Source organism: Oleiphilus sp. HI0043 (genome assembly GCF_001634935.1).
The window spans coordinates 1-57240 of sequence record NZ_LWEY01001145.1 but is presented as its reverse complement, the minus strand read 5'-3'; the positions used below and the strand labels follow the sequence as shown (position 1 = coordinate 57240).

58 protein-coding genes (1 of these 58 only partly in view) are annotated in these 57240 nt (G+C 45.5%); 26 read left to right on the top strand and 32 right to left on the bottom strand.

What is annotated here, in order from left to right; translation table 11 throughout:
- A protein-coding gene (locus A3729_RS13150) for an endonuclease/exonuclease/phosphatase family protein (protein ID WP_068509233.1) crosses the window boundary here: on the top strand, positions 1-535 show its 3' portion. 335 nt of this gene lie to the left of the window's left edge; only the last 535 of its 870 coding nucleotides appear in the window; its start codon lies beyond the left edge, outside the window; the stop codon is at positions 533-535.
- A gap of 106 nt (positions 536-641) precedes the next feature.
- On the opposite strand, the gene rpmG is transcribed toward A3729_RS13150, so the two are convergent.
- On the bottom strand, positions 642-797 hold the full coding sequence (rpmG, locus tag A3729_RS13145; RefSeq protein WP_068510851.1) for a 50S ribosomal protein L33: 156 nt from the start codon (positions 795-797) through the stop codon (positions 642-644).
- Between the two features lie 11 nt (positions 798-808).
- Positions 809-1045: a 50S ribosomal protein L28 gene (rpmB, locus tag A3729_RS13140; protein WP_068510857.1), complete on the bottom strand. Its 237-nt coding sequence runs from the start codon at positions 1043-1045 to the stop codon at positions 809-811.
- 231 nt (positions 1046-1276) lie between these two features.
- Between rpmB and A3729_RS13135 the strand changes: the two genes are divergently transcribed.
- Entirely contained in the window at positions 1277-2239 is a 963-nt protein-coding gene (locus tag A3729_RS13135) for an ROK family protein (protein WP_068510853.1), read from the top strand.
- Positions 2240-2242: 3 nt separating this feature from the next.
- Here the strand turns inward: A3729_RS13135 and radC are convergent, their stop codons facing one another.
- Positions 2243-2917: a DNA repair protein RadC gene (gene radC, locus A3729_RS13130; RefSeq protein ID WP_068552965.1), complete on the bottom strand. Its 675-nt coding sequence runs from the start codon at positions 2915-2917 to the stop codon at positions 2243-2245.
- 252 nt (positions 2918-3169) lie between these two features.
- On the opposite strand from radC, the gene A3729_RS13125 reads away from it, so the two are divergent.
- Together A3729_RS13125 and A3729_RS13120 are read left to right on the top strand one after the other, a co-directional pair.
- A complete protein-coding gene (locus tag A3729_RS13125; RefSeq protein WP_068552964.1) occupies positions 3170-5110 on the top strand; it encodes a bifunctional diguanylate cyclase/phosphodiesterase in 1941 nt (646 codons plus the stop codon).
- A gap of 108 nt (positions 5111-5218) precedes the next feature.
- Entirely contained in the window at positions 5219-5536 is a 318-nt protein-coding gene (locus A3729_RS13120; protein ID WP_231872145.1) for a DUF1244 domain-containing protein, read from the top strand.
- Positions 5537-5547: 11 nt separating this feature from the next.
- On the opposite strand, the gene A3729_RS13115 is transcribed toward A3729_RS13120, so the two are convergent.
- The 4 genes from A3729_RS13115 to rapA form a co-directional block, all read right to left on the bottom strand.
- Entirely contained in the window at positions 5548-6381 is an 834-nt protein-coding gene (locus tag A3729_RS13115; protein ID WP_068509287.1) for a polyphosphate kinase 2 family protein, read from the bottom strand.
- A 15-nt stretch (positions 6382-6396) separates the two neighbouring features.
- Positions 6397-6762: a hemerythrin family protein gene (locus A3729_RS13110; protein WP_068509286.1), complete on the bottom strand. Its 366-nt coding sequence runs from the start codon at positions 6760-6762 to the stop codon at positions 6397-6399.
- Positions 6763-7030: 268 nt separating this feature from the next.
- On the bottom strand, positions 7031-7243 hold the full coding sequence (locus A3729_RS13105; RefSeq protein WP_068509284.1) for a DUF3820 family protein: 213 nt from the start codon (positions 7241-7243) through the stop codon (positions 7031-7033).
- Positions 7240-9999, bottom strand: a complete 2760-nt coding sequence (rapA, locus tag A3729_RS13100; protein WP_068509282.1) for an RNA polymerase-associated protein RapA — start codon at positions 9997-9999, stop codon at positions 7240-7242. Before rapA ends, A3729_RS13105 begins: the two co-directional genes overlap by 4 nt.
- 102 nt (positions 10000-10101) lie before the next feature.
- Between rapA and A3729_RS13095 the strand changes: the two genes are divergently transcribed.
- Positions 10102-10461 carry a cupin domain-containing protein gene (locus A3729_RS13095; protein WP_197469628.1) on the top strand — a complete coding sequence of 120 codons (360 nt, stop codon included), beginning with the start codon at positions 10102-10104 and terminating at the stop codon, positions 10459-10461.
- A 543-nt stretch (positions 10462-11004) separates the two neighbouring features.
- Positions 11005-11808 carry a MipA/OmpV family protein gene (locus tag A3729_RS13090; protein ID WP_231872227.1) on the top strand — a complete coding sequence of 268 codons (804 nt, stop codon included), beginning with the start codon at positions 11005-11007 and terminating at the stop codon, positions 11806-11808.
- A 452-nt stretch (positions 11809-12260) separates the two neighbouring features.
- Here the strand turns inward: A3729_RS13090 and A3729_RS13085 are convergent, their stop codons facing one another.
- The 4 genes from A3729_RS13085 to A3729_RS13070 form a co-directional block, all read right to left on the bottom strand.
- On the bottom strand, positions 12261-12620 hold the full coding sequence (locus A3729_RS13085; RefSeq protein WP_068509277.1) for a hypothetical protein: 360 nt from the start codon (positions 12618-12620) through the stop codon (positions 12261-12263).
- Positions 12621-12719: 99 nt separating this feature from the next.
- Positions 12720-13751 (bottom strand): hypothetical protein, encoded by a 1032-nt coding sequence (locus A3729_RS13080; protein WP_068509275.1) that lies wholly within the window; start codon positions 13749-13751, stop codon positions 12720-12722.
- A 5-nt stretch (positions 13752-13756) separates the two neighbouring features.
- On the bottom strand, positions 13757-13978 hold the full coding sequence (locus tag A3729_RS13075) for a YheU family protein (protein ID WP_068509273.1): 222 nt from the start codon (positions 13976-13978) through the stop codon (positions 13757-13759).
- Positions 13979-14021: 43 nt separating this feature from the next.
- Complete coding sequence (locus tag A3729_RS13070) at positions 14022-16382, bottom strand: molybdopterin oxidoreductase family protein (RefSeq protein ID WP_068552963.1); 2361 nt, start codon at positions 16380-16382, stop codon at positions 14022-14024.
- Positions 16383-16643: 261 nt separating this feature from the next.
- Between A3729_RS13070 and A3729_RS13065 the strand changes: the two genes are divergently transcribed.
- A complete protein-coding gene (locus tag A3729_RS13065) occupies positions 16644-17384 on the top strand; it encodes an SDR family NAD(P)-dependent oxidoreductase (protein WP_068552962.1) in 741 nt (246 codons plus the stop codon).
- Positions 17385-17393: 9 nt separating this feature from the next.
- Here the strand turns inward: A3729_RS13065 and A3729_RS13060 are convergent, their stop codons facing one another.
- The 4 genes from A3729_RS13060 to glnK all read right to left on the bottom strand — a co-directional run bounded on the left by A3729_RS13060 (position 17394) and on the right by glnK (position 20351).
- A complete protein-coding gene (locus A3729_RS13060) occupies positions 17394-18002 on the bottom strand; it encodes an SOS response-associated peptidase (RefSeq protein ID WP_068509266.1) in 609 nt (202 codons plus the stop codon).
- Positions 18003-18111: 109 nt separating this feature from the next.
- Positions 18112-18510, bottom strand: a complete 399-nt coding sequence (locus A3729_RS13055) for a PilZ domain-containing protein (RefSeq protein WP_068509265.1) — start codon at positions 18508-18510, stop codon at positions 18112-18114.
- Between the two features lie 175 nt (positions 18511-18685).
- A complete protein-coding gene (locus tag A3729_RS13050) occupies positions 18686-19945 on the bottom strand; it encodes an ammonium transporter (RefSeq protein WP_231872228.1) in 1260 nt (419 codons plus the stop codon).
- Between the two features lie 67 nt (positions 19946-20012).
- Entirely contained in the window at positions 20013-20351 is a 339-nt protein-coding gene (gene glnK / locus A3729_RS13045) for a P-II family nitrogen regulator (RefSeq protein ID WP_068507212.1), read from the bottom strand.
- A gap of 139 nt (positions 20352-20490) precedes the next feature.
- Here glnK and A3729_RS13040 point away from each other — a divergent pair, with 139 nt between their 5' ends.
- The 7 genes from A3729_RS13040 (at position 20491) to A3729_RS13010 (ending at position 26576) form a co-directional block, all read left to right on the top strand.
- On the top strand, positions 20491-20787 hold the full coding sequence (locus tag A3729_RS13040) for a hypothetical protein (RefSeq protein ID WP_156490560.1): 297 nt from the start codon (positions 20491-20493) through the stop codon (positions 20785-20787).
- Complete coding sequence (locus tag A3729_RS13035) at positions 20780-21028, top strand: accessory factor UbiK family protein (protein WP_068509259.1); 249 nt, start codon at positions 20780-20782, stop codon at positions 21026-21028. Before A3729_RS13040 ends, A3729_RS13035 begins: the two co-directional genes overlap by 8 nt.
- 194 nt (positions 21029-21222) lie before the next feature.
- Positions 21223-22734 carry a YifB family Mg chelatase-like AAA ATPase gene (locus A3729_RS13030; protein ID WP_068509257.1) on the top strand — a complete coding sequence of 504 codons (1512 nt, stop codon included), beginning with the start codon at positions 21223-21225 and terminating at the stop codon, positions 22732-22734.
- A 170-nt stretch (positions 22735-22904) separates the two neighbouring features.
- A complete protein-coding gene (locus A3729_RS13025; protein WP_068509256.1) occupies positions 22905-23885 on the top strand; it encodes a GlxA family transcriptional regulator in 981 nt (326 codons plus the stop codon).
- A gap of 357 nt (positions 23886-24242) precedes the next feature.
- Entirely contained in the window at positions 24243-24674 is a 432-nt protein-coding gene (locus A3729_RS13020; RefSeq protein WP_068509254.1) for an arsenate reductase ArsC, read from the top strand.
- A 116-nt stretch (positions 24675-24790) separates the two neighbouring features.
- Positions 24791-25558, top strand: a complete 768-nt coding sequence (trmB, locus tag A3729_RS13015; RefSeq protein ID WP_082865329.1) for a tRNA (guanosine(46)-N7)-methyltransferase TrmB — start codon at positions 24791-24793, stop codon at positions 25556-25558.
- A gap of 52 nt (positions 25559-25610) precedes the next feature.
- Entirely contained in the window at positions 25611-26576 is a 966-nt protein-coding gene (locus tag A3729_RS13010) for a GNAT family N-acetyltransferase (RefSeq protein WP_068554061.1), read from the top strand.
- 141 nt (positions 26577-26717) lie between these two features.
- Here the strand turns inward: A3729_RS13010 and A3729_RS13005 are convergent, their stop codons facing one another.
- Entirely contained in the window at positions 26718-27023 is a 306-nt protein-coding gene (locus tag A3729_RS13005; protein ID WP_068509251.1) for a cytochrome c, read from the bottom strand.
- A 198-nt stretch (positions 27024-27221) separates the two neighbouring features.
- Here A3729_RS13005 and A3729_RS13000 point away from each other — a divergent pair, with 198 nt between their 5' ends.
- Both A3729_RS13000 and A3729_RS12995 read left to right on the top strand, forming a co-directional pair.
- A complete protein-coding gene (locus A3729_RS13000; protein ID WP_068510380.1) occupies positions 27222-28325 on the top strand; it encodes a PilT/PilU family type 4a pilus ATPase in 1104 nt (367 codons plus the stop codon).
- A gap of 86 nt (positions 28326-28411) precedes the next feature.
- A complete protein-coding gene (locus A3729_RS12995; protein ID WP_068633973.1) occupies positions 28412-30310 on the top strand; it encodes an HD domain-containing phosphohydrolase in 1899 nt (632 codons plus the stop codon).
- An 87-nt stretch (positions 30311-30397) separates the two neighbouring features.
- On the opposite strand, the gene A3729_RS12990 is transcribed toward A3729_RS12995, so the two are convergent.
- The 6 genes from A3729_RS12990 to A3729_RS12965 form a co-directional block, all read right to left on the bottom strand.
- Positions 30398-30931: a tetratricopeptide repeat protein gene (locus A3729_RS12990; protein WP_068553114.1), complete on the bottom strand. Its 534-nt coding sequence runs from the start codon at positions 30929-30931 to the stop codon at positions 30398-30400.
- Positions 30922-33225: a penicillin-binding protein 1B gene (gene mrcB / locus A3729_RS12985; protein WP_068508603.1), complete on the bottom strand. Its 2304-nt coding sequence runs from the start codon at positions 33223-33225 to the stop codon at positions 30922-30924. Before mrcB ends, A3729_RS12990 begins: the two co-directional genes overlap by 10 nt.
- 96 nt (positions 33226-33321) lie before the next feature.
- Positions 33322-33711: a putative zinc-binding protein gene (locus A3729_RS12980; RefSeq protein ID WP_068508605.1), complete on the bottom strand. Its 390-nt coding sequence runs from the start codon at positions 33709-33711 to the stop codon at positions 33322-33324.
- 34 nt (positions 33712-33745) lie between these two features.
- Positions 33746-34243 (bottom strand): hemerythrin domain-containing protein, encoded by a 498-nt coding sequence (locus tag A3729_RS12975; protein ID WP_068508607.1) that lies wholly within the window; start codon positions 34241-34243, stop codon positions 33746-33748.
- Positions 34244-34434: 191 nt separating this feature from the next.
- Positions 34435-34710, bottom strand: coding sequence for a hypothetical protein (locus tag A3729_RS12970; RefSeq protein WP_068508609.1), 276 nt, complete (start codon positions 34708-34710; stop codon positions 34435-34437).
- 248 nt (positions 34711-34958) lie between these two features.
- Positions 34959-36641: an acyl-CoA dehydrogenase family protein gene (locus A3729_RS12965; protein ID WP_068508611.1), complete on the bottom strand. Its 1683-nt coding sequence runs from the start codon at positions 36639-36641 to the stop codon at positions 34959-34961.
- A 170-nt stretch (positions 36642-36811) separates the two neighbouring features.
- On the opposite strand from A3729_RS12965, the gene A3729_RS12960 reads away from it, so the two are divergent.
- Positions 36812-37465, top strand: coding sequence for a TetR/AcrR family transcriptional regulator (locus A3729_RS12960; RefSeq protein WP_068508613.1), 654 nt, complete (start codon positions 36812-36814; stop codon positions 37463-37465).
- Between the two features lie 50 nt (positions 37466-37515).
- On the opposite strand, the gene A3729_RS12955 is transcribed toward A3729_RS12960, so the two are convergent.
- From A3729_RS12955 to dcd, 4 genes are all read right to left on the bottom strand, one after another.
- Positions 37516-38442, bottom strand: coding sequence for a hypothetical protein (locus A3729_RS12955; protein WP_068508614.1), 927 nt, complete (start codon positions 38440-38442; stop codon positions 37516-37518).
- Positions 38443-38633: 191 nt separating this feature from the next.
- Positions 38634-39236 carry a DUF416 family protein gene (locus A3729_RS12950; protein WP_068508616.1) on the bottom strand — a complete coding sequence of 201 codons (603 nt, stop codon included), beginning with the start codon at positions 39234-39236 and terminating at the stop codon, positions 38634-38636.
- Between the two features lie 31 nt (positions 39237-39267).
- Entirely contained in the window at positions 39268-39918 is a 651-nt protein-coding gene (locus tag A3729_RS12945; RefSeq protein WP_068508619.1) for a class II aldolase/adducin family protein, read from the bottom strand.
- A gap of 33 nt (positions 39919-39951) precedes the next feature.
- The gene (dcd, locus tag A3729_RS12940) at positions 39952-40518 is read right to left on the bottom strand and encodes a dCTP deaminase (RefSeq protein WP_068508620.1); all 567 of its coding nucleotides are present in this window, start codon (positions 40516-40518) and stop codon (positions 39952-39954) included.
- A gap of 230 nt (positions 40519-40748) precedes the next feature.
- Here dcd and A3729_RS12935 point away from each other — a divergent pair, with 230 nt between their 5' ends.
- From A3729_RS12935 to A3729_RS12920, 4 genes are all read left to right on the top strand, one after another.
- Entirely contained in the window at positions 40749-42794 is a 2046-nt protein-coding gene (locus tag A3729_RS12935; RefSeq protein WP_068633972.1) for an EAL domain-containing protein, read from the top strand.
- Between the two features lie 110 nt (positions 42795-42904).
- Entirely contained in the window at positions 42905-43867 is a 963-nt protein-coding gene (locus tag A3729_RS12930; RefSeq protein ID WP_068508633.1) for an NAD(P)-dependent oxidoreductase, read from the top strand.
- Between the two features lie 32 nt (positions 43868-43899).
- Positions 43900-44331: a secondary thiamine-phosphate synthase enzyme YjbQ gene (locus tag A3729_RS12925; RefSeq protein ID WP_068552815.1), complete on the top strand. Its 432-nt coding sequence runs from the start codon at positions 43900-43902 to the stop codon at positions 44329-44331.
- 82 nt (positions 44332-44413) lie between these two features.
- A complete protein-coding gene (locus tag A3729_RS12920) occupies positions 44414-45115 on the top strand; it encodes a hemolysin III family protein (RefSeq protein ID WP_082865041.1) in 702 nt (233 codons plus the stop codon).
- Here the strand turns inward: A3729_RS12920 and bluB are convergent, their stop codons facing one another.
- From bluB to apbC, 6 genes are read right to left on the bottom strand one after another with little or no spacing between them, the layout of a single operon-like run.
- A complete protein-coding gene (gene bluB, locus A3729_RS12915; protein WP_068552817.1) occupies positions 45116-45832 on the bottom strand; it encodes a 5,6-dimethylbenzimidazole synthase in 717 nt (238 codons plus the stop codon).
- 12 nt (positions 45833-45844) lie between these two features.
- A complete protein-coding gene (locus A3729_RS12910; RefSeq protein WP_068552818.1) occupies positions 45845-46969 on the bottom strand; it encodes an aminotransferase class I/II-fold pyridoxal phosphate-dependent enzyme in 1125 nt (374 codons plus the stop codon).
- A gap of 9 nt (positions 46970-46978) precedes the next feature.
- Positions 46979-47917 carry an adenosylcobinamide-phosphate synthase CbiB gene (gene cbiB, locus A3729_RS12905; RefSeq protein ID WP_068552820.1) on the bottom strand — a complete coding sequence of 313 codons (939 nt, stop codon included), beginning with the start codon at positions 47915-47917 and terminating at the stop codon, positions 46979-46981.
- A 20-nt stretch (positions 47918-47937) separates the two neighbouring features.
- A complete protein-coding gene (locus A3729_RS12900) occupies positions 47938-48708 on the bottom strand; it encodes an adenosylcobinamide-GDP ribazoletransferase (protein WP_197470230.1) in 771 nt (256 codons plus the stop codon).
- 42 nt (positions 48709-48750) lie between these two features.
- The gene (gene cobT / locus A3729_RS12895; protein ID WP_068553739.1) at positions 48751-49791 is read right to left on the bottom strand and encodes a nicotinate-nucleotide--dimethylbenzimidazole phosphoribosyltransferase; all 1041 of its coding nucleotides are present in this window, start codon (positions 49789-49791) and stop codon (positions 48751-48753) included.
- Between the two features lie 58 nt (positions 49792-49849).
- On the bottom strand, positions 49850-50947 hold the full coding sequence (apbC, locus tag A3729_RS12890; protein ID WP_068509003.1) for an iron-sulfur cluster carrier protein ApbC: 1098 nt from the start codon (positions 50945-50947) through the stop codon (positions 49850-49852).
- Between the two features lie 266 nt (positions 50948-51213).
- Between apbC and metG the strand changes: the two genes are divergently transcribed.
- The 5 genes from metG to A3729_RS12865 form a co-directional block, all read left to right on the top strand.
- The gene (gene metG, locus A3729_RS12885; RefSeq protein WP_156490485.1) at positions 51214-53256 is read left to right on the top strand and encodes a methionine--tRNA ligase; all 2043 of its coding nucleotides are present in this window, start codon (positions 51214-51216) and stop codon (positions 53254-53256) included.
- 56 nt (positions 53257-53312) lie between these two features.
- Entirely contained in the window at positions 53313-53894 is a 582-nt protein-coding gene (rsxA, locus tag A3729_RS12880) for an electron transport complex subunit RsxA (protein ID WP_068512022.1), read from the top strand.
- Positions 53895-54485: an electron transport complex subunit RsxB gene (gene rsxB, locus A3729_RS12875; protein ID WP_068512026.1), complete on the top strand. Its 591-nt coding sequence runs from the start codon at positions 53895-53897 to the stop codon at positions 54483-54485. It begins immediately after the preceding gene.
- Positions 54482-56791 (top strand): electron transport complex subunit RsxC, encoded by a 2310-nt coding sequence (rsxC, locus tag A3729_RS12870; RefSeq protein ID WP_231872230.1) that lies wholly within the window; start codon positions 54482-54484, stop codon positions 56789-56791. The genes rsxB and rsxC overlap by 4 nt, the downstream gene beginning before the upstream one ends.
- 1 nt (position 56792) lies before the next feature.
- Positions 56793-57240: RnfABCDGE type electron transport complex subunit D (locus A3729_RS12865; protein ID WP_197475840.1), on the top strand; the 448-nt coding region annotated here is incomplete at its 3' end.

The following is a 57240-nucleotide window of genomic DNA, read 5'->3' as shown; positions in this document are numbered from 1 at the left end:
GGTCGAATACCTTGCGAGTAATGCAGGTTTGCCGTTTTGGTATCAGCAGTTAAATAGAAATTTTGGTCCTGTAGCAAAGCATAGTAATGGCTTGTTAAGTCGTTTCCGGCCAATCAAGGTTGAAGAGCATCGCTTGCCTGGCTTAATACCTGGCCGAGGCGTGATTGTTGCCGAGTACGGAAAAGAGGAAGATCCGATCGTATTGGTGATTATGCACTTGTCGCTCAGCGATAGTGCCCAAAAACAGCAGCTACGTTTTGTTCGGGATTTGGTTGATGACTATAACCATGTGGTGTTGATGGGCGACATGAATACCCATGCCGAGAAAATACTGCATGACTCTCCGCTAAAAGGAGCCGGCTTGGTGACTTTGCCGGGCGTATCTCATTCATTTCCTAGCTGGCGCCCTGAAAAGGCCTTAGATCATATTCTGGTGAGTCGTAGCCTATTGGTTAAGAGGGCGGGCGTGGTAACGTTTCCGGTATCTGACCATTTACCCATCGAATTAGAGGTAAAACTACCCAAAGGCTATTAGCTTGAAACTTTGAAAATATAGACATAGACAGGCACAAAAAACCCGACAATAAAGTCGGGCTTTTCAATGGAAGCAATAAGCTGCCTACCTCGAAAGGTAGAAAATCTTACTTGATTTTAGCTTCTTTGTAGACCACGTGCTTACGCACAACTGGGTCATACTTTTTGATTTCCATCTTTTCTGGCATGTTACGCTTGTTCTTGTCAGTCGTGTAGAAATGACCAGTACCAGCGCTTGAAACTAAACGGATTTTATCACGCATTGCTCAATCTCCTAAACTTTCTCGCCGCGAGCACGTAGTTCACTAAGAACTGTCTCGATGCCTTTTTTATCGATAATACGCATACCTTTGGTAGATACACGAAGCTTAACAAAACGCTTCTCGCCCTCAACCCAAAAACGGTGAGATTGTAAATTAGGCAAAAAACGACGACGTGTGCGGTTTTTTGCGTGTGAAACGTTGTTTCCTGCTACTGGGCGCTTGCCTGTAACCTGACATACTCTAGACATTGTAACCTTGCCTCCAACTTCGAAACGTCCCTTGAAAGCACGTTCAAAAAAATTCAAATATCGGACCCTTTTTTGGAGTCCTCACTAAAGAGCCCGCCTTTATACCAGAAAGCATTTTTAATCGCAAAAAATATTTTCAAAAATGTGTATAAACTTGTAACGTGGTATCGGCTTTATCAGGTACAAAATGACGCTCATATTTGGGTGTGGATGGTTGATAGAAGGGGATTTATGAAACTTGGTGTGGATCTCGGTGGTACGAAAATAGAGGCTGTTGTCTTGGACGGTCAAAAAGTTCTCTGGCGGCAACGAGTTGCAACACCAAAAAATGATTATGGGCAAACCTTACAGGCAATTGCGAGTCTAGTTGGTGAGGCGAAACAGGTCTGTGGTTTGAGCCAGGGTGAAGCAATTGGCATTGGTGCGCCCGGTGCACTGACAGACTCCGTGACGGGGCCGAGAGTAATGAAGAACTGCAATTCCGTGGTACTGAATGGTAAACCCTTGCTTGAGGATCTTAAGCGCCTACTCGCTTGTGAGGTCTATCTGGAAAATGATGCAAACTGCTTTGCCTTAGCTGAAACACTTGCAGGAAGTGGCAAAGAAGGGTTCGGCGCACAAGTGCCAGAGATTAGCTTTGGCGTGATTCTTGGGACGGGTGTTGGTTCGGGCCTTGTCGTCAACGGAAAAGTGTTAGCTGGCTTACATAGCATTGCCGGGGAGTGGGGACATAACTGTCTGCCAGCTCTTGAGTTGGATAAATTACCCGAGCCAGAGAGAGGCAGGCTTTGCTATTGTGGTCGCAAAGACTGTATTGAAACCTACTTGTCGGGGCCAGGTTTAGCCATGAGCTATCATCTTAGGTACGCTCAGGTACTTAGCTCTGAAGAAATTATTTCGGCTATGAGAGCCAAAGATGCCAAGGCGGCAGATATTTGGCAAAGCTACTTGAACCAGCTGGCTGCTTCGCTTGCTCAGGTGGTTAATATACTTGACCCGCAGATCATTATTTTGGGCGGTGGCATGTCCAATATTATCGAGATCTATTCAGATATAAATGAGCGGATGGCAGCGCATGTATTTACCGAACACGCCAAAACCCCGATCGTTTGCGCAAAGCTCGGGGATTCGGCGGGTGTCTATGGTGCTGCCTATCTTGGTGAAGGCCAAGGTGGCTTGAAAGGCTTTGGCTAATGTTTATAGCAGCCCCAGCTCAGCCATGCTCACGACAAGAGAACCCGCGACAATCATATGATCGAGCACGCGTACGTCAATCAACTCCAAAGCTTTAACTAAACGTCGGGTAAGCTCAATATCGGCTTGGCTCGGTTTTGCTGAACCGGAAGGGTGGTTGTGACAAAAGATAACGGCAGCGGCATTGTTTTCAATCACTTTGCCGACGACCTCGCGTGGGTAAACCGAGGCAGAATCTATTGTTCCCTGAAATAGTTCTTCGAACTTCAATACTTGGTGCTGGTTGTTTAAAAACAGGCAGCCGAATACTTCTTGCTTCTTGTGGATAATCGCACTGCGTAAGAAGTTGCGAGTTGCTTCAGGGCTGGTAAGCGCATCGCTTTCCTGAATTTCATGATGAAAGCATCGCTTGCTCATTTCCAGCGTAGCTTGTAATTGAGTGTACTTGGCTGGGCCCATGCCGGGATGAGCGCAGAACTGCTTTTGGCTTGCACCAATTAGCTGTCGTAACGAGCCAAAGTGCCGGATTAAGGCGCGCGCCAGTTCAATAGCGCTTTGCCCGCGCGTGCCGACGCGTAAAAATATGGCAAGTAACTCGGCATCGCTCAGACTTTGTGAACCAAATTTGAGGAGTTTTTCTCTAGGCCGCTCATCCTCGGGCCAGTCTTTTATCGACATCACTAAATCCTTTTAGTTGAAGGTCTTATTTTAGGTATATGGTAATCATGTACTACAATTACCGCATTATAAATTCCGAAAGGCAAGCTAGATATGATGGCTTTTGTGTGATGGGCGAATTTGTTGCAATTGTTCACGAAATGAGCAATTTTGTGCGCCTACAGCATGGTAGTCTACGTGCGCCATAATTTTGTGTAGTCCGGGCGCTTAAGAATTCTTATCAATCTTGAAATAACTTAGTTTAGGTGACATGTGCAGCGCAGTACTCAAGACTTACTTTCATATGATGATCAACGTGATGCTGCTGAGCTTCTTTATGGGAATGCCTTTTCTGGCATATTAATATCGATTATTGCTTCCAGCTTTTTAGTTTATTTTTACGATAATCCTGTTCTGCAAGAGTTTAAAATTACCTGGTGGTTAGGGATGATGAGTTTACTGCTTGTTAGGCTGATTGACTGGGTATCCTGGAAGAAGCATTTATCGAAGACTCACTACGACGGCAAAAGGTCAGTCAGACGCTTTATTTATGGGGTCAATCTAACGGCCTTAATGTGGTCTAGCTATGCCGCTTATGCTGTGAGTTATAGTCCCTTGGTTGAGAAGGTAACGATTATAATTGTGATTTCAGGGATGGCCGGTGGGTCGGCTATTGTGTTGGCTGCTCATAAACTTACGTCCATGTTTTATACCTTTGCCTTGTTGTGTCCTGTGTCGGTGGTGTTCTTACTCAGTAACGACGCGACCGATCAGAATATTGGTGTGTTAGGGCTTAGCTATAGTCTCGTGATGCTCATCATTTCAGCTAAGTCAGCAAACTTTGCTCGAGATGCGATTGCTTTAAAGAATGAAAATGCCTTGTTAGTAAATCGTATGGAACAAAAAGTAGAGCAGAGAACGCAGAAAATTTATGAGCTTTCTAATTTAGACTCACTAACCCATTTGCACAATAGGAACTCTTTTCTGAAGAACCTTAAAGCGAGTTTGCAGGCAAGTGATGAGAAAAGGAGCACCCTGAGTTTATTATTTATAGACCTTGACGGTTTTAAGAAAGTAAACGATACCTATGGGCATAAGGTAGGGGATCAAATTTTAGAAGAAAGTGCTCGACGGCTTCGTGAAAAAGTTGCCAATGAAAGTTTGTTATGCCGTTGGGGCGGTGATGAGTTCCTGATTGCCATTGAAGATTGTAGTAGTGAAAAAGCCATCTCACAGGCCTACGAGATAATTGAAATTTTATCTCATGAACATCAATCAAATGAGGGGATATTGCCGGTTAGCGCGACGGTTGGGATTAGCTTATATCCCGAGCATGAGCGCTCTGAAAGCAGGTTGATTCAGTTTGCTGATACGGCAATGTATCACCAGAAAAAAACAAAACCCTCAAAAGTTTGTGTGTTCACACCAGAAATGGAAGCTAAACACCAATATGAGCTTGAACTGAAAAAAGGATTAAATGATGCGATTGATAAGGATCAGATGCGTCTTGTTTTTCAACCGATCGTATCAACAAATAATAGTAAGAACATCGCATTTGAAGCTTTATTGAGATGGGATTTTGAAGGTAAGAGCATCCCTCCTGATGAGTTCATCAAAATTGCTGAACAGTACGGTTCAATACATCGAATAGGCGTATGGGTTCTTAAAGAGTCGTGTAAAGTTGCGCTTGCGTGGCAAAGTCTGAGGCGGGTTTCAGTTTGTATTAATGTTTCAGTGATTCAATTAGAGGATTCTGACTTCTTGAGCATAGTTGATGAAGCTGTACAAGAAAGTGGTATTGACCCTTCGCTCATCTACTTGGAAATTACAGAATCAGTATTTGCCAAAGATACTGAAAAGATGATGGAGACCATTTCGGCTATACAGTCACGTGGTATCAAAGTTTCGATTGATGACTTTGGAACAGGATACTCTTCATTATCCGCTATGCAGGATTTAGCGGTAAATACGGTAAAAATTGATCGATCATTTATCACGAAGTTGGATACGAGTGGTTTTGCTATTGTGACAGCTGTTACGCATGCCGCGCGCTTGCTCAAGTTTGATGTTGTGGCTGAGGGGGTGGAAACTGAGGCTCAGTGTCGTAAACTCGTTGAGTTAGGCGTGGAAAAACTGCAGGGTTATTACTTTTCCAAACCTCTAGAGCAAGAATTTTTGCTCGACTACTTAGAGTCTGAAGTAAAGTCTCAGTGAGCCCAGTATTTGTGGCGCACATTTCAGAAAAAATAAGCGTGCTTCTGATACTATCTACAAAAAAACCGATAGCCTTGGCGCACTAATTAAACAATATTAAGGGATAATATGTCTGTAAATACCGCATTTGAAAATATGAGCGATCAACAACGTACCGAGATCGAAGCGGCCGCTTTTCGTCGACTGCTAAAACACTTTGACGACCACAAAGAAGTGCAAAATATCGACCTAATGATTCTGGCTGACTTCTGTCGTAACTGCTTAGCAAAATGGTACATGGCCGCTGGCGAAGAGCAAAGTGTTGAAATTGACTATGATCAGGCGCGTAAAGCCGTTTATGGTATGCCTTATTCTGAATGGAAAGAGAAGCATCAATTGAAGGCAACGCCTCAGCAGCTCGAAGCTTTTGAAGCGAAGCAGAAGTAAATCACTCCTGCCTAAATTTCTAGACCCAAATGCTTCTTGGCAGCTTTGACCAGCTTTGGGTCGAGAGCGGGTGGTGTGATATCAACACCTTTCACAAGCTGATCATTCAGCTTCTGCATGACAGCAACTCGCATGCTCCACTTATGATTAGCGGGTACTACGTTCCAGGGTGATGCTTCGGTACTAGTGAAACGGAACATATCGTTGCTTGCGTGTGTGTAATCGTCCCATTTTAGCCTATTTCGGATGTCTTCTTCTGTTAGCTTCCATTGCTTTTCTGGTGTGTTTAAACGTAGTTCAAAACGCTTAAGTTGTTCTTCGGGCGTGATATGTAAAAAGAACTTGATCAGGTGCACGCCGTCATCAGTCAACATTCGCTCAAATTCATTTATTTCTTGATAAGCTCTCTGCCAAGCTGTTTCTGGTGCAAAGCCTTCTACTCGCTCGACAAGCACCCGGCCGTAATAAGAACGGTCAAAAATGGCTAAGGTGCCTGGCTTGGGAAGACGGGTTTGAAAGCGATACAGGTAGTGTCGGCCTTGCTCATCGGGGTGAGGCGCTGATATCGGATAGACCCTAAAACCGCGGGGGTCGAGCTTTTCGCTAATTCGCCTAATTACCCCACCTTTACCTGAGGCGTCCCAACCTTCAAACACGATAATTGCTCGTTTGCCTTGTCGATAATAGGCTTGTTGGATTTGGAGAAGGCGCTCCTGGCAGCTTTTAAGTGCTTTTGTGTATTGGCTTTTTGATTCAATGAGAGCTTGATCAAAATTCACCTTAGAGAGGTTAGGAGGCTTTTGTTCAAGGATAACGGGCGAGGCTGGGTGAGTGATGTTTTTCATTGGTATCCTGTTTTGTTATTTTACCTTCGACTTCAGTACAAACGCTTCAAAGTCCTTGTCGATGCCGAATACATGTCTTTGTAACCACTCTCGCAGAAATATTGAAATAGATTCACGAACCAGAGCGTCAAACTTACCCATACTGTTTACCATGTCATCCAGTTCATCACGAAATTGATTGTGCGCTTTAATATGGGCTTCGGTTTTGGGGTAGTTAAGTTGGAGCATGTAGGCTTCTTCGAGACAGAAGTGGTGGTCGGCGTAGCTGGACAGCCGGGTAAAGATTTCTTGGCCGGAATTAGGGGCCTTCAAGGCATCAATCAGCCTGAAAAGCTCTTGGTGCTGAGTGTCTTGCCAAATTAGCTCGCTGGTCTTTTCCATTACTGAACTCTACCCAAGTGAAGGTGCACGTTAGTATGAGTCTAGTTTAGAAATAGAAAAGTTGTCTGCAAATTGAACGGTGTAATATTAGGCGTTATTGTAAAAAATAAGGGTCTTACTCTGTATCGAGTTAAACATCCCGGCTAAATCTGTAGGCAGAGCCTTTCATGGCTCGCTGAGGTTTAGCGCGAGGCATCGACTAGCGAGGGGTGGAACCCTCTGCCTACATGAGGCCATTTTTTAGCTCTACAGCGCCTAACGTACTGCACTATCGTTTAAGGGGATGTATAACTTTATCCAAGCCCTCAATTTTAATCTCAAGCGTCAGTTCAAGCAGTGTACCTAGCTCGCCGCTCGGAAAGCCTTTTTTTCTGAACCAGAGTAAATATTCTTCAGGTAGATCGATTAAACGACGGCCACCGTACTTCCCGAAGGGCATTTGTGTATTGGCTATTTTTACCAGGTGCTGCTTTTCGATCATGTGTTGATAATAACTCGCATGGCTTGAACTTCTAGCCCTGTTTTTTCAATATATTCCTGACAAGCACTTTGTCTGTGACGCAGAGCGTCGATTTCTTCGTCGCGAATTAAAGGGTTCTTTTCCTGGAGGCTAATCAGGCGCTGAATTTCATTACCTAGCTCCCTGTTCATGTCTTCGCTAGCTTGGCTGATCAATGAAGGAACCGAAGCTTCGGCAGTTTTTTGAGCATGCTCAAGTAGTGTACCAATATCGTTACGGATCTCTTTCAATACGGCATGCGCCATCGATCGCTTAAGCCCTTTGCAGAGCTCATTAAGCTGCTCGTAGGGTAAAACTTCGCTAAGGTCGCGGCCGGTAATATTAACAACGATCCGCTGAGGCGATACCGGCAAAAATTTGTCAAGCTGCAGAGACTTTGGTGCCATGCTGTTCAGCGCGAATATGGCTTCCAAAAATAAAGTACCAGGTTCAACACCTTTTACCGACATGGTTGCCAAGGCTGCATTACCAAGCTCTCCTGTTAAGGTTTGCTCGATTAGATCGGTCACCATCGGGTGTTCCCATGAGACAAACTCGACATCTTCCCGGACAAGCGCTTTCAAACGGTGGAAGGTTAAGGTGTTGCCTTCATCGTTTAAGCCGGGAAAGTGCTGCTCCAGCATGTGCTCTCCAGGGCGAATGATCAGAGTCTGGTCTGACTGGTACTCTTGTTCAACACCGTAAAGGTTGAACTGCTTTTCCATGTAAGAGGACAGGTCCTGGCTTGCTTCCTCAGATTCGATCAAGGCAATGATTTTCTCGGCTTCTTCAGGATTGCAGGAGTTAAGCTCAAGTAGGGGGTCACGACCCGTTTGAAGAGCTGCCATAGCCGCATCGCGATGCTCACGGGCTTGTTTGATAAAAGACAAGGCCTGATCAGATTGAAAGTCACCTTCGCTTAAGTAACTTTCCAGTTCGACGGCAAACTGTTCATAAATTGCAAAGCCTGCCGCACAGCTGTGAGTGAAGGCATCCAGAGCCTGGTCATACCAGTTGAATAAACCCTCTTGGCGGCTGCCAGGAATGAAGGGCACATGAATATTGACGTCATGTGTTTGCCCGATTCGGTCTAAGCGGCCGATACGTTGTTCGAGTAGGTCAGGGTTCTCTGGTAAGTCGAATAACACTAAGTCGTGTGAAAACTGGAAGTTTCGGCCTTCGCTGCCAATTTCTGAACAGATTAAGGCTTGTGCACCTTCCTCTTTATCAGCAAAGTAGGCAGCGGCTCTATCACGTTCAATAATACTTAAACCTTCGTAGAAGGCTGCTGTTCGCAGGCCTTCTCGTAGTCGAAGATAGGACTCCAGCGCTAAAGCCGTTTCAGCACTGGCGCAGATGATCAGGACTTTCTCATCTCTGTTATCTTTCAGGAACTGGGTTAGCCAAGTGACTTTCGGATTCTGTTTAATGCCGGCTTCATCTTCAAATTGATCATCACCAACAGCTGCATCGAGTGGGTGAGGCTGTAGGATTCTATCCGGGAAGCCTTCAACACCTTGGCGAGTATTGCGGAACAGTATTCTACCGGTGCCATGCTGATCAAGTAGCCTTTGTATTGCTTCCGGAATATCGATATTTTGTGCATCATCACCGAGTAGGGAAAGGGCTTTAATTGGCAGTGACGAGCCGTCTTCAAGACCTTGAAGCTCTCCGACCAAATCAGAGATTTCCTGATAGTTTTGTTCTTGCTCAATAAATTTTTCTAAGGAGTGAAAACGGTCAGGGTCGAGCAAGCGCAAACGGGCGAAGTGGCTCTCGATACCGGCTTGCTCAGGCGTAGCCGTAAGCAATAGTACGCCGCGGCTTCTAGCTGCCAAGGCTTCAATGCACTGGTATTCGATGCTGCTTTCTGATTCGCTCCAATGTAAGTGATGCGCTTCATCGACAATCAGTAAATCCCAGTCGGCCGCTAAGGCTGCGGTTTTTATATCTTCATTAATCAGGAAGTCCTGATGGCAGAGAACTAGCTGCTCGGTCTCAAAGGGCTTTTCGATACCTTCTTCGGTCAAACTATCAAAACGCTCACGATCAAAGATAGAAAAGCTGAGATTGAAGCGGCGTAGCATTTCGATCAGCCATTGATGCACCAGTGTAGAAGGAACGACGATCAAAGCTCTTTTGGCTAAACCATTGTGCAACTGGGCGTGGAGAATCATGCCTGCTTCAATGGTTTTACCTAGTCCTACTTCATCGGCTAGCAATACTCTCGGGGCATGGCGCTTCGCGACAGTATCAGCGATATATACTTGATGAGGAAGTAAGCTTGTGCGTGAACCAAGCAGCCCATCCGTTGACGACTGCTGTAAGCGGTGCTTGTGCTGCAGCGTTTCATAGCGAAGTCGGAAGGCTCTATTTCGGTCATAGTGGCCGCTAACCAGGCGCTGAAGTGGTGAGGTAAATTGGATAAAACAGTTAAGTTCAACTTCACTCAGTTCTTCGTGTTGAGAGCTTTCTTTATTTTCAACAATGTAAGTAATAATGTCTGCGCTTTGGTCGAGGTCGAGAACCAGGTAATCGATATCTTCATGGCTGGTGATCGTGTCGCCAGCCTTATACACTACACGGCTGATAGGCGCGTTGACGCTGGCGTAGGTGCGAGTTTCCCCGGCTGCCGGAAATGTGATCGTCACTCGGCGGTTTTCAAACTCGCTGATGATTCCTAATCCTAATTTGGGTTCGGTCTGGCTGACCCAGCGTTGGCCTATGATATACGACATTTTGGCGTCTCTTTACAGTATTCAATAAGGGAACAAATATGGCGCGAATACTAACAAGAAAAGCCTGTTGATAACACAGATGAAGGTGAATGGAGGAATAATTTGAGTATCTATAGAACGCCAGAAAGGGAAGAGTATTACTTTCACGAGGGCTGCTATATCTTGGAGATGTTAAATACTGACGATGATCCCGCACTTTCGATTGCGCGAGCTAGAGTTGAACCGGGTAAAACAACGCGCTGGCATGCCTTAACAGAAGTCAGTGAGCGCTATGTGATTCAGCAGGGTTCAGGCAAGGTTTATGTTGGAGATCTGGAACAGCAGGTTAGCGCTGGGGATGTAGTACTGATCCCGCAAGGCATTAGGCAGAAGATATATAACGACGGGGAGGGTGACTTGGTGTTTTTAGCTGTGTGTACGCCACGCTTTATGCCTGCGTGTTATGAGGACTTAGACGTATAAGTTGTATCGGCTCAACCCCGACCTTACAGTTTGAAATACCGAGCGTGACATTACCAAATAACATGGCAAAGGCGTATTAGGTCCGCAAAGTTGCCATTCGGCTTTGATCATAAAGCTTGAATATTTAGGCCACAAGCCACCAAAGCAGTACCTTTGGGAAAGTGAAAGATGCAAACATTCGTTTTAGAAGTAACTATCCGATATTCTGTCACTCTTCAGCCTTATTTGTATCAGGTTAATACAGTCAATTTTAGCTTTGAGACATTAACGAAGAAGAGATGAAGTGAATGCCGTTGAAAACACTGAAATTTATCGCCAAGAGTACACAACCATAGTTATCGCTTTAGTTATATTAAGGCCAGATGAGTGTCTGATAGAGTTTATTAAAAGTGCTTTTGGGATATTAGAACACTTTTTTTAGTCACTAGAATCGAACCTTCAAGCGAAAATAATTGTGCGTGATCCAATAATATATTCTTCACGTACTTTATTGTTCTTCACTCTATAAGTTGAATTTAAATGAAAAAAATTACTGGCATGCTTTTGACAACTTGCTTATATACACTCTCCTTTCAAACAGCATTAGCCCAGGACACAAAAACAGCTATGGTGCCCTTACCTTCAATTGATGACTTTACGCGGGGCAATGATGGCTGGGCCTTCGGACTTGGCCTGGCTGTTGAATACGAATCAGCCTACGAAGGGTCTGATGAATTTGGCGCAGAAGTCGATCCTGCCGGTGCGGTGCAATGGCGTAAAGGTGATAATATTTTCTTCTGGGCCGGTGAGGCGCTCGGGTGGCGTGGTCTTCGTTCTGACACATGGCTATTCGAGGCTGTCGTGGGCTTCGATGAGGGGCGTGAAGAAAGTGACTCTGATGACGGTCGTTTGGATGGTCTCGGTGAAGGAGATGAGGGAACTGAACTAGTTTTGCAAGCACGCCATGCTTTCGATACCGACTGGCGTTATTGGCTGGATGCTCGAGTGGTGACCGGTGAAAACGGAAGTCTTGGTCTTTTTGGCGTGGGGCACCGCTTCGGTGGTCAGAACGACGGAACCGGCCATGAAATTGCCATCGCTTTGGTATTTCACGATAGTGATTATGTCAATAAAGATTTTGGTATAGATGCAGAGCAGTCAGTTGCATCGGGACTGAATGAGACCGACCTGAGTGGAGGATTTCGCTCGTTTGGATTTAATTACAATTATCGCCATTATGTAAATGAGAATTGGCAGGTTTTCGGCGAGGCGGTTTATGAGCGTTATAGTAGTGACATTGCGGATAGCCCAATCGCACGCAACAACTATGAAGCTGAGGTCGGCGTTGGATTCATTTACGTTTTCTAGAACACCTATCAAGTATTCACCTAGAAGCCTCATTTTTAGTTTATTTAATAAACAATCAAGCTAGCTCAAATTATATTAGGGAAGACCCGAAAGCCGACTTAACACTTTGTTAAGTTGGTTGTTCACCATCTACAGACATCACCCAGGAATTTGAAGCCAGTAACATTCGGCCAAACCAAAATCAACCTTCAACGGCAAGTTTTGGCACTTTGCTGACTAAGTTTGGGCAGGGTATTTGTAGGCTCTAGTCGAAACCGCTATTTCAGTAGGTCAGACTGCGTGCCAACTTTTACATATAAGTATTATGACTTTGTAGGCGGCCCGTCCTCGGGGCGCTTGCTGTGCCACGGGGCTTTCAAACGATTCCCTGGTTTCGGTTTGCGCGACTGGAGGCCCCGCCTACATAAGTATGGCTATTTTTCAATCGAGTCTGACCCCATTGAAAAAATGCTTTAAGGCATTTGGATTTGGCTTCCGCCTTGGCCCGGTACGACGATCTGAGAAGCCTGCTCACGACGCATTTCTTGAAGTTCTTTCATTGTATCTTCAAGCGACTTGTTTGCTGCTTCGCCAAAGTTAGCTGCCGCTTGACCCAGAGTAGAACCTTGAAGTTCGAAGTTCAAAGGAAGTGGTCCAGCTGGCGTCATCATTTGAGTGCTGCCGATAAACAGAACGGGTCTAGCGCTGTCTGCGTCGCCATTTGCATCGACAGGTGTCATGCGACGAATAGTGCCGACTTTGTTGTCTGTATAGACTTCTTCAAGATAAAGTTCATCAGGGTTCATGCTTATTTCAGGCGCGTTGTCGCTCATAATATTTCCTTAGTACGCTGTAGTCTGTATTGATGTGCCCGCTATCCTATCATGAAAATTGAAAAGCACGGGGCAATTTTGATAGGAAATAGCCAGCCTTTACTGGCGGCCTTGCTCAATCATAGTTCTCATTTGTTGGGCCTTGTCGGTATCGTTTTTCTTAAGGGCCGAGTCGAGTAAGTACCGGAGAATTTTTTCTCGCTGGATTTGCTTGAGATCGTCAGTTGCCTTGGAGGTTTTTTTAGCTAGTTTATCTTTTAGTATTTTATTGAGTAGGGATATAAACTTGTTTGTTATGTTCTGATCCAGGAAGGCTTCAATATCAAGAGGTAGAATAGCGTGGTGATCATTCACCCATAGTTTGAAGAAACGCTTGGCTTTAGTTTCTTCTCGCCCCTGCAGCTGCAATAGTAATTTACTATACAGTGCTCTGTAGGTCGTAACGGCTTCACTACGCTGCTCTGAGTTGTCATCAATTGTATCGAGCAGGCGCACCAGACGCTGGTGCATATGCTCCATTAGTTTGAGCATTTTGTCCGCGTCAGAATAGTGATCCAAAGCGTTTAGCTCGTCTAGAAAGCGCTCGATTTTTGCGAAAAAGTGTTTAACCTGCCGTTGGCTGAACAGTTTTTCAGGTTTGCGTGTTAACTCGGTTATCTGGCTTTTCAGTCCTGAGTAATCTAGTTCGCCTTGATTTAAGGATGCCCTGAGCACATAGCGTTCGAATAGCTCACTGTCCTTGCTCAATAAAGATAAGAACTCTTTTGCTAGGTTCTGTTTATCTTGACTAAGCAGGTAGGCAAGTACCCGGCTTTTGTCGGGGCCTTTGGCGAGAGATGATATTTGCTGGGTATTCCGGTTAACATGCAGACAGAGTGCTGCGCAATGTGGGCAGAAGTCAAAGCCATCAGACTCTGGACATTGGCAGGCACCTTCGACTGTATTATTCCGATAATTGAGCTTGACCTCAAAGCCATTTATTTTAGCTTTGGCAGTTGTCTTGTTTGACTCAAGCCCATCTATGAGAAACTGTTCCAGCTGCTGAAGAAGTTCATCAAACCGTAATTCACCAATCAACTTGGCAAGTTGTTCGTGGGGGATGATCGGCGGGTGTTGATCTTGTAAGGGCATCTAATCTAATTATCCAGGCCGAGAGAGTCTGCAGACATGATATGAGCGCTTTCTTCCTCTTCGCTATATTGTATGACCAGTTTGCCTTGCTTTAGCGCCTGTTGCACCTGAGACTTTCTTGTTTCCAAAGGGGCTTCGACATCATTGAGTCCCCAGTCTCTTAAACAATAGTCGTTTATTAGGCCATCTAATGCATCCGGGCTTAAAAAAGAGGGGTCGATAATCATGTTAGAACCTGGTGCATAAGAGTATATGTTTTACTTATTCCGGCTAAGAAAGCTTGGCACTCATACGTACCCTGGATTTATTTGCACGAGAACGCGTTGTACGTTTTCTCTTGTCTTGACCAACTTTAAGAACTTGCACTGGAACGCCGTTCAATACAGAGGTGCCGCTCAGTTTGTCTACATATCTGTCGTCTGTTAGATCATTGACACTAACCCCGGGCCGCTTGCTTGCAACAGATAGCATTGAGCCTTCGCGCTGGTGCCCCCAGCCGTGAGGAATGCTGACAACGCCCGGCATGATATCTTCAGTTAACTCTACTTCAATCTCAAGCTGTCCAACTCTGCTACTTACGTGAGCGAGTTCTCCGTTTTTAAGTTGTACTTGTTTCGCGTCGTCAGGGTGGATCATCAGAGTACAGCGATTTTTACCTTTTACCAGGCGCCTGCTGTTATGTAGCCAGGAATTGTTAGAGCGGACGTGACGCCTGCCAATTAATAAGAGTTGTCCGTTTTCGGCTTTGTGACTGTCAAGCAGTTGCTCGCCGCGTTTACGTAGGCGAGTCATATCTTTTAAGTAAGTATTCGGTGCGAGTCGAATTCGTTTCTTCACGCTGTAGAGCCGTTCGGGTAGGCGAGATTGCAAGGGGCCTAAGTCGATACCGTGAGGGTAATTAAGTAAAGAGCTAACACAAAGGCCTTTGCTCAAACTTCTGTTTTGAGAACCATAAGGGCTGAGATCCAGAATCTTCCGGGCTGGGTGTTTGCTTGGTAAGAACCCCTGTAAGGCATCGACCAGGAAACGCCCTGCTTGGCTAGTGCCAGGGAGCTGCGTACCATAAGGGCCGGTACGAAGGATGATATCCAATAAGCCGTCGGGTCCTAAGCGCTTCAGTGATTGGTAAGAAAATTGTTCACCAATAATTTGCTTAATAGAGCCTTTGCCAAGTCGGTGCTGAAGCTCAAGCGCTATTTGCCAGTCATGACGAGCAGACTTATCTACCTCGAATAAGGCGGGTGAGTATTTAGCGACATTCCGAACACCAAGCAGGTTAAAAACAATATCATAATGAGACTGCTCCAAAGGCGCAGTCGGAGGCAGGATAATATCGGCATGCTTTGAGGTTTCATTGATATAAAAATCAATAGAAACCATGAAATCCAGCGAATCGAGGGCTTGATCAAGGTGCTGACCATTCGGGCTGCTGAGCACAGGATTGCCAGCCATGACGATCATCATTTTTATCTGCTCATCACTAGGCAAGAGGATTTGGTCAGCCATGGTGCTGGCAGGCAATTCTCCACCAAATTCCGGTAGACCTGAAAGGCTCTGATAACGATTATAATGGCCTTTTTGGCCTGTCCATGCTGCTAGCTCAACCATATCTGCTGCGGGTTTGCTAAACATTAAACCGCCGCGCTCATCCATATGGTTTGTCAGAATATTTACCACATAAACTAACCAGGTCGCCAGGCCACCAAACTCCTGAGTTGAGGTGCCCATTCTACCGAACAGGCAAGCCCTTGGGGTGGTAGCCAGTTTGCGGGCTAGTGTTCTGATATCTTCGGCGGTAACACCTGTAATGCTGCTCACGTGCTCTGGGTTGAAGTCGGACGAGATAAGCTGTATTTCGGCGATCCCTTCAAGATGGCTTGATAGCCGGCCTGTCTCGATTAAATTCTCATTAAATAAAGTGTTAATAATTCCGAGTATCAGGAAGGCATCGGTACCGGGTTTGATGAATAAATGCTCGGTACTTGTTTTGACTGTTTCAGTCTTTCTTGGGTCAAGTAGAATCACCTCACCGCCACGCTTAATGATTTTCTTGAGCCTTGCTGAATAGTCAGGCGCGCTCATTAAACTACCATTTGATGCTGCCGGATTACTGCCGAGAAGAATAAACAAATCCATATGATCAATATCAGGCACTGGGAATAAATATTGATTCCCAAACAGTTCCAGATTTGCCTGCATATGCGGTAGCTGGTCATTGGAGGTGGCAGAAAATTTATTGCGGGTACGCAGTGCTTTCAGCAGCATTGGTGCAAATAGAATATTGCCGTGATGATGGGTGTTCGGATTACCAAGGTAGGCACCTACAGCATTTTTACCGTGCTGTTGTTGAATATCACCAATTTTGTTTGCAACTAAATCAAACGCTCTGTTCCAAGTGATGGGTTTCCAGCCATCTTTGGTTTTTAGCTGTGGAACTTTAAGCCGGTCCGGGTCTTCTTGTATATCTTTTAAGGCGAGCGCTTTCGGGCAAATATGGCCTTTGCTTAACGGGTCATCAGGATCGCCCTTTATAGAGATAATCTGTGCGTCTTCAACTTTGATCGCGACACCGCACATTGCTTCACAAAGGTTGCAGGTGCGGTAATGAGTAAAAGCGTCTGAGCTAGGCATAGATTTGATCCGTCATTGAATGGGTGCTAAGAGTGAATGTACACCACTATTGTTGTTATTGAACAGCTAGTCAGGATTATATGCCTGCCATAAACGAGAAGTCTAGACGATTAGAACTATTCATAGACTTACTGCTTTGTGAATCCCGCTTTGTTGCCTCCTTAATGATTTGGGCTTGGCTATTGTGCTAGGCTTTCGTCTGCACAATATATGAACTTCTCCATTTGAAGATGACCGCAGCAACTGTAGGGTAGGCTAGCAATGAATAAAACAATCGTAATAACCGGAGCCAGTGATGGTATTGGCAAGGCCTTGGCATGGGAGATGGCAAAGCGAGGTTATGATCTTGGTCTTAGCGCACGTAGAGAAACCCTGCTGCAATCATTAAAAGCCGAGATCCATAAAGCCTACCCTGAAGCAAGGATAGAAATAGCGCGGCTTGATGTCACTGATACTTCGCAGGTGGATGAGGTGATTAAGGGCTTTCAATCTTCTTTGGGGCGTTTAGATATGATCGTTGCTAATGCCGGGATTGCCCGCTCAGGCAAAGCCGAGATTGCCTCTTTAGATGACCAGCTCGCCGTAATCAATACTAATCTAAATGGTGCTATCGCTACCGTCAGGGCTGCGCTTAAAGCATTCCGGACCCAAGGTGGTGGGCATATTGTGGCAACCGCTTCCGTTGCGGGCTATCGAGGTTTACCAAGAAATGCTGCGTATTCTGCTTCAAAAGCGGGTTTGGCTACCTATATGGAGGCGGTTAGGCTGGAGACCTTAAATGACAATGTTGATGTGAGTGTCATTAACCCCGGTTTTATCGATACGGAAATTAACCGTAGTTTGCCCAGCAGGCCCTTTGTTATCAATGTAGAGCAGGGCGCTAAGCAGTTTGCCGATCTGGTTGAAAAGAAAGTTAAAGCTTCTACCCTTCCTCGAATGCCTTGGGCGATTGTTGCGCCTCTTATGCGTGTTTTACCGGATTCTCTGATTGCTAAAATGTAGTTTTGGTTACTAGTCACTTATGCGCTCGAAGGTCGCCGGGGTTGAACTGATCGGTGGGTGAATCTGGAGTGCGTGATGATCGTGAAATTGATTTATCTCATTGGCTGGTCGTGGCAGTGCCAGCCAGTCCTTCACCTTTGATGCTTCGATTAACAAAGGCATTCTATGGTGATAAATTCCACAATTAGGGTCGGCTTCGCATGTGAGGGTAACAAGCTGGAAGCCACCTGAGTTCAGTGGAAATAGTATTCCTGCCATAAACAGAACGTCGTCTATTGCCGGTGAAAAACGGTGTTTTATTTTGTGCCCGGGCTCTCCTGTCCATTCAAACCAGGCCGAGCAGGGTACTACGCAACGGTGTAGTGCATAAGCAGAACTAAAGGTCTTCTTGGTGGCGACGGTTTCTGCCTGAGCGTTGAATATGGTGTGATGTGCCCAGTGAGGGTTGATCCCCCAGAGAGCAGGCGTTTGCGATAGCTTCTCATGCTGATAGTGAAGGCAGGCGACCTCTTGTGAAGGGCGTTGGTCATGATTGTTTATGGCATGAAAAAGTATATGAAATGCTTCGAATACGCCTGTATCGACGATGGCTTTGTCTACTTCAAATCTTCCACACATGTAAAGGAGCCTCTGCCTGAAACTAAGCTTATTACCTTATTGGAATATTATCATAGGCTGTGATGAAAAATTAACGAAAAGTCAGAGGCAAATTACTGATTCCCTTGATTTAGATCTGACCTTCAGCATATTTTTTAAAAAATGCAAAAGCAGTGTCCGGCGCTTCTTTAATAAATACGCCAAGCGTGAAGCCGTCCGGAGCGATCGAGGTGTGTTTGATCTCGCCCAGTACTTTGAACTCCATTTTCTTGCCATTGTAGAAAGCGGCAATTTGAAGTAGCACCAAAGCATCTTTTCGGAAGTCTACGGGGCTTACCAGTGAGGTTCCACGTTCAGAGATGTCTTTCGTTTTACATTGAACGACTTGTTTCTTGCGGGTTGTAATTGTTGCACGCCAATGGGCTGAACGCCTTGTGTATTGACGGCGCTCGGCTCCGTCATTCAAAGCTTCCGCCGTAATTTCCTGAGTGTTTTCAAGAGCTTCTGTAATCTTCTTTTTATCGGGCACTATGTGAAACTTCCTGGTCAGAGTTGGCGAGGAGTTAACAACAATAGTCTAGAGCTGCGGAAGTATCAATGTCTTGATAGTAATTATATGTGTCTTTTGTTGGCTGCTTTGACGCAAAAGGCGGGCATAAAAAAGCGCCTACAATGAGGCGCTTTTTAGTTTGTTTAACTCGAGATTAGTCGCGAGTAAACTCTGGGTAAGCTTCCATACCACACTCAGAGATATCAACACCTTCGTACTCTTCTTCGTCAGTTACTCGGATGCCCATGATTGCTTTAAGAACGCCCCAAACAATCAAGCTACATACGAATACCCAAACAAAGATCGTTAGTGCACCAACCAGCTGGCCAGCGAATGTAGCGTCAGCGTCTGATAGAAGTACTGCGAAGATACCCCATAGACCTACTACACCGTGTACCGAGATTGCACCAACAGGATCGTCAAGCTTAAGCTTATCAAGTGTTACGATTGAGAATACTACGATAACACCACCGATCGCACCAATGATCGTTGCTAGTAGTGGAGAAGGATCAGCAGGCTCTGCAGTGATCGCAACCAAACCTGCTAGTGCGCCGTTCAATGCCATTGTAAGGTCAGCCTTACCGAATAGAATACGTGCAACGATCAATGCAGCGATCAAACCACCTGCCGCAGCAGCGTTAGTGTTCAAGAATACGCTTGCTACTTCGTTAGCTACTTCGATACCACCCAGTTTAAGAGTAGAACCACCGTTGAAACCGAACCAGCCCATCCACAGGATGAATGTACCTAGCGTTGCTAGAGGAAGGTTCGCACCTGGGATAGCGTTAACCTGACCGTTAGCACCGTACTTGCCTTTACGAGCACCTAGCATGATAACACCAGCCAATGCTGCTGCAGCACCTGCCATGTGAACGATACCTGAACCAGCGTAATCGCTATAGCTACTGAGGTCGTACATACCGAACACAGAGTTACCACCCCAAGTCCAGCCACCTTCCATTGGGTAGATGAAACCCGTCATAACAACTGCGAATGCTAGGAAAGCCCAAAGCTTCATACGCTCAGCAACCGCACCCGATACGATAGACATTGCCGTTGCAACGAATACGACCTGGAAGAAGAAGTCAGAAGCGCCTGAGTAAACAGAGTCACCGCCGAAGCCGTTTTCAGCAGAATCTGCTAGAGCTTGAGCAACGTCTATAGTTGCAACGCTGTCAGTACCTGATAGGAAGAAGCCGCCGCCATACATGAACTCGTAACCACAGATTAGGTACATGGTGCATGATACTGCAAACAGTGCAACGTTCTTGGTTAGGATCTCAGTGGTGTTCTTGGCGCGAACCAAGCCTGCTTCCAGCATGGCAAAACCTGCTGCCATCCACATAACTAATGCGCCGCACACCAAGAAATAAAAGGTGTCCATTGCATACTGCAATTCATAAATGTTGTTCATTACGTTTTCCATAAGGAAATCTCCGTACTGTATTCTAAAAAATTAGTTGCTTAGTGATGAATGAGATTTAAACCGCATCAGTGCCGGTTTCACCGGTACGGATTCGAATAACTTGCTCAAGCGGTGAAATGAAAATTTTACCGTCACCAATTTTGCCGGTATTAGCTGCTTTGCTGATAGCTTCAACAACTTGGTCAACCAAGTCGGAACCAATGGCAACTTCAACTTTAACCTTAGGAAGAAAGTCAACAACGTACTCAGCGCCACGGTATAATTCCGTGTGACCTTTCTGACGGCCGAAACCTTTAACTTCAGTTACGGTAATACCTTGTACGCCAATTTCAGACAATGACTCACGTACATCGTCCAGCTTAAATGGTTTGATTATGGCAGTTACGAGTTTCATGGATATCTCCTGTGCTGTCGCTGCAATATTTACTAGTTAAAAAAATGTGTTTTAGTTCTTGTTTGCTATTCAAAATGAAAAACGAATCTCTCATTCGGAATAACAAATCTGATCGGTATATAGCAGGGGGTGTGCCAGTTTGAAAAAAAGCTTATATAACAGTTACATAAGATTAAGTGTTATTGTTGAGTGGTGGTTTTGTTGTGGTCTTGTGGTGCGGGCTTGGATTTGGCGCACCATAATGACGCAATATCTGATGCGGGTTGGCGGCGAGCGCATCTCTTTGGTGATTTTTATAGGGGGAGGATCTGATTATTTGAAAATAGATCTGTCCTTTTTAGGGTTGTGGGTTTCGCTGGCAGGGCGTGTTAGAATAGCTCTTTTGTTTGATGTAGAAAGAATGTCCCAGGCATTCCAAGGAGCGTTTGTTGCTTAGCCCTCAAGAAGTACTTAACACCATCCACGAACAGGTTAGTCAGATATTACCTGACGCCGGAAAGTCGGCTCAAGAGGATCTGACTGCGCAACTGAAAATTCTTATTAATGGTGTCATTTCCAAGCTGGATTTAGTCACTCGTGAGGAGTTTGAGACTCAGCAATTGGTGCTGGAAACAACACGCGCCAAATTGGAACAACTAGAAAAAGATTTTGCTGAATTAGAGAAAAAGTCAGCTTGATTTAATGACGAACAGATGGAACTTGTTCGTTCTTGCACTGTACTTATGCAGTGCTTGCACTACTGAGGGGCATAATGCTGCTGATCTAAAATGGCGCAATAGTTAATACAAAGCGTATTAATGAGGCGCTTTCCGGTCTACCTGATACAGCTCCTTACCTTCTTAAACAGATATGAACTTAGCAAAGGAATGCGATGTCGTTATCTATTATCTATACCCGGGCTCAGCTCGGTGTCGATGCACCTTTGGTGACAGTCGAAACTCATCTCTCAAATGGTTTGCCATCCCTAGCGATTGTTGGGCTTCCAGAAATGGCTGTTCGAGAGAGCAAAGAAAGGGTACGCAGTGCCTTAATCAACTCTGGCTTCGAATTTCCGAATCGGCGTGTGACCATTAACTTGGCGCCTGCAGACTTGCCTAAACAAGGGGGACGATATGATCTGGCAATTGCTATTGGAGTCCTGGCTGCGACAGGTCAAATAGACTCGGAAAAGCTTGGTGAAAGTGAGTTTATTGGTGAGCTGGCCTTAACCGGAGACTTGCGCCCGGTTGCCGGTGTATTACCCACGGCTATTGCCAGCGTAAAAGACGGCCGATGTTTATTTATCCCATATGGTAACGCTGATGAAGGGAAAATGGCTGGCAGCGATACAATTTTCCCCGCACGCCATTTGAGCGAAATTTGCCAGCACCTTAAATCACCCGGTGTTTTGCAAGCCCTTTCTTATGAAGAAATGATTTTGGAAGACGAAAAGCAGCCGGATATGGCTGATATTAAGGGTCAGTTCCAAGCGAGACGTGCTTTGGAGTTGGCAGCAGCTGGACGCCATAACCTATTATTCTACGGCCCTCCAGGGACAGGCAAGAGCATGCTGTCCTCTCGCCTGCCAAGTATTCTGCCACGCTTAAGCAATGCTCAGGCAGTGGAGGTGGCCTCAATCTATTCGCTGGCGGGTATTCCCAGAAAACCGGGCTTGATGATGCAAGCGCCTTTTCGTTCTCCTCACCATACAGCTTCTTCCGTATCGCTCGTTGGTGGTGGCGCACAGCCAAAGCCTGGTGAAATATCCTTATCCCATTATGGTGTATTGTTTTTGGATGAGTTGCCAGAGTATGCACGCTCGGTGCTTGAAGTACTTCGGGAGCCGATTGAAAGTGGGGAGATCAGAATTTCCCGAGCCAGTGCGAGCCTGACATTTCCGGCAGACTTTCAGTTAATTGCAGCAATGAACCCATGCCCTTGTGGCTATAGCGGCCACCCTACAGTGAGTTGTACTGATACCCCCCAGCAGATAAGTAACTATCGGCGGAAGTTGTCGGGCCCCTTATTGGATCGCTTCGATTTGCATGTCGAAGTGGCGAGTCAACCTGCATCGGTTTTACTTGGCAAAGCTCAGGCTAGTGAGTCTTCGAATGAGGTACTGGCTCGCGTGAGCAAAGCCCGAGACGCGCAAATCACCAGGCAGGGCAAGCTTAATAGTGCGCTTGAGGGTGGGGAGATTGCAGAACATTGTGCCATGCAAGACGATATGCGCACTTTTCTGGAGTCCGCCATGGATAGGATGGCTTTGTCGGCAAGGGCGGCTCACCGGATTCTTAAAGTCGCGCGTACTTTGGCAGATTTACAGGAAAGTGAGAGTATTCAAATGCTTCATTTAAGTGAAGCTTTGGCTTACCGGGGTTTGGATAGAAAGTCTGGTAGCTGAGTGCTATGTAAAGAAAAGTCTTTAAAGCTTATGGCGTACAGCTGTGACTTCCATCGCTTTATGAAATTGGCTAAGATGATGGCCTAAACTTACGCATCATAAATAAATAGCCACTTTTGAATGCGTGGTGAAGTGAGCGAAACTGCTGAAGGGAAGTTGAGGAATAGCTAATGATAAAAGCTGCGTTTCTAGTTTATGACCGCGCACTCTTTTCAGGGATAACCAGGCCCTATGAAATTCTGAAGGCCGCTAATGCAATGGCGCGCATGGCGCGGGAATCCAGGCCGCTTGAGCTGCATATGGTTAAGCTCGAAGATAAACAGCCTCAGGTTGCTGGCGATATTCCTTTAAATATCGAAGAGCGTATTGAATCTCTTGGTCATATGGACTGGATCTTTATTCCACCAAATTGGAGAGATCCGGTACATTTATTGAAACGTTATCCCAAGTTGCCAGAGATGTTAAGGCAGCGCTATGAGGAAGGGACTAACTTTATTGCCACAGGGGCCGGTGCCTATTTCTTGGCAGAAGCAGGCCTTTTAGACAAGACCCCTGCTACGACTCACTGGTTCTTTTTTGATAAATTTGAAAAGCGTTACCCTCACGTTGAACTAAAACGCCAGCACTTCATTACTTATGGTAACCGAATTTATTGTGCTGGCAGTATCAACGCGCTGTCAGACTTGGTCTTTCACTTGATTGGCCAGGCCTTTGGTTTGGAAAAACGTCAGTTAGCGGAGCGCCATTTTGCCCATGAAGTAGGCAGCAGCTACGACTTGCCTATGTTTTCAGTCGGACGAGCCGCGCATGCAGATGAAGATATTATCGAGATTCAGGCGTGGTTAAAGTCCTCGTGTCATGAAGATATTGATATTCCCCAGATGGCCGAAAGAGCAGGCATGCCAGTACGAACGTTTACACGTCGTTTCAGGCAAGCATTAGGCATGACACCGAATCAGTACCTTCAGGACTTACGCATTGAAAATGGCCGTGACTTATTGAAATCAACCGATCTAAGCATTCAGGATGTGGCTGAAAACGTTGGCTATAAAGATACGGCTTACTTTTCTCGGGTGTTTAAAACCAAGGTAGGGCTGACGCCAAGTGATTATAAGAAAATGGTGCGTCCAAAACTCTTCCAGTTAGATTAAAGAGTAATAATTTGGGACAAAAAAAGAGGAGCCTGTTTAGGGCTCCTATAATAGGGGTTTCTTCAAGGAAGACAGAATCACGATCGCTTCTTCGTGATCTGTAATAACAGTATAAGACTAAAATTTCCGTAATGTGGTTAAAAAGTGAGCTATATTTGTAATGATTCGTTATAACATGCTATCGCATGCCAAGAATTACTTACATAGCAGTCCTTTCACAACATTTAGCCTTGCTGTCGTAAGTTCAGACAATGGAAATGTAACTTGGTTCAAAAAAATAATAATACTTGATGAATCTTTTCAGATTTACGTGGTCTATTAGCATTCATCCCCTTACAAAAGGAAGACTAAACCGAGATGTCTCAGGCACCCAAAAAAGTCCTTTTTCTGTGTACCGGTAACTCTTGTCGAAGCCAAATGGCCGAAGCCTGGGTAAATACGATCAGAAATAAAGAGTGGCAAGCATACTCTGCAGGCATAGAAACCCACGGTATGAACCCTAATGCTGTTTCAGTGATGGGGGAACTTGGGGTAGATATGAGCAAACATTATTCTAAGCATATTGAAGAGCTCGAAGCGCAACAGTTCGATTTGATCGTGACAGTTTGCGGTCATGCTGCTGAACATTGCCCAAACTTATCGGAGTTCAAAGAGATTAAGCATGTTCCTTTTGATGACCCGCCATCGTTAGCGAAACTAGCTGCTAATCAGGAAGATGAGTTGGAGAGTTATAGGCGTGTGCGAGATGAAATCAGGGCTTTTGTTGAGTCGTCTAGCTTTTCTAGCTAAAGCGGCTTGAGATACCTTGATCTTTGCTCCATGCAGTCCTATTATGCGCGCTTTTTAATCAATACTAAGCTTCTTTAATAAACTGCATTTGCACTGACGTAACAAGGCTCAACATAATGACCGAAGAACATCAGGATTCCGCACAGACGGACGAAACTGACTCAAAAGAGACGAATACCAAAGGTCCTAAAATTGAAGTGGCTAACCTCAAGAAAAGGCCGATTAGAAGCTTCGTTGTTCGCAGTGGAAGGATGACCGCAGGCCAGCAAAGAGGCTTTGAAGAGTGTTGGTCAACGATGGGCTTGGAGTTAGCGAAAGCGCCTTCTGATGTTCGTGAGAGTTTTCCTCTTGCGCAACCTTTAGTGGTAGAAATTGGTTTTGGCATGGGTGCATCACTAAGTGAAATGGCTCATCAGGCGCCTAATGAGAACTATTTGGGGATTGAAGTTCATCGTCCCGGAGTTGGTGCGCTCCTAAATCAGGCGGGTGATCTAGGCTTGGAAAACTTACGAGTATTCTGCGCCGACGCCAACGAAGTGCTGGCACGGAATATTGCTGATGATTCCGTTAGTCGCCTACAGCTTTTCTTTCCCGACCCATGGCATAAAGCACGCCATAATAAACGTCGCCTTGTACAGAGCGAGTTTGCTGAGCGAATCAGGTCAAAGCTTGAAATCGGAGGTGTCTTCCATATGGCAACAGACTGGGAGCCTTACGCAGAACATATGATGGAAGTGATGGAAGCCGCGCCAGGCTATGAAAACGTGGCCGGAGCCGGGCAATACTCTGAACGCCCTGAAAACCGCCCCTTAACTAAGTTTGAAAAGCGCGGTCAGCGTTTAGGGCATGGTGTTTGGGATTTGCTCTACCGACGTATTGCTTAAATACATAGAGTCTTCATAAGAAGCAATAATAGCTAAAACAAGGTTTGTATGTATGTCAGGGCACGATAACTCGAAAAGCACTGAAGGTGTTGTTGCTGAGATAGCGCCAAAAGAGTGCCGTGACCGTTTGAGAGCCGATATTGCCAACTGCGAGCTTCTGGGTGAAACCCAGGATGCCAAGAAAATATTGCTTTATCATCACCGCCAATCTTCGGTGCTAATGAATGAAATTGGCCGTTTGCGAGAAGAGTCCTTCCGCTTGGTGGGCGAAGGAACAGGGCGTGAACGTGATCTCGATGAGTACGATGCCCACTATATGCACATCGTCCTTTGGGATGAAGAGCAAGGTGAGGTGGTCGGCGCGTATCGCCTAAGAGGTACTGATCAGCTCGATGTACAGGAAGATTCTGATCGGCTGATTGTTAATTCTCCTCTTTATACTGCGAGCTTATTCGACTACTTACCAGCATCGCGTAGCATTCTAGAGCATGGGTTGGAGCTGGGCCGAAGTTTTGTTCAGCCACAATACTGGGGTTCCAAAAGCCTGGAATATTTGTGGTATGGCATCGCAGCCTTTCTTAGGCTACACCCTCAATACCGTTACTTGTTCGGCGCAGTAAGTATTAGCAATACCTTATCTGCACCAGCTAAAGACTTACTTATCTATTTCTATCAGCACTACTATGGAACTGAGACAAAGTATCTAGTCTGTCATCACCCATACCAGCTAAGTGAGGCTTCAAAAAAGCACCTAGATCAATTTTTTGAAGGTTTAGATCTAAAGGAAGGCTTCATTAAGCTCAAGAAACAGCTAAGGTATCTTGGCTTCGCTGTTCCTGTTTTATACAAACAGTATGCAGAATTGTCAGAACCAGGCGGGACGCGCTTTTTAGGCTTCAATATCGACTCGGACTTTAGTGATTGCGTTGACGGCTTTGTCGTGGTCGATATTGATCAAATGTCAGGACAAAAACGAAAACGCTATGGTTTGCTGACGCATCGGCTTGTTTCATCTTAGTATTATTGTTTGTTTGGGTCTCATTGCTCAGCACTTAAGACGCTCAACGAGCTTGCTTAGATAAGGACAAAACAGTCAGTTTGAGCAATAGTTCAATGCTCGCAACCACCTAAAGACCTTTTTAGGTCTCGATATATCTGGCTACAGACCTTTTAAGTATGCGGAGATCTTCATTGACTCTTCTACACTCATATTCTCGAAAGTCGTCATCTTACTAGCATCACTTCCCACCCTAACTTTATGAGATACCTGCCAAGCACTTAGTTTAGTGCCCTTATTAGGCGGAACAGCCCTTAGAAATTTTCCTAAGCCTGTTGAGTTATGACACTCAGAGCAATGGTGTTCGAATAGGTCTTTTCCTGACGCTAGGTCTGGGTGGTTGTGCTGGTCATTGCCACACCCAACTAAGAAGATACATAACAAGGTGATTGTATAAACGATAGGCATATTTAATATCCTTTCATGTTCTAAACCGGACAATTAACGTATTGAATTAGCAAATAATTCCTTGTACTGATCCATTTAAGCATTACAAAAATAAATAGCTATACTTAATTCTGTCTATATAAATTTAACCAAACCTAATCTCACCTATAATTATATCAATCACTAAATAATGTTCAAAAATAAAGCTAAGGCTGACTAATGACCAATATCTCGCAGTACTTACAGTACATGATTAAAAAGCAAGCCTCGGATTTGTTTTTTAGCGCGGGCTTTCCTGTCTTAGTAAAAATACAAGGTGTTTGTAGTGCGATTAATAAAGACACGGCTTTAACATCAGCCCAAACCAAAGAGCTTGCTTATTCTCTGATGAATGATCAGCAAATTAAGAATTTTGATGAGAATCTGAGCACTAGCGTTGGTATTTCCGTTCCTAACTTGGGGCGATTTCGCCTGAGTGTTTTTAGGCAACGCGGTTCTGTTGCGATGGTGATTCGTTGTATTAAAACCTCACCGCCAACTCTAGAAGAGCTAAGGTTACCAGAAGATCTGGGTGAGTTTATGTTTGAGAAACGCGGGCTGGTTCTGGTTGCTGGCGCCACCGGCTCAGGTAAATCTTCAACGCTAGCAGCAATGATCGATTTTCGAAACAAGCATTCAACAGGACATATTCTGACTATAGAAGACCCAATTGAATACTTATTCTCTTACAAAAAATCAATTGTTAATCAACGGGAAATCTCGATCGATGCCAAGAGTTATTCAGATGCTTTGAAAAGTGCAATGCGTGAAGCTCCAGATGTAATCATGATTGGGGAGATAAGAGATACCGACACAATGAAACAGGCGATCGTATATTCTGAAACAGGTCATTTATGTTTAGCCACTATTCATGCCAGCAATGCCGTTGAAACATTGGATCGAGTTATTAACTTTTTCCCTCCAGATGACCGAGGACAAATATTGATTGATCTATCAAGAAACCTTCATTCTGTTGTTTGCCAGCGACTTGTAAAAAGTAAGGATGGTTCATTAACTCCAGCATTAGAAATATTGCGAAATTCTCCTTACTTTGGTGAGTTGATTCAGAAAGGAAAAATTGGAGAGTTAACTGAAGCATTTGAGAGAGACATGGATCAAAATGTTGTTACTTTCGATGAATCTCTAATTAAACTCTATAAAGAAGGGAAAATCTCAGCGGAAGAAGCTATTAACAACGCAGATTCGAAACATAATGTCCAAGTGAAAATCCGCCTTAAAGACGACCCCAGTGCGGCCTCTGAAGGTTGGCAAATAAAAAGCTAATGTGCAAATGTCGGTATCATGCCAAATCATTTCTTACTGGAAAATAGATCTTTTTACCTTCTTTCTGAATTATTAGGACGAGTTTATTGAAAACAAATATTCGAAGCCGCATTATTATAGCCGTTGTTGTGTGTCTGGTATTAATTTCCGCGACACTAGCCTACGTTTTATTTGAGCAATCTAGGATAGATAAGAAGTTTTTGTTGGTAGACAAAATTATTAGCCATACTGGAATAGTCGATCAAGCACAAACTGTGTTTGTATCCCTATTAGCCGAACAACGGGCTTCTATTCGAGTCAAAAAAGAAGGTTCACAGTTCAGTAATCTTATTGACGAGCTAAACGCTCTCTTGGAAACAATTGAGCATAAACCCATATTAGCTGAAAAAGAACAATTTCTGTTGAAACGAGTTAGAAGTGACATTGCTCGCTTATCTAGCCTGAGCTCGAACCTATTAGTTTTAGCGGGTTCTACCGAAACTAGCGGGAAAAACAGCTTGTTGAGTGAGTTCGATGCATTAGGCCAGAAAATCACCACACAGCTAGACCAGATTCATATTTTTCTTGACCATGAATTAGAAAAAGCTTTTCATGAAGCATCTGAGATGCGTTATGGCGCACAAAAAAGCGTTGTCATTAGCGGCACGCTTCTCGTCTTTTTCCTTGTCTTTTTTAGCTTCCAGCTAGTTCGTTCGATTACACGTCCCATTAACGACCTGGTTAAGGCGACTCAGAGGCTTAAAAGCTCAGAATGGGATTATCGAGTCAATTTAGATACCGGGGACGAATTGGAGGAACTTGCTGACAGTTTCAACAGCATGGCTGAACAGCTTTCCCATCAACACCTAAGCCTCAAAGACCAACTGGATAGACACAGTATTCAGCTAAAGGAACGTTCTTTAGACCTTGAGATACTTTTATTGGCAAGCGCTGAACTCTCGTCCGAGTTAGATATTGAGCAGTTGCTAAAGCTTATGGCGCAGAAACTAACAAGTACACTGAAAGTAACCTATTGCCGTATTGCTCTAAAAGATAGTGAGCATGCAGGCCCTGTAATTCGCGCAGCCTATCCCATCAGGATGCTAGATTGGGAGCCTGGCATTGGAAACGAGTTAGACGTAAAATATTGTCCTGACTTACAGAAGGCTTTTGACACTGGACGATACGTATCAGTTTCTAATACAGAAATGTTTGATCGGAGACATAAAGTTGAGTTGGAACAAATTTTCACTTCTGAAACACATTCCGGTTTAATCTTTCCCTTAGTTATTAAAGGACGCTCAGAGGGTGCTATTATTTTGGGTGAGTCAAGAGTGTGGGACCGGGAACCTTTTTCTCAAGAAAAAATCGCCCTCTGCCAGACGCTAATCAACCAGTCTGTTATAGCGATCGAAAATGCAGAAAACTATGTGTCTTTGCATTCAATGTTTTTGGATACAACCTCTGCCTTGAGTTCTGCAATTGATGCTAAGTCTCACTGGACTAAGGGGCATTCGAAGCGCATGACAGCTCTGGCATTACGTATTGGACGGAAATTATCACTTGATTCCGAATCATTAAACCTTCTCAAGGTGGGCTGCATTCTCCATGATATTGGGAAAATCGGTACCTATGAGCAGATTCTAAACAAGGCTGAGCCACTTACGGATAGTGAACTTGAAATCATTCGTCAACATCCAGTAAAGGGGGAGCTTATTCTTAAACCAATCCATAAGTTTAAAGCGATTCTACCTATAGTAAGAAGTCATCATGAAAAATATGATGGAACAGGCTACCCAGATGGATTAAAGGGCGAAGATATTCCGATTCTCGCCCGTATTGCAGCGCTCGCAGATACATACGATGCGATGACCGCTGATAGACCTTATAGAAAGGGTTGTAGCCGCTTAGAAGCTATTGCTGAAATTAAGCGCTGCTCAGGGACGCAGTTTGACCCAAGTATTGCTGGCGTATTTATTGAGATATTGAAAGATGAGTATTCATAGTTAAAAACATGTTCTTCTATCCTTACCAATCAAGCCGTGCTGGAAACACAAGTATCTAAAACTTAATGCTGACTTACACGCGCACAGTTAGAACGACTCTAGTTTCTCAAGTACAAGGTCTCTTAAACGCTTGTCGCCACTCGCTAGATAAAGCGCTCGCTGGTACATGCTTTTTGCTTTGTCATCTCCTCCCATTAAACGATATAAATCACCGTACTTGATAAATACCTCTGGGTTGTTTGGGGCGACCCGTATGGCTTGTTCGTATATTCGTTGGGCGCGTAGCCATTGTTGAGAGTTTTTTGCTTTTTCGGCTTTAGCAAGTAGAACGCTTAATATATTGCTTTCTACCTTGTTTATTTCTTTTACTTCTACATCTTGATTTTTGGCTGCATCACTATCGACAGTTATGCTTTTTTCCTCTGGTGTTACAGCTTTATTAAGTATGCTGTGAGGCTTGGATGTGATCGGTGAGTCGGCCTTTGAACTCGGTGTTACGGGGACAATGTTAGGCTTAGTCTGTGTGTTGAGTGAAGAACAAGCGCTCAGTAGGAGAACTGTACTGAGCACTAAAGCCAGAGGAGATGCCTTTAATAAATAACTGAGGCCTTCTAAAACCATGATTTTAACCACCCTTTCACCGATGAATAACCATTTTTACATGCTTGATATTCAGATGTATCTGGTTCACCCCAGACAGGAAGGTCTATAGCGCCCTTGCATCGTTCATCGGTGAGGTGAGCCGTGTTTTGATCAAACCAATGGTACTGGATGTTAGCAGGAGCTTCCATACTCAAGGGATATTGAGGGATGCGGCGAATAAAGTCGCTCCATAGCTGCAGGGCACCGCTGCTGCCGGTTAGGTGTGTTTCTTTATTGTCATCGCGGCCGAGCCAAAAGGTTGCTAGGTAATCTCCCGAGTAGCCTGAGAACCAACTATCCCGATTATCGTTAGTGGTGCCGGTTTTACCCGCAACCACCAGTTGCTCTGGTAGTTGTTTGTATGCAGAGCGCCCGGTGCCGGTTTGCATGGTCTTTACTAGTGCTTCTTGTAATAAATAAATCGCCTCGGGTGCAACTACTTGACTAAGCTTGAAAGGGTAGCGGGTTAAAGTTTCACCTTGTGCGTTGGTGACCTCGCGAATTCCTCTTAAGGGCATGTTGAAGCCATTACTGGCGATAGTTTGGTAGAGCTGCGTCACTTCAAGCGGTGACAATGATTGAGATCCTAGGAATAGAGAAGGGTAGGGCGTGAGCTCTCTTTTGACACCTAAACGCCTGAGCATGTCATGCACTGTGTCAATTCCTAGCTCTAAACCTAAGCGGGCACTTGCCAGATTGTAGGATTTAGCAAGCGCTAGATATAAGGGGACTTCTCCATGGCTTTCGTGATCAAAGTTCTGCGGCGCCCAGATTTGCCCATCTTCAAACTCTATTTTGAATGCCTGATCTGATACCAGCGTGCTGAGTTGATATTGTGAGGGTTTTTCCAGTGCGCTAAGGAATATTGACGGTTTAATGAGCGAGCCGATAGGTCTTCTTGCATCAAGAGCACGGTTAAAACCGCGGTATCGTGCTTTTCTGTCCCCAGCCATGGCGAGTATTTCCCCGGTGCCGGTTGCGGTGACCACGGCGCCTACTTGAAGCGTTCCTGTCTGTTTCCCTGATTCGAGTGTTGGAAGTTTGCTGGCGATTGTATTCTCTAGCTGGTGCTGGAGCTGGGGGTCTAGACTGGTATATATCTTTAGCCCTTCAGTGCGTAGGTCGTCTTCATGGTAATCTTTTCCCAGCTGACGCTTTACCATGTCCATAAATGCCGGGTAGGGATTAGTCTGTAGAGTCGGCTTATCGATAACGTTTAATGTGTGAGTGATCGCCTCTTGATAGCGTTGATCGTCAAGGAGGTTCTCCTTGTTCAGAAGAGACAAAACCAGGTTGCGTCGTTTTAGTGCTCGTTCAGGAAAACGGCGAGGATTATAATAGGACGGGCCTTTGATCATGGCGACAAGTAGAGCGTGTTCGGAGATAGAGCAGGCACGTAAATCCTTGCCAAAGTAGTAGAGGCTGGCTGCTGCAAACCCGTGGATAGCGAGTGAGCCAGATTGACCGAGAAAGACATCATTCATGTAAGTTTCTAGGATGGACTGCTTGTCATAATGGGCTTCCAGCATCAGAGACATCAGTGCTTCATTTACCTTTCGGCTAAGTGATCGCTCTCGACTGAGATAAAAATTCTTGACCAATTGTTGGGTAAGCGTGCTGCCACCTTGAACAACTCTGCCCGCTTTCAGGTTTGCCCATGCAGCACGCGCTATGGATAGCGGTGAAATGCCTAAATGATGTTTAAAGTCACGATCTTCAGTGACAAGAAGGCTGGCAATGAGTTGGTCGGGTATGTCTTCGTAGGGTAGTAGGATTCTTTCTTCTTTAGTGCGGGGATAAATGCCGCCCACTTTTAAAGGCTCTAGTGTATAGAGCGCTTGATGACTACCCAGGCCTTGCAGCTGGGTGACGATATCGTTTTCTATATGAAAACGAAAGTGACTACTCTCTTGATAACCTTCAAGTGTTTGATGAGCAGGTACCTTTAGTTCAACAACTTGATGGGTGCTTGATAGGTGACGAATGGAGTAGCTGCGTTCGGATTTAGGTTCCGAACGGGCTTGATAACCTAGCATATTGAGTTCATCAAGCAGATTGTTGGCGTTTAGCGCCTTATCGTTATAAATTTCGAGGGTGCGGGCAAATACTTGAGCTGGAAGCGCCCACCGCTTGCCTTCAAACTTATATCTGACCTGAGCATCGAGATATATGCACCAGGCAAAGAGCAGTAAGGCCAAAACACTTAGTATCTTCAAGCTAGTTGGGCGAAGAAGGAGAGGGCGCTTGTGCCTGAAATTGGCGGAGTTAGTCATTTCGCGTCAAGTACTTATTGTTGCAGAAGCTGCTAGGGGCTGAAAGAGCTAGTGTATCAGAGCCAAGCGGAATGTGTGAGGCTTAATACGATAAGACTAAAAGTGCGTCTGAGGCTTACTTTGGATCGACGAAAGCTTTTTCGAAACATAAGTGTAAGCGTGTTCAAATTCTTGCTTTGAGAAGTTTTGATGCTTTACTTTCTTGAGTTCTAGGTCAGTCAGTGTGAGGTGAAGTGTGGGGGTGACTTGAACTTTGTTAAGGCATTGTTTTACACAATGCAAAGCACAGCCATCTAGGGCCAGGATCGGTCGCTCTGATTTCGCTTGTCTAACTAATGATTTAACCTGTCCGCCAACGCCTGCTATACAAGACATTTCAGCTTGTCCTAGACGGTTCAATTCTAGGGCTAATTGATTGGTAAGCTGGGCGACATTAGAGCAGCCAGAGCATGAGTACACGATAGGCTGCTGTTCTCTATGATTCATCTTTTACTATCAATATCAGTGAGTGCCAGAACTGTTAGGCGCGAGCAAAGAGTAGATTGTTTTCAATCGAGATATGACTTTGCAAATCTTCGATAAATTCAGAAATTAAGGCATAAAGCCTTGTCCAGGTATTACAAGCGTCTTCTGGTAATGTCAGCTGGTTCGTTAGCTCTGATAGCTGGGAGATTGCACCAGCATGTTCATCGTGCTCATGACGCATCACCGAGATAGGGCCCTGAGCCATTGCTCCCATTCCTTGTTCCAGCATAGGGAAGAGGATGTTTTCTTCCTTAAACATATGTTGTTCGAGCTCTATCTTCATTGTTTGCAGGTGATTAGATAGGCCATGAGGACACTCTGGGTGTTCACCGTGTACAGATTCAACTCGAGCAGCCTTTTCATTTAGTTCGCTAAGCTGTTGTCGATGGACTTCATGGTAGCGCTGCAAGATATGAGCAATTAGTTCAGGGTTTGATAGAGATTCTAGAGGCTCAAGGGTGCTATTGCCGTCTGTTAAAGTTTGATCGGGCATACTTCCTCCACTTCATAAGAACGGGGTGGGCAACTATAGTATCGGAATTCTTTTCAGGGCGAGCTTTTATCTTAAGAACATTGCCGAGCCGAAGCTATACAACCTAGTTGATATAAGAGGGATAAAAGGGGGTAGAGCAGATAGAAAAATAATAGGCTGCTCAGGAGGGGCTCCTGAGCAGTTAGCAGCGCTTATTCAGCGGCTTCAGGGCATTCTATTGAGCCTGCTTCGCGCATGTCGCCAAGTGGCACGTTAAGGTTGGTATCGCTATCGCGTTTTGCTGAGCCGTGATAGATTGCCCTGCACTCACCAGGTGAAGACAATTTGCAGTTTTCTAAAGCTGCCTGAGAGGCTTGTTCCTCTGTTTCATAAGGGCCATGAAATTGGCGGTTTTCGAGGTAGAAATATCCTTTTTCTATGTTTTCATCGACCACGATTACTTCATCGATTTCTTGTGCTACAGACATAGTTTCTCTCCCGTATATTAAACACTATTCAATTCTTACTGAGGCCAAACTTAGTGTTTAGACCTTACTAAATGCTGTTTCTTTTCTACTGTGTTAGCAGTTAACCAGCGGTGTCGAATAGTGACTTTTATAATTATTATCGTTGCTAGTTCAAAATTTATAAGACGAAATCACCTATGTCTTTAGAAGAAAAACAAGCCTTCATAGACTATTAAGCCCGGTAATGTCCCGGGCTTATTCGCTTCGTCTTAGTTCGGTGTTGCTCGATTAATGATCGAGTAACAATCAATATCGCCTGGTAGGGTACCATAAACCCAACCTTTGTTGTCACTTTTTAGTCTGGCGAGGCAAAACGCATTGGCGATTTCTTCATTTCCATATTGGAGTAGGCTTGCCCCTTGGAAGCAAAGTGCCATCTTTTCAACGATTCCTCTGGAGCGGTATTCTATATCCTTCTGATTAGAGAATTCTTGATGAAGATCATTTAGGGCTTCATCCATCAGTGAATGCTTACCTTCTACAGTATGCAATTCGGTCAGGAAGGCTTGTAGAGATTCAGGATTACGACGCGTGGCGCGAAGCATGTCCAGGCACTGGACGTTGCCACTACCTTCCCAAATGCTATTTACAGGAGACTCTCTGAATAGTCGGGGCATAATACTATCTTCCATTACGCCACTACCGCCAATGCACTCCATTGCTTCATAGGCGTGGCCGGGGGCCCGCTTGCAGATCCAGTATTTGCCGATAGCAGTTCCCATGCGCACTAAATGTTTTTCCTGCTCGTGTTCACTGCTTAAGTCGAGTGCCCTCGCCATGCGCATGCTTAAAGCCGTAGCTGCTTCGTGCTCAATAATCAGGTCGGCGAGTACATTTTGCATGAGTGGTTGTTTATCGAGTGTATTGCCAAACACCTTGCGTTGGCGGCAGTGATGAGTGATTTGGGAGATTGCCTGGCGCATCATGCCCGAGGTGCCAATCATGCAGTCAAAGCGGGTCATGGCAACCATCTCTAAAATTACCGATACACCTCGACCTTCTTCGCCGATCATCCACCCCATTGCTCCGCGTAGCTCAGTCTCACTGGAAGCATTGGAGACGTTCCCCATTTTATTTTTCAGGCGTTGTACTTGCATCGGATTCTTGCTGCCATCGGGTCGCCAGCGTGGCACCAAGAAGCAAGAAACACCCGAACTAGTTTGGGCGAGTACTAAAAATGCGTCTGACATGGGGGCTGACACAAAATATTTGTGCCCGATTAGTTCGTAAACCTGTCCGGGTCCCTGGGCACCCATTGCAAAGGCGCGCGTACTGTTTTGTCTAACATCGGAACCACCTTGTTTCTCGGTCATTGCCATACCTATTGTGAGGCCTGCCTTTTCTTCATGGCTGACATTTCGGTAGTCATATTCTCGATGCATAACTTTGGGGGCCCATATGTCATAGATATCTGGCTGCCTTTTTAGTGTCGGAATAGCGGCAGAAGTCATAGTTATAGGGCAGCCATGACCTGCTTCAACCTGGCTCATCATATAGCTCTTGGCGGCACGTGCGACATGAGCGCCTGGGCCAGGTTTAGTCCAATGGGAAGAGTGGATGCCTTCCTTAATTGAGAGCGCCATGAGTTGGTGGTAAGAAGGGTGGAAGCGTACCTCATCGATACGCTTACCATGGCGGTTGTGAGTAAAGAATACCGGTTTATTCTCGTTCGCCTGAAAGCCCCATTCAAGCACTTCGGCTGACCCGGTGACCCTGCCAAAACGTGAAAGATCCTCGCTGTAAGCTTGTCCTTGATGAGCTTTAACTGCATCTTTGAGTGCGGCATCTTCTTCATAGGCATTGTAGTTTTCCAATGCTTCGGGTTGATTCTCGACAGTGTGAGTTTCTGGCCAATAGGCGTTGCTCGGCTTGAAAGATTCAGAAGAGGTCATGGTCGCTTACTCCGTACCTTTAGATAAAGTGAACTTGTATTCATTTGTTTGTGCTATTGAATCACGCGATGCTTCAATAGTCAATTCTGCGCATTTAGGATAAAATTCAAGGACCCAGTTCTAAGAGCTCTTCATAAGCTCGTGTGAAGAGAAAAACTAAAGAGTATTCCATGGCATATCGCCCGACAGAAAAAACTGAAGCCAGAAAGAAAGCACAGCGCAAACTGCTCTTGGATACTGCTTTGCAGTTAGTCGCTTCGGGAGGTTTTCAGTCTTTAACCATTGCTTTGTTGGCTGAAAGGGCAGATGTTGCGACCGGTACTGTATATAAGTACTTCGCATCGAAAGCAGAACTGTGCGCAGAAGTGTTTCGGGTGGCCACTGAAAAAGAAGTCAGGAATGTACAGCTAGCAGCTTTTCCTCAGGTGGAAGATGAACTCGAAGGTCAGCAAGAAGGCGAGGCATTGAGCTGTGAGCAACGTCTGAAAATGGCGTTAGAGATTTTCTCTAGAAGAGCTTTAGAAGGGCGTGGTCTGGCTTATGCCTTGATAGCCGAACCGGTAGACTCAAAGGTTCAGCAAGAGCGCTTAAAATATCGACGAGCCTATGCCGAGATATTTGAGGCCTTGGTGACAGAGGGAGTCGAAAAAAATGAGTTTGCACCCCAGAATGCGTTGATATCTGCTGGTGCGATGGTTGGTGCATTGGCAGAAACATTACTTGGCTCTATCGCCAGTGCCCAACAAACGCCTGGCGAATTCAAGCCCGAAGAATGGATTGAAGAAATATTGAGCTTTTGCCTTTCAGGTGTTCGTCGCGCCTAAGCGCTTTTGAGCCTGAAAGGTTTGAACATTTAAGAGATGAGCCTCAGCTTCTAGCGCCTACGACGTAGGCTTTCTTTTTCCTTCGTACGCTGGTCAAGTCTGGCCATAATTTCTGCCATTTCTTTTGCTTCTGCAGCCGCTTTGGCAGCCTGTGCAGCTTCGCGTTCCATTTTCTCTTTGGCGATGGCTTCTTTAATTCGCTTTTCCTTGGCAGCTGAGCCAACACGTCCTTCTGGTAGTTTGTCTTTAGCTGGGCTGGTTTTAGCTTTGTTGGTCTTTAATCTGGTATTGCTAGTTTTGCTTGCAGTGGATGTTTTGGTTTTCGGCGCACTCGTTTTAGTGCTGCTACCTGCGCGGTTTTGCCGACGCTTCATCTCGATATTCATCATGACCGCTTTCATATCGTCAAAGTCTTTGGTTGAATCAGACTTTCGCAATTCGACGACTTCTGCTTTCTTTTCTTCTTTCTTGACTGTTTCTGCTTGGGCAGCAAGATAAGCTTTTACATCGATGCTGGTGACAGGGCCGTGTTCTTTTTTTGTGCTACGATTTTGGCTAATGCTGCTCTTGTCTTCAGGCGTATTGCTGGCGGCCTTAGCCGCGGGGCTTTGTTTATGGATTGATGTTACCTTACTCGTCGCCTTTGCTTCTTGTATTGCTTTGGGCTCGCTATGTACTTCTTGATTAACCTTATTTACCGTGGGGGCAGGTGCACGTCCGGTTTTGATAAGCTTGCCATTGAACTCGTCGCAGGCATCGCGAACCAGCTCTCGGGATTCAGCAGGGGAGTCAGCATAAGCCCAGGTTTCTACTGTAAAGTTATCAACACCGAATTCACGTACAGTGTCTAAGAACTCACCTGAACCACCTTCTTCTGCCTGAACGATCAGTCTGGCCCAATGTTCTTCCATACTATCTCTTGCACTGCCGACATAAACTTCGTTGTTGACTCTATTGGTGGCAGTAAAAACGATCATATAAGCGATACCTCTGTTATATAAATGTAGTAAGAAAATGGATCAATATAGAAAATGATGGAGGCGCGGAATTATAATGAAGAAAGAATTTTTCGGTAGAATTGACAAGGAAGTTTTTACATAATTTAGCAGATTTTTTTGCAAGTAATTGCTTGCAAATTTTGAGAGCCCTAGATTAGGGCTCTTAAGGTCTATAGGCTGATACCGATATTACTAATGCCTTCATCTTGAGCAAGCTCTCGAATGGCAAGAATCAGTTCTTCTCCAGGGTGGCTTGCAGATCTTAGTAGCTCGCTCAGTTCGGCTTGAAATGAAAACTCGCGTTCAATGAGCGGATGTGAATCGAATAACTTTATTAGCTGGTTTTCGCTCAGTGAGTCGCCTTCGGAAAACTCTATAAACTGAGTGATGGTTTCCAAGGACAGTTGGCTAACGCTCAATGCACGTGGTTTTTCATCGTTGATCCCAGCCAATAGAGCCTGTTCTAGAATGCTTAGGCAATCGTGAGTTGGCAGGGCACCATAATGTTCGCTCTGTTCGGTATCAGGCATGTTCGCCTGGGTCAGATCGAGGAGCTCTACAATACCTTCTTCGTCTTGCTCAATTATGAGCATGTTCCAGGCGCTGTCGATGTCTGCAAGCTTGAGTGGAGAGTCTGAAGGGCTGTCAGACTCGATACTGTCAAGATATAGGAGGGCGTTGGGAAGGGCGCGTTCCGCTATTGCAAGCATAAATGCCCGTTCACGCCAGCCTCTAAGAGAGTTGAGAGATTTTTGAAACTTCAATCGGTTCATTGTGCCTAGCCTGCAGGTAGTTGGTATAAGCTTACGAGTATGTCGCTGCTCTATGTAAAGTGTTTATTAGCGTTTGGGTGCACTGAGAAAGAGACTCACCAGCCACAACAACGCCGTCTTCATGGCCGTCCATGCAAAAGAGAATAGACTTCTCAGATAGTAATAATTGAGCGGATAGTTGGCGCACTGATTCTGCCATCTCTGGCGTGCCATAAGGTATTTCTTTGGGGGTGGAAGCTAGCTTGAGCGCTGAACGTTGCTTCCATATTTCTGTGGAGTGAACGTGCACCACAGCTTTTATTCGGGCACTAAGCTTATAGATGACGCCATGCGTCATACTTTCCGATGAGGGCTTTGTTTCACCTTCTGCATGTATTGTATTTGTCTCAGGGTGGCTTTGGTTTACGAGGCATATATCCCGAGGGAATAGCGTTGGAAGGTGGCCTGTTTGAGTGCCGCTGATCCAGAAAGAAGGAGGCGCTTCAATGCTAGAGTCTGACTGGCAACGCAGTGATAGGTTGCCAAAGCCATAGCCTTCATAGCGATTATCATCCTGGCCGATTAACCCGTGAGCCATCATTTGTTGGCGGCATTGGTTCAGTTCAGCCAAACTGGTATCGTCAATCGAGATGCTTCGATGCTCGAATACCAGCTGATATTTGATAACGCCTTCTTGCTCCACTTGTGTTCTCTCAGACTTGAAGAGGCAGTTAAACTAAGTTTTCGGCAGCGTTACGCCAGTCTGGCCCTGGTATTTTCCACCACGATCTTTATAACTTGTTTCACATACTTCGTCAGATTCGAAGAACAGCATCTGTGCAACACCTTCGTTAGCATAAATTTTTGCTGGCAAATTGGTGGTGTTAGAGAACTCAAGTGTGACGTGACCTTCCCATTCGGGTTCTAATGGGGTGACGTTAACGATAATGCCGCAGCGTGCATAAGTAGATTTGCCCAAACAAACAGTGAGGACGCTACGAGGAATTCTGAAGTACTCAACAGTTCGAGCCAAAGCAAAGGAGTTTGGTGGGATGATACAAACATCGCTATCAATATCGACGAAGCTGTTTTCATCAAACTGTTTAGGGTCTACGGTTGCTGAGTGGACGTTTGTGAAGATCTTGAATTCACTGCTGCAGCGAACATCGTAGCCATAACTGGATGTTCCATAAGAGATAATTCGGCCATTTTCACCGGTTCGAACCTGCCCTGGTTCGAATGGCTCAATCATGCCTTGCTCTTGTGCCATTCTACGTATCCACTTGTCAGACTTTATTGCCATGTTTCGCTGTTCCAAATAAAAAGTTTAGAAGCTGTCAAAGTAATGCTTCCGTAAAGCTGGCTATAATACCTTTGCTTAAGATATAAGCAAAGTATCTACTTACAACGATGGCTTAACTTTTCGAGCAGACTTAATAGGTTTGTTGAAAATATGGTCTAAGCTTGTATCACGCTGTATGTAAAGTGTAGATAGATTGATTCTTCGAATTCACCTAGAGGTAGGACACGGTTTTGGGCCTTTCCGCACTAGAAAAGTTGAAGCATGGTTTAAGGTTTAAGAAACTGGGCCACCGCTTGACCTTTTATTTTGTATCACTCGGTATCTTTTTTACCGTGGTGACGGTATCGGTATTGCTGGTAAAACAATATCAAGATGGAAGGCTTTCTGTTTACGAAGAAGCGAATGATACCATCAAAGCCGTTAATCAGCAGTTAGCTAGAAGCTTATGGAACGTCGATCAGGATAGCACTCATATCTTGCTGGAAGGCGTCTATCGTATGCCTTCAATTCAGGGTGTTAGAATTGTAGAAGCCTTGGGCAATGAATATCAGTACGGGGATATTGAATTGCCAGTAAGTTTGTCGAGCCCTTTGGTCTTTAACGGCCAGAATATGGGTAAGATTGAAGTTGATGTGAAAGATGAGTTGATTACCGAGTCTGTATTAGACCAGATGATCGTGATCCTTATTAGTTCCACTTTGATGATCGGTTTGATTAGTTTTGTTTTCAGTACGATTGTTAAAAATGCAGTGACGCGCCACCTTTCCAAAATTAGCCGTGAAACCGTTCAGCCGGCTCAGCTAACAAGTAAAACCTATAAGCCCATTGTGCTGAATCGCCCCGAATACAGTGATGAAATTGCTGACTTGGTTGAAGCTTTGAACCGGGGACGAAAGCAGGTTGCCGAGTTTGCTTTGGCAAAAGAGTCCTATGAAGACCAGTTAGAGCATCAGGCAAATTTCGACATGCTGACAAATTTGCCTAACCGTCGCCATATTGAATATCACCTGAAAAATGAAATGCTTAACCAGCAGGAAAACGCCGAATACTCGAAGCTGGCAATCTTTTTTATTGACCTGGATGGTTTTAAAGAGGTGAATGACAGCCTGGGGCATAGTACAGGCGATAAGATTCTGCTGGATAGTGCTTCCCGCTTGAAGAAGTTGATCACTCGCTACGGAGGTTATGTGGCCCGTTTTGGTGGCGATGAGTTCATCGCTTGCTTTCAGTGCAACACTCGCGCAGATGCTGAGGATGTTGCTGATAAAACGATATTGGCCTTTAAAGAAAACTTTGTCTTAAGTGACTCGCAGCTTCAATTAGGTTGTAGTATCGGGGTCGTGCTTTACCCTGAAGATGGCGAGAATACTGAAGATTTGATTCGTCGTGCAGATACCGCGATGTATAAAGCCAAAGAAGCAGGCCGTAATACCTTTGCATTCTTTGACGAGTCAATGATGTATAACATCGTGTTGCACAATACGATTAAGAGTAAATTGAAAGATGCGATCGTTAATAATCAACTAGAGCTCTATTTTCAGCCTTTGATTGATTTGCGCGATATGAGTATTACCGGTTTCGAAGCCTTATTACGCTGGGAAGATGAAGACCTGGGTAAGGTTAGGCCGGACTTGTTTATTCCGGTTGCCGAAAAAACCGGTCAGATATTTGATATCGACATCTGGGTATTTGAACATGCCATTGCGCAGGTTAAAGAGTGGCGCAGTGATTTCAATGAAGAATTTATCGTTGCTATCAACTTTAGCCCAACTAACTTTCACCATCGCGAGTTATCTGACTGGACGCATAATCACCAGGTATTTTTGCAAACCTTGGATTGGGTGGAGCTGGAAGTAACAGAACGTTTGATGTTGGACGACGACCCTGTTGTGATGAAGGGTATTAAGCAGCTACTTAAGTCAGGGCTTAAATTCAGTATTGATGACTTTGGTACAGGTTATTCGTCTCTTGGTTATATCAAAAAATTCAGCCATATCCTGTCAAAGATTAAAATTGACCGTATGTTTGTCAATGAGTTAATTAACAACAGCTCTGATCAAGCACTGGTCAAGAGTATCATTACCTTAGCTGATAGCTTATCTATCGAGGTCTTGGCTGAAGGTATCGAGTCTAAGAAGCAGGAAGAGTCATTAATCGGGCTTGGTTGTGATTATGCTCAAGGCTTTTTCTATTCTAAGCCAATCCCAGCACCCGAAATCCCGGCCTTCATTCGAAAGTGGCAACAGACACCGCATATTGTCAGCTCAAGCTCTTAGAAAGAAAAAAGCTTCGGGTACCTAAACAGGTTTTTGTCATCAATTAGCTTGATATGACATACTCTCGTTTTTCTTGGCGAAGCAAAATTGATCTTAAGGCAGGTGGCGCGATGAAAGGGGTTTTCCTTGATGTAGCAAGTATGGGAGATGGTCTGGACCTGAGTGATATCGAGTCTTCATTTAGCCAATATCAATCTTATGATACGACGGAATCAGCGAATGTCTGTGAACGAATAAAAGGCTTTGAGGTGGTCGTTGTCAATAAAGTGCTATTGGGGAAGAAAGAAATAACAAGTAACCCCAGCCTAAAGCTGATAGCCGTTACGGCGACAGGGACGAACAATATTGACTTGCAAGCGGCTAAAGAGGCCGGTGTTAGGGTCTGTAATGTCACACAGTATGGGCGCCCGGCTATTGTTCAGCATACCTTTTCTTTGTTGCTGGCACTAACAAACCGTTTATTGGATTACGCTAAAGATGTTCAAGATGGACGCTGGTGTACAAGTCCGATTTTTTGTTTGATGGACTACCCTATTGTTGAACTGGAAGGCAAGACGCTTGGCCTGCTCGGTTATGGTGACCTTGGACAGGGTGTTGCAAAAATGGCCGAAGGCTTTGGCATGAAGGTTATACTGGCAGCTCGTTCCGGTCAAAGCTTGGAAAGTGTTGATGGCTATCCTCGCTTGGCTTTGGAAGAGCTATTGCCGCAAGTTGATGTCTTATCTATTCATTGCCTGCTGAGTGATGAAACTACAAATCTAATCGATGCCAATGCCCTGTCTAAAATGAAGCCTTCGGCCTATTTATTAAATCTTGCTCGAGGTGGCATTGTGGATGAAAACGCTTTGGCCGAGGCATTGAAAGAACGCCGCTTGGCCGGCGCAGCAACAGATGTCTTATCCGTTGAACCGCCTAAGGGTGGAAATGTACTACTGGATAGAGAAATTCCAAACTTAATTGTTACCCCTCATTGTGCTTGGGCGAGTAAAGAGGCGCGTCAGCGCTTGTTGGACAAAGCTGCCGCAAATATTAGAAGATTTGCCGAGGGAGAACCCCAGGCTTACATTGTTTAGTTAATTTGAATCAAGAGGGCGCGACTTTAACGATGAGCACAGTATGGCTACAAAAAGAACTTGAGCTTCAAGCCCGCTCCCGCGGTTTTCATCTGATCACTCGGGAAATTGAGCAAGCCTTACCTGAGCTCAATACGATTTCAATAGGTCTAGCGAACCTGTTTATTCAACATACCTCAGCATCACTCACATTAAATGAAAATGCAGACCCGGATGTCCGCAGTGATATGGAAAAGCACTTTAATAAGTTTGTGCCGGAAAATGCACCCTATTATGATCATATACTCGAGGGTTCTGACGATATGCCCGCTCATATCAAAGCCTCGCTGCTAGGCTGCTCTTTAACTATTCCGATTAACTCGGGAAGGTTCTCGATGGGTGCGTGGCAAGGGATTTATCTTGGGGAGCATAGAAATCAAGCTGGTTCACGTAAGTTAGTAGTCACTATGCAGGGTCAGACTTAACTATGGTTAAAAAATAGACTACTTATTCTGTCCAACTTCAGCTAACATGTGTGCACTTAAATTTGAGGCGCAAGTTGTGATTATGAGCAAAGTGGTGGACAAAACGGGCGATCAGCCAGTTGATAATAAGCGGGTGGAAACCCTGGAACATAGTTTAGACGAGTTGCTAAATACCTTAACTCACGGGCTAGGTGTGCTATTAAGCATTGCGGGTTTATTTGTCTTGTTAATCGCTGCAATTCCAATGGATGATGTATGGAGAGTCGCCAGTTTTAGTATATTTGGCTTGAGTCTAACGGCTTTATACTTAGCTTCGACGCTTTATCATGCCGAGCGATGCCCGGTTAAAAAAGATAAGCTGAAGATGTTCGATCACTGTGCTATTTACCTCCTGATTGCAGGTTCTTATACACCCTACCTCATGGTGAGTATGAGAGAAGTCGGTGGTTGGGGCTTATTAGCCCTTGTTTGGGGCATTGCATTTTTCGGTATCTTCTTGAAAATACGTTTCAAGCATCGGTTTTCACTTTTGCGCGTCGCGAGCTATCTGCTTATGGGTTGGTTGGTGATTCTAAGTGCTGAGGATTTGCTCGCATCAGTACCGGAAGGAGGAGTGTTTTTACTCGCTTTGGGCGGAATAATCTATACTCTTGGTGTTGTCTTCTATTTGGTCGAACGAATTCCCTATAACCATGCAATCTGGCATCTGTTTGTACTGGGGGGCAGTATTTGTCATTTCTTCAGTGTTTATTACTACGTTTTGCCACCTCAGGTCGCTGTATAATTAAACTTCGGGCTGGTCAGAGATAACTTTTATTAGACTGTCGTCACGGTTTTGTTGCTGCCATTGATCAAAGTAGATTAAGTCCTCCAATGGCAGACGTTCTCGCCACCCCTTGCTTTCGAGTTCGGGCTTCACTTTAAATTCAGAGACATAGCCCATACATAGGTAGGCGACAGGTACGACATGTTCGGGAATGCCTAAAATTGCTTTTACTCTGTCCTGATCAAAGATACTAACCCAGCCAATACCTACATTCTCAGCGCGTGCTGCCAGCCATAAGTTCTGAACGGCACAGACGGTGCTGTTTAAGTCCATGCTTTTTATATGTGTGCGGCCTAGCACAACAGGGCCGCCGCGTTGACGGTCACAGGTGACGACAAGGTTAAGCGGTGAGTCTAAAATTCCTTCGAGCTTCAGAGACTGATACAGGGGCTTCTTGTTGTCCGGAAACATTTCCATTGCTTCGTTATTGGCATCAGTAAAAGCCTCTTGTACTTGTTGTCGAACTGTTTTTGAGCGAACTAACATAAAGTTCCAGGGCTGCATAAAGCCAACCGAGGGCGCATGATGTGCGGCTTTCAATATGCGGGCCAAGACCTCATCCGGAATCGGGTCGGGCTTGAATTCTCCTCTGACATCACGTCGATTAAAAATGGTTTTATAGAGCGCTTCGCGTTCATCGTGCGTAAAGTTTACAGTCTGGTCTTCGGCGGACATTGAAAAAATACTCTATTTGTTACGCTCAGAAATTGACCTTCGAGGCCTGGTTTTTATAAACGAATCAAAGGCATTTTTGCTGGCAACTTGGGCAACACACTGCCGGATTCGTTCAATGCTCGTTTTATCCAAATGATCAACAAGGCCGACTCGTAGCATGGCAAAATCGTTGTTCACAGATATAAGGCGCAAGAGAATACCTGCTTTTGCGAAGAACTCATAGAGTTCGCTGAGATAAGATGGGCTACCTTGGAAGCTAATAAACAGGCCTCTATCAGCTAATAGTTTGAGCGCTTTGTTGTGAACCAAGGGCGCAAATAAGCTTTGGATTTCTTGGGCGCTCTTTTGGATGCGCTTTCGGCTGGCATGTTGCCAGTATCGATCGGGCAGGGCCTTGCTTAATATGTGCATAGCTGGGCCGTTGAGTGGCCAAGGGTTGCTCGGAAACTGTATGCGAGAGAGACTTTTAGGTGAGCCAAATATGAAGCCGGCCCGAATACCGCCTAAGCCGAAGAATTTGCCGCAAGATCTCAGTACTAAAATGTTATCGGGCAGGGGTGGGCGTGAGAGTAGGCTGGCTTTAGGTGTTAGATCGATAAATGCTTCGTCCACGATCAGCATTGCGTCAGTTCCGAGCATGGCAGCCCAGGAGAACAGGCTCTCTAGAGGAATCATGAGCCCGCTTGGATTATTCGGGTTGATAATAAGTAAATGCTGTTGTGAGTTAGCTTCAATCAGCCGCTCAATCATGGCGTCAGCTTTGGATAAGATGCAGGCATCGTAAAAACTAATCTCAGCGCCTTTGTTTGTCCACGCACACTGATGCTCTTGGTAACCCAGGGACGGCAAGATCACAGGAAGATCTGCTAATAGCAAAGGCAGTTGTTGAATAATCTCTTGAGTACCAGCAAGTGAGCGGTAGGCATGCGGGCCATAATAGCCTTCGACTGTTTTCCTGAATTCCGGGCTAGGGTAAGGCAATCTAGAGAATACGGTTGCCGGAATGTCATCGCAAGGATAAGTGATCGGGTTAAGGCCGGTTGACAGATCCACCCAATCTGATTCGGGAATGTTATAGCGAATCGAGGCGCTGACTAAGTCGCCACCATGGACAATATGTGTTTGTTGCGTTGTCATCCTGGGGGCCTAATAGAAACGAATCAGAAAGAAGTAGCCTTCAAGAAAAATAAGTGCAGCACACCAAAGAATTAGACTGCGTTTAATCAGCTTGAGCGCTTCTTGAATGCTTTGCGCACAAGCCGCTTGACCATGTTTAGGGCCAAGCGTAGATCGCTGTTCAAGTGTTTCGTCATAGCAGGCGCTACCGCCTAGTTTTAATTCAAGTGCACCAGCTCCAGCAGCCATGACTGGGCCTGCATTGGGGCTCTTCCATAATTTACCTTGTGTTTTCCAGCATTGAAAAGCGCTGCGTGTTTGCCCGCATAGCGCATAACTAAGTGCAGTCAGTCGAGCCGGAAGGTAGTTCATTACATCATCAAGGCGAGCAGCAGCCCACCCGAAGTCCTTGTAGCGAGTGTTCTTATAGCCCCACATAGCATCGAGAGTATTCACCAGGCGGAAAAGAACAACGCCCGGTATGCCGCCAACAATAAACCAGAAAATAGTGCTAAAGATTGCGTCAGCACCATTTTCGAGTACAGACTCTGTACTGGCGCTTGCGACGTCTTCGGGCGTTAAATGCTTGGTGTCACGACTAACAATTCGAGCGACTTTCTTCCGAGCTTCACCTAGATGCCTTTTGGTTAAAGGTTCAATAATCGCTTCAGCATGTTCTTTGAGGCTTTGCCAACCTAGCGCTGTATATAAGACGAACGAGGCAAAGGCGACGTGAGCGATCGGTTCGCTGAGTGTAAGTAACTCCAAATAGAAAGCGAGTAGAACGGTAGGCACTAATAGGAATGTCAGTGCAATGATGCCTTTAAGCCGTTTGCCGGACCCGCTATTTAACTTGTGCTCAAGGTCGGTGGCGAGATTGCCAAAGCCAACGAGAGGATGAAAGTGCTTGGCTTCGCCAAAGACCTTATCGAGGAACAAGGCCAATAAGAGGCAAATTGAAAAGTACATGTGTTATTTCCTTGTTATATTTATTGGCAGGCAACGAGAACTAGCAGGGTGATGCATTCGAGTATCTCGATCATGGCGCCGGCTGTATCACCTGTGCACCCTTTAAGCCGCTTCATCATGCGAGAGCGCAAGTAGTAGAAACTTAAGCAGCTTACGAATAGCAGGGGGATGATGACTGCCCAGCCTAGAAAGTAGCAGGAAGCGAGCATGAGGATGATAGAACCAAGCCAAACTTGGTGATCTTGCTTGTGCTCGGCAATTGCACTTCCTAAACCGCTTTTTCGTGCATAGGGTGTGGTAACAAATAGCAGGCTGGCGCTGATGCGAGCAAATACCAGGGGCCAGATAAGCAGCCAAATATCCTGATTGATGATTAGCTCAATAGTTAAGAGCTTCAAAAGCATTAATAAAACAGTCGCTGCAATAGCAATTGGGCCAGATGTTGGATCTTTCAGAAGTCGCAGAGTTCTTTCTTTTGAGCCAAGCCCACCCATCCAGGCATCAGCACTGTCGGCAAAACCGTCGAGATGTAGAGCGCCGGTAAGCACTACCCATAGCGTTAAGATTAGAGCCGCACTTAGAAGTGTTGGAAAAACAAAGCTCAAAAGTAATGATGCTGAGCACAAGATTATACCCAGCAATAGACCAACAAGTGGATACCAGCTGAGTGATGCGCCTATCTCTTTCTCAGTCGGAGCAGATTGCTGGCCAACAGGGATTGCACTCAAGAATTGAAGGGCAATGATCGCCGCTTTAATTTGATTAGCAGCGGGTGTTTCTCGTTGGCTCACAAAAAATGCTCCGTGTGTAGCAGGCGATTATGGCAGCTCAAATTACTGACTGACGCCAGCCTGATCAAAGGTTGCCATTTGGGCATGAAGCAGACAGGCAGACTGTAAGAGGGGCGCAGCGACGGCGGCACCACTAGCTTCGCCCAGCCGCATACCTAGACTCAGCAAGGGTTCGGCTTCAAGTGTTTGCAATAGGTGTTTATGACCGGCTTCTTCTGAACAGTGAGAGAAAAACAACCAGGGACGAATAGAGGGGTTAATTCGCGTTGCTACTAAGGCTGCTGCCGAGCTGATAAAACCGTCTACCAAAACGCTAATACCCAGTTGAGCGCAGCGAATATAGGCGCCAACCAGTCCGGCAATTTCAAAGCCGCCAAGCTTGGCCAATAGTTCGCTTGCTGTCGTATCACTGGTTTTGTGAAGGTCTAAGCCTTGTTGTACAGCCTTGAGCTTTCGCTGGATACCTTCGTCATCAATACCCGTTCCTCTTCCGATGAGCTGCTCCACAGGTAAGTCAGTCAAGCCTGCTGTTAAAGCGGAAGCGCTGGTGGTATTACCTATGCCCATCTCACCACCAATAAACAGCTCGATACCCAACTCTTTTGCTTGTGATGCTGATTGAGCCCCGGCTTCTAGTGCTTGGCTTAGTTGTTCCTCGCTCATCGCGCTTTGCTGGCAGAAGTTCGCGGTGCCGGCAGTAATACGCTGGTCAGTCACGCTATCTAAGGGAGCGAGTTCATTGACTGTGCCTAGGTTAATTACGCCGAAATCAGCATTCAATTGGCGAGCTAATACGGTAATCGCGGCACCGCCAGCGGCAAAGTTTTTTACCATCTCACCTGTCACGATTTGAGGGAAGGCCGAAACACCTTCATCAACAACACCGTGGTCTGCAGCAAAAATACGGATCATGATCTTGTCTATAGTGGGTACTTCCTTGCCTTGTAAGCCAGCAAATTTGATTGCTAGCGATTCCAGCTGGCCTAATGAACCGGGTGGCTTGGTTAGTTGCCCCTGACGAGTACTTGCCGCTGTTTGGGCTTCCAGATTAATTGCTTGAGCAGCGTCATTAAGCCATTGCATAGGAGGTATCCTGATATAAAATTAAGTGTCTATTGTCTTAGTTGCTGTTTCTTGGTGATTAGCCCCGGCTAACAACAATATTCGGGAAGGCTCGTTTTGGGTCGAGTGCTTTCTGCGAAATTGCTGCCGAAACCTTGCGCGCTATATCCCTATATAAGTGAGACACTTCGCTATCAGGCTCTGCCACAACGGTTGGTTGGCCTGCATCGGTTTGTTCACGAATGGTTTTGTGTAAGGGCATCTCCCCAAGTACTTCGGTCTGATAAGTCTGTGCGATACGTGCACCGCCACCTTCACCAAACAAGGGTTCATGGTGGCCGCATTCACTACAAATGTGAGTGCTCATGTTCTCGATTACGCCGAGTACATCAATGTCTACTTTGCGGAACATCTCGATGCCTTTTTTGCAGTCAAGCAAGGCAATATCTTGAGGTGTGGTGACAATAACGGAGCCGGTTACAGGGATTTTCTGCGCCAAGGTGAGTTGGATGTCACCCGTGCCTGGTGGCATATCGATAATCAGGTAGTCCAGGTTGTTCCATAGGCTTTGCGTGGCTAGTTGCATCAAAGCACCGCTAACTTTGGGGCCGCGCCAAACCATGGGGGTGTTATTATCTACAAGAAAGGCCATCGACATTGCCTGTATGCCATGAGCCTCGATAGGCACAAAGAACTTTTCTTCTTCAGTTTCAGGGCGTTGGCCTTCTGGAATGCCCAGCATCATACCTACGCTTGGGCCGTAAATATCAGCATCAAGAATACCAACAGTTGCGCCCTCTTGAGCGAGTGCCAGTGCCAGGTTAACTGAACTGGTGCTTTTACCAACACCACCTTTGCCAGACGCTACCACAATGACGTTTTTGACGCGTTCGAAAGCAGGAACCTGGCCTTGCGCTTTATGCGCCTTTATTTTGAAAGAGACAGATATATCGACACTTTCGACGCCATCAACAAACTCCAGGTTGCTCGTAAGTATCTGCTGCATTGCGCCTAAAGTACCTTTGCAGGCGTAAGGCATTTCAATATCGAGCTTTACTTGCTTATTGTCGTAAGTAAGGGACTTGATGGCCTCCAAGGAAAACAAATCTTTGTTTAGATAAGGGTCATTAAAGCCTTTAATCGCATCTTCTAGCTCGCGCTGATTAACTGATGACATGTTGCTACCATTGCTAAGGTTCTTGAAAGAAAGGCGCATTATAAAGAATAAATAGCACGAAAGGGCAGGGCTAATTTCTGTCTCTTGAGGATATAATCTTAAGCGTCCTGGTTTGGAAACAAACTTTACCACGATATCAGGATGAAAAATGTCCAATAGATAGGTATGATAGCGCGGTTTTTACTCCCGAATTGTTTTGATTGTCCAGTGAGTTCTTATTTCCAACTTACGTGGGCAATTGTTTATCTACAAGAGAAGAGAATTCAGTGCGAAAAATTCTGGTAACCAGTGCCCTTCCTTACGCTAACGGCCCGATTCACCTGGGTCATTTGTTGGAATATATTCAGACCGATATCTGGACTCGTTTCCAGAAATCACGTGGTGAGCAATGTACCTATGTTTGTGCAGATGATGCACACGGTACAGCCATTATGCTGCGTGCCGAGAAGGAAGGCATCACGCCAGAGCAGCTGATAGATAAAACAAAAGCGGAGCATCAGCAGGACTTTGCTGATTTCCAGATTCATTTTGATAACTATCACTCCACCCACTCCGAAGAAAATAAAGCTCTTTCTTCTTCTATCTACGAGGCGTGTGCCGCTAACGGCAAGATTGCCACGCGTAGCATTACCCAGGCTTTTGACCCTGAGAAGAATCTATTTCTCGCTGATCGCTACGTAAAAGGTACTTGCCCTAAATGTAAGGCAGAAGATCAGTACGGTGATAACTGCGAAGTCTGTGCAGCGACCTATATGCCGATGGAGCTGATTGACCCTAAGTCAGTAATCTCCGGTGCGACACCGATTGAAAAAGAATCTGAACACTTCTTTTTCAAATTACCTGATTTTTCGGACTTCCTTAAAGAGTGGACGCGTAGTGGTGCCTTACAGCCACAAATTGCTAACAAGCTAGCGGAGTGGTTGGATTCAGGTCTGCAAGAATGGGATATCAGCCGCGATGCGCCTTACTTCGGTTTCGAGATTCCAAATCAGCCAGGTAAATTCTTCTACGTATGGCTGGATGCGCCGATCGGTTATATGGCGAGTTTCAAAAATTTGTGTGATAAGACAGAGGGTTTGGACTTCGACGAATATTGGAAGGCAGGTTCAGATACCGAGCTTTATCATTTTATCGGTAAAGATATCGTTAATTTCCATGCTTTATTTTGGCCAGCAATGCTGAGCTGCGCGGGTTATCGTACACCGAATGCGGTGCATGCTCATGGCTTCGTTACCGTAAATGGTAAGAAGATGTCCAAGTCACGAGGCACATTTATTAAAGCGCGTACTTATTTAGAGCACCTAAACCCTGAATACCTGCGTTATTACTTTGCGGCCAAATTGACTAATGCGGTCGATGATCTGGACTTGAATCTGGAAGATTTTGCGCAACGTGTTAATTCTGACTTGGTCGGTAAGGTTGTGAATATTGCCAGCCGTTGTGCCGGTTTTATTACTAAGCGTTTTGATGGCAAGTTAGCAGCGAGTTGTGAAGAAACCGAGCTGCTTCAGAAGTTTATCTATGCAGGTGACGAGATTGCAGCTTTCTACGAAGGTCGAGAGTTTGGTAAGGCGATTCGTAAGATTATGGAGCTTGCTGACCTGGCAAATCAGTATATCGATGAAAAGGCACCTTGGGTGATTGCCAAGGAAGAAGGCAAAGAAGCTGAGCTACAGCAAATTTGCTCCAATGGTATCAATATGTTCCGCCAGCTGATGACCTATTTAGCGCCAGTGCTACCGGGTATGACTGAAAAGGCGCAAGGCTTCTTAAACATTGAATTGAACTGGGATGCGCGTACCGAGCTATTGTTAGATCATCAAATCAACAAGTTTAAGCCGATGATGACGCGTGTCGAAATGGATAAGGTCAATAAGATGGTTGAAGCTTCTAAAGAAGCTGCGGCGGCAGAAATGCAGCTAGGAAAGAAAGAAGAGAAGCCAGTTGAAGAAAGTGATTTGCCTGGTGGTGAGGCAATTGCGCCAGAAATTGAGTTTGATGATTTTGCCAAAGTGGATTTACGCGTTGCATTGATTAAGAACGCAGAGCATGTTGAAGGGGCTAAAAAGCTACTGAAACTTACTTTGGATTTGGGAACAGAGCAAAAGCAAGTATTCTCTGGTATCAAGTCGGCTTATCAGCCAGAAGATTTGATTGGCAAGCTAACGGTTATGGTAGCGAACCTTAAACCTCGTAAGATGAAGTTTGGTATGTCGGAAGGCATGGTATTGGCTGCAGGCCCTGGTGGCAAAGATATCTGGTTGCTTGAGCCTCATTCCGGTGCACAGCCAGGCATGAGAATCATGTAGTTGGGTTTGTGGCACTAAAAAGGATAATAACGGGTCTCAATTTTAGAGAGAAATGAATGACTGAATATTTGCTAATTCTTGTCAGTACGATTCTGGTGAATAACTTTGTACTGGTTCAGTTTCTGGGGTTATGCCCGTTTATGGGGGTATCCAACAAGCTGGAAACAGCGATGGGGATGTCCTTGGCGACAACCTTCGTCCTGACTCTGTCTTCAGTATGCAGTTATTTGGCCTTTACCTACTTATTACAGCCGCTAGGTTTGGAGTACTTGCAGACCATTACCTTTATTTTGGTGATTGCTGTGGTCGTGCAGTTTACCGAGATGGTTGTTCGTAAAACCAGCCCCTTACTCTATCGAGTACTTGGGATCTTTCTGCCGCTGATTACCACTAACTGTGCAGTATTGGGTGTGGCGCTGTTAAACATTAAAAAGCAGAACGGCTTTGTTGAGTCGATTATGTATGGCTTTGGTGCCGCGCTTGGTTTTTCCTTAGTGCTCATCCTATTTTCAGCAATGCGAGAACGTATTGCTGTGGCTGATGTGCCAACGCCTTTTAAAGGTTCAGCTATTGGTATGATCACGGCGGGGCTGATGTCTCTCGCTTTTATGGGCTTTACTGGTTTGGTGAATATCTAGATGAGTATTGTTATTACCGCCATTGTCGCGCTATTAGCGCTAGCTGTTGTTTTTGGCGCATTACTGGGTTTTGCTTCCGTCAGGTTTAAAGTTGATGGCAACCCAATCGTTGATCAGATCGACGGTTTATTACCTCAGACTCAATGTGGCCAATGTGGTCACCCAGGTTGCCGACCTTATGCTGAGGGTATTGCTGCGGGCGAAGATATCAACAAATGTCCTCCCGGTGGCGAAGCGACTATTCAGGCCCTGGCCGATTTATTAGACGTTGAACCGATGGCCTTGGATGCTGAGCACGGTGAAGAAAAAGCCAAGCAGGTCGCAGTAATTCGTGAAGATGAGTGCATAGGCTGCACTAAGTGTATCCAGGCGTGTCCTATCGATGCGATTTTAGGGGCGGCTAAGCACATGCATACAGTTATTGAATCTGAATGTACTGGGTGTGATTTGTGTGTAGAGCCTTGCCCGGTAGATTGTATCGATATGGTGCCAGTAGATAAGGGGCTATCAGCATGGCATTGGGACTTACCCAAGCCTGTACATATTATTGCTACGGATAAGTCTCAGCCTGTGGAGGTGCAGTCTGTATGAGTGCCATGACACAGAACAATACACAGATCATTGCCACGAGTGGACGTTCCTTATCAGACTTTCATGGTGGTATTCACCCGGCGGAAATGAAGTCGCTATCGAGCGAGACAGCGATTACTGAGGCGGGCATTCCGCCACTACTTGTTTTACCTTTACAGCAACATATTGGTCAAGCCTCCAAGGTCTTGGTTGAAGTGGGTCAACAAGTAAAAAAAGGCCAGTTATTGGCTGAAGCAGACGGTTATATCAGTGTCGGCTTGCATGCACCCAGCTCAGGTGTGGTAGAAAGTATTGCTGAGCAAGTTGTGGCGCACCCTTCTGGTAATTCAGATTTATGTATTACCTTGAAGACAGACGGCCAGGACCAGTGGTGTGAATTGGATGCGAGTGAGGATTACTTATCTCTGGATGCTGACACAATAAGAGCGAAAGTTCGTGCTGCAGGGATTGCCGGAATGGGCGGAGCTGGTTTCCCAAGTGATGTGAAGCTTAACCCTCCAAAAGGTGCAGACATTTCTACGCTTATTCTGAATGCGGCAGAGTGTGAACCCTACATTACCTCAGACGACAGATTGATGCGTGAGCGGGCTGATCAACTTGTTGAAGGGCTTCGATTGCTGATCAAAGTGCTTCAGCCGAAAGAGTGTTTGATTGGTATTGAGGATAATAAACCTGAAGCGATTCGTTCTCTTCAGCAAGCTTTGGCGAGTATTGAAACCGGCAACTGCACCATTGAAGTTTGTGTTGTGCCAACCAAGTACCCCTCCGGTGGTGAAAAACAGCTGATAAAAATCCTTACCGGGAAGGAAGTGCCGAGTGCTAAGATTCCTGCGGATATTGGTGTGGTTTGTCACAACGTAGGTACAGTCGTTGCAATGTATCGTGCCGTGCGCTTTGGTGAGCCGCTTATTTCACGGATTACGACCTTAACCGGGCAGCAAATAGGCAAACGTGGCAATGTCGAAGTGCTTCTGGGGACGCCGATTAGTTGGCTATTGAGTCAGTATGATTACAAGCCGGCCAAATACGAACGCCTGATAATGGGTGGTCCGATGATGGGCTTCAATCTAGTAGATACTGATGTGCCCGTCGTGAAAACCACTAACTGTATTCTGGCTCCTGATCTAAAAGAAATGCCTTTGCCTGAGCCGGCTCAAGCCTGTATTCGTTGTGGCTTGTGTGCTGAAGCCTGCCCTGCAGAGCTTTTGCCTCAGCAGCTGTATTGGTTTGCGCGCGGGCAGGAATATGAAAAGGCAGAGCATCACAATTTGTTCGATTGTATTGAGTGTGGTGCTTGTTCCTTTGTTTGCCCAAGTTCGATTCCTCTTGTTCAGTATTATCGTCATGCTAAAGGTGAAATTAAGCAGCAGCGCGCTGATCAGTTGAAGTCGGATCAGGCGCGCGAGCGTTTTGAAGCACGTCAAGAGCGTCTCGATCGTGAAGCGGCTGAAAAAGCGGCGAAGCGTAAAGCCAGAGCCGAAGCCGCTGCGAAAGCGCAAGCAGAGAAAAAGGCTCAGGCTGCTGCGGCCCCAGAGAAAGCGCCAGAGATAGATGCCAAGAAAGCGGCGGTTGCGGAAGCTTTGGCTAGAGCGGAAGCAAAGAAAGCTAAGGAAGTTGCAGAAGCAATAGAGCAAAGCCCGGAAGAGTTAAAAACTGCCTGGGATAAGGCGCAATCGAAACTGGATAAGATGCTCGATGCACTTGAATCGGCAAAAGAAAATAATCCTGAGCAAGTAGAGAAATTAACCCGAGCTGTAGAAAAGAACCAAATGCGAGTTAACCAGGCTAAGCAAGCCTGGGAAAAAGCAAACTCAGAACCTGCGATGCAAAGTGAAGAAGCGGGTGAGGCTAAGGGCATAGATCAAGCTGCTGTAGATGAGTTGCAGCTAGCATTTGAGAAAGCCGAATCTAAGTTGGCAAAAATGCAAGATGCACTTGCAAATGCTCAGCCCGAGCAGGTAGAGAAACTAACCCGTGCTGTCGACAAGAACAAAGTGCGTGTTGAGCAAGCCAAACAGGCATTCGAGGAGGCACAACAGGCATTAGCTTCGACTCAGTCAGGCTCACAAGAAAGTGAAAAGGAAGAACTGCCTGATCTGGATGCTTTGAGTCTAGCTGTGGAAAAGGCGGAATCAAAGCTAATGAAGATGGAAGACGCTTTAGCAAATGCTCAACCAGAGCAAGTCGAGAAATTAACCCGTGCCGTTGATAAAAACAAGCAGCGGGTAAAAGTCGCTCAAGATGAACTGAATAGTGCGCGCGCTAAAGTAGGCGATGTGCAGAAATCACAAGAGAATGGTAACTAAGATGGCATTGTTGACGCTCACTTCACCGCATGCGAAAGGTTCTAATCGAACTGCAAACATGATGCGCTGGGTCATCGGCTTGACTATTCCCGGCCTGATTGCACAGACGATTTTTTTCGGCTGGGGCAACTTGCACAATGTTCTTTGGTGCAGCGTGGTGGCGATTGTTTGCGAAATCTTGATTCTGAAGATTCGTAAGCGCCCTGTTATGTTTTACCTTAACGACTACAGTGCGCTTGTAACAGCAGTGTTGCTGGGGATTGCTCTGCCTCCTTTTGCGCCTTGGTGGGTATCTTTGGTAGCGACAGCATTTGCTATTGTTTTTGCCAAGCACTTATACGGAGGAATGGGGTATAACCCCTTTAACCCGGCAATGGTGGGTTATGCTTTGGTGCTGGTATCTTTTCCTGTAGCGATGACGACCAATTGGGCAACACCGCAGACTTTAT

Excerpts from the sequence above, each read along its gene's own strand:
- A3729_RS13025 (WP_068509256.1), top strand. The coding sequence starts at position 22,905 with ATGATAAAAGCTGCGTTTCTAGTTTATGACCGCGCACTCTTTTCAGGG.
- A3729_RS12990 (WP_068553114.1), bottom strand. The coding sequence starts at position 30,931 with ATGGTTTTAGAAGGCCTCAGTTATTTATTAAAGGCATCTCCTCTGGCT.
- A3729_RS13135 (WP_068510853.1), top strand. The coding sequence starts at position 1,277 with ATGAAACTTGGTGTGGATCTCGGTGGTACGAAAATAGAGGCTGTTGTC.
- A3729_RS13050 (WP_231872228.1), bottom strand. The coding sequence starts at position 19,945 with ATGAACAACATTTATGAATTGCAGTATGCAATGGACACCTTTTATTTC.
- A3729_RS12965 (WP_068508611.1), bottom strand. The coding sequence starts at position 36,641 with ATGACCTCTTCTGAATCTTTCAAGCCGAGCAACGCCTATTGGCCAGAA.
- rapA (WP_068509282.1), bottom strand. The coding sequence starts at position 9,999 with ATGTCGTATATCATAGGCCAACGCTGGGTCAGCCAGACCGAACCCAAA.
- A3729_RS12930 (WP_068508633.1), top strand. The coding sequence starts at position 42,905 with ATGAAAGGGGTTTTCCTTGATGTAGCAAGTATGGGAGATGGTCTGGAC.
- rsxB (WP_068512026.1), top strand. The coding sequence starts at position 53,895 with ATGAGTATTGTTATTACCGCCATTGTCGCGCTATTAGCGCTAGCTGTT.
- A3729_RS13075 (WP_068509273.1), bottom strand. The coding sequence starts at position 13,978 with ATGATTATCGACCCCTCTTTTTTAAGCCCGGATGCATTAGATGGCCTA.
- A3729_RS12950 (WP_068508616.1), bottom strand. The coding sequence starts at position 39,236 with ATGAACCGATTGAAGTTTCAAAAATCTCTCAACTCTCTTAGAGGCTGG.
- cbiB (WP_068552820.1), bottom strand. The coding sequence starts at position 47,917 with ATGTACTTTTCAATTTGCCTCTTATTGGCCTTGTTCCTCGATAAGGTC.
- A3729_RS12920 (WP_082865041.1), top strand. The coding sequence starts at position 44,414 with ATGAGCAAAGTGGTGGACAAAACGGGCGATCAGCCAGTTGATAATAAG.
- A3729_RS12970 (WP_068508609.1), bottom strand. The coding sequence starts at position 34,710 with ATGTCTGTAGCACAAGAAATCGATGAAGTAATCGTGGTCGATGAAAAC.
- rpmG (WP_068510851.1), bottom strand. The coding sequence starts at position 797 with ATGCGTGATAAAATCCGTTTAGTTTCAAGCGCTGGTACTGGTCATTTC.
- A3729_RS13000 (WP_068510380.1), top strand. The coding sequence starts at position 27,222 with ATGACCAATATCTCGCAGTACTTACAGTACATGATTAAAAAGCAAGCC.
- radC (WP_068552965.1), bottom strand. The coding sequence starts at position 2,917 with ATGTCGATAAAAGACTGGCCCGAGGATGAGCGGCCTAGAGAAAAACTC.
- cobT (WP_068553739.1), bottom strand. The coding sequence starts at position 49,791 with ATGCAATGGCTTAATGACGCTGCTCAAGCAATTAATCTGGAAGCCCAA.
- A3729_RS12955 (WP_068508614.1), bottom strand. The coding sequence starts at position 38,442 with ATGATCGTTTTTACTGCCACCAATAGAGTCAACAACGAAGTTTATGTC.
- A3729_RS12960 (WP_068508613.1), top strand. The coding sequence starts at position 36,812 with ATGGCATATCGCCCGACAGAAAAAACTGAAGCCAGAAAGAAAGCACAG.
- A3729_RS13070 (WP_068552963.1), bottom strand. The coding sequence starts at position 16,382 with ATGCCTAGCTCAGACGCTTTTACTCATTACCGCACCTGCAACCTTTGT.
- A3729_RS12925 (WP_068552815.1), top strand. The coding sequence starts at position 43,900 with ATGAGCACAGTATGGCTACAAAAAGAACTTGAGCTTCAAGCCCGCTCC.
- A3729_RS13020 (WP_068509254.1), top strand. The coding sequence starts at position 24,243 with ATGTCTCAGGCACCCAAAAAAGTCCTTTTTCTGTGTACCGGTAACTCT.
- A3729_RS13030 (WP_068509257.1), top strand. The coding sequence starts at position 21,223 with ATGTCGTTATCTATTATCTATACCCGGGCTCAGCTCGGTGTCGATGCA.
- glnK (WP_068507212.1), bottom strand. The coding sequence starts at position 20,351 with ATGAAACTCGTAACTGCCATAATCAAACCATTTAAGCTGGACGATGTA.
- A3729_RS13120 (WP_231872145.1), top strand. The coding sequence starts at position 5,219 with ATGTCTGTAAATACCGCATTTGAAAATATGAGCGATCAACAACGTACC.
- A3729_RS12980 (WP_068508605.1), bottom strand. The coding sequence starts at position 33,711 with ATGAATCATAGAGAACAGCAGCCTATCGTGTACTCATGCTCTGGCTGC.
- trmB (WP_082865329.1), top strand. The coding sequence starts at position 24,791 with ATGACCGAAGAACATCAGGATTCCGCACAGACGGACGAAACTGACTCA.
- rpmB (WP_068510857.1), bottom strand. The coding sequence starts at position 1,045 with ATGTCTAGAGTATGTCAGGTTACAGGCAAGCGCCCAGTAGCAGGAAAC.
- bluB (WP_068552817.1), bottom strand. The coding sequence starts at position 45,832 with ATGTCCGCCGAAGACCAGACTGTAAACTTTACGCACGATGAACGCGAA.
- A3729_RS13085 (WP_068509277.1), bottom strand. The coding sequence starts at position 12,620 with ATGAGCGACAACGCGCCTGAAATAAGCATGAACCCTGATGAACTTTAT.
- A3729_RS13060 (WP_068509266.1), bottom strand. The coding sequence starts at position 18,002 with ATGTGTGGAAGATTTGAAGTAGACAAAGCCATCGTCGATACAGGCGTA.
- A3729_RS13115 (WP_068509287.1), bottom strand. The coding sequence starts at position 6,381 with ATGAAAAACATCACTCACCCAGCCTCGCCCGTTATCCTTGAACAAAAG.
- A3729_RS13080 (WP_068509275.1), bottom strand. The coding sequence starts at position 13,751 with ATGCCCTTACAAGATCAACACCCGCCGATCATCCCCCACGAACAACTT.
- A3729_RS13105 (WP_068509284.1), bottom strand. The coding sequence starts at position 7,243 with ATGATCGAAAAGCAGCACCTGGTAAAAATAGCCAATACACAAATGCCC.
- A3729_RS13010 (WP_068554061.1), top strand. The coding sequence starts at position 25,611 with ATGTCAGGGCACGATAACTCGAAAAGCACTGAAGGTGTTGTTGCTGAG.
- A3729_RS13110 (WP_068509286.1), bottom strand. The coding sequence starts at position 6,762 with ATGGAAAAGACCAGCGAGCTAATTTGGCAAGACACTCAGCACCAAGAG.
- dcd (WP_068508620.1), bottom strand. The coding sequence starts at position 40,518 with ATGGCAATAAAGTCTGACAAGTGGATACGTAGAATGGCACAAGAGCAA.
- mrcB (WP_068508603.1), bottom strand. The coding sequence starts at position 33,225 with ATGACTAACTCCGCCAATTTCAGGCACAAGCGCCCTCTCCTTCTTCGC.
- rsxA (WP_068512022.1), top strand. The coding sequence starts at position 53,313 with ATGACTGAATATTTGCTAATTCTTGTCAGTACGATTCTGGTGAATAAC.
- A3729_RS12975 (WP_068508607.1), bottom strand. The coding sequence starts at position 34,243 with ATGCCCGATCAAACTTTAACAGACGGCAATAGCACCCTTGAGCCTCTA.
- A3729_RS12910 (WP_068552818.1), bottom strand. The coding sequence starts at position 46,969 with ATGACAACGCAACAAACACATATTGTCCATGGTGGCGACTTAGTCAGC.
- A3729_RS13065 (WP_068552962.1), top strand. The coding sequence starts at position 16,644 with ATGAATAAAACAATCGTAATAACCGGAGCCAGTGATGGTATTGGCAAG.
- apbC (WP_068509003.1), bottom strand. The coding sequence starts at position 50,947 with ATGTCATCAGTTAATCAGCGCGAGCTAGAAGATGCGATTAAAGGCTTT.
- rsxC (WP_231872230.1), top strand. The coding sequence starts at position 54,482 with ATGAGTGCCATGACACAGAACAATACACAGATCATTGCCACGAGTGGA.
- A3729_RS13005 (WP_068509251.1), bottom strand. The coding sequence starts at position 27,023 with ATGCCTATCGTTTATACAATCACCTTGTTATGTATCTTCTTAGTTGGG.